The sequence below is a fragment of the Undibacterium sp. Dicai25W genome (assembly GCF_049340505.1).
Taxonomy (GTDB): domain Bacteria; phylum Pseudomonadota; class Gammaproteobacteria; order Burkholderiales; family Burkholderiaceae_D; genus Undibacterium; species Undibacterium jejuense.
The window spans coordinates 115,343-173,013 of the sequence record NZ_JBMPOQ010000002.1 but is presented as its reverse complement, the minus strand read 5'-3'; the positions used below and the strand labels follow the sequence as shown (position 1 = coordinate 173,013).

Genomic DNA, 57,671 nt, shown 5'->3' with positions numbered 1-57,671 from the left:
TGCCGGCGATGTTTACGCGAGGTGAATTGCTATCAGCCAGTATGCGTGTGCGCGATACCGAATATTTGCTGGTTGCCGCCAACTCGGCATCGAAAATGCTTGCCAGTGGCAAACGCTGGCTAGGTATTTTCCGTGCTGATGGAAAAAACGTGTATGCGAATGTTTTTGACCAGCAGGTCATGCAGATTCAGCCGAACCAAGATGGTATTTCTATGGCGTTTTTGAATGGCGACAGAATGCGGATTAAGTTGTAAGCCAAAAGATTTCAGATGGTCGTGATTTGCGATCATCAACACTCATTGTCTCCCTGTAGTTTAATGCCGGTCTTTTTCGGATACGTTTGAAAAAACCGGCATTTTTTTTTGCAAGCGTGCCACAACGCGCTACATGTTTCAGCTACAAACAAGATCTGAATCATCGATAAGCTCATCAACTCAGATATTCTGCAAATGATGTGAATTGCATCGAATGCTTTTAATAATTTACGCAAGATTCGTATTTGGTTGAAATTTTAACCTGTCATATTTTAGTAATAAAAATACACTTGATTTGCGGATGTTATTTACTTACTATCTGCCGCAAGATGAATATGTTGACTAATACCCTTTAAAGCAATGATGGGTGTTGGATGATCGTGATATGAACTTGATCGTACATGGAAACTTGTCGGCTGATGTGGATTAGGAATGTTCATATTTCTCGATTTGAGGCAGTGCTTCAACCGCTTTTATCAGTTCGCTTTCCATACTTTATTTCGACTTTTTGTCGCCGAATTTTACGAAAGCGACTTGCGCCATTGCGTCCTTTCTCTACAGCAGAGTACGACAAACATTTCAAAGGGGCGTTTGTATGAATACCATGGCTATCTTGCTTTCAGCATTTGTTATAGCCGTTATCGGGTTAATGTTTTTTATCTGGACCCAAAGACGAGAACTCATCAGCACGAATCGTGAAGCAGCGGAGTCTATCTTTGGTGCCGGAGAAATCGGCGCAATCGAAGATCCTGCGTCAACCCGGACTTCGCGAGCAGCAATGCAAGAGGAAAGGCAGTCCGATGCGATCGTTTCGAAAGTCGATCCAAAAGAGATAGAAGAACGCATTGATGCTGACCGCTCAAGTGCGTCAGTTGCATTGCTGATGATGAGTTTCGCAGCGGCCTGGTTGCTGGCAGGTTCTTTTTTTGGATTAATCAGCTCAATAAAATTGAATGCCCCGGATTGGCTGAGTGGTGCGCTCTGGTTGACGTTTGGCGTTACCCGCACATTGCACCTCAACATTGTGGCTTACGGATGGGCGCCTATGGCTTGCCTCGGTTGTACTATCTGGATGTTGCCGCGTTTGCTGAAGACCACATTGATAGGCTCGGGTTATGCAATGCTTGGCGCGTGTGTATGGAATCTCTCTTTGTTGCTTGGTTTGATAGGCATTGCAAATGGATATAACACGGGATTAGAGTGGTTAGAAATACCAACGCCGATCGCATTGGGTATCGTTGTTGGCGGCGCATTAATTGCAATGCCACTCGTGTTTACGCTAGCGAACCGTAAGGCGACCCATTTGTATGTCTCTGTGTGGTACATCAGCGCAGCGTTGTTCTGGTTTCCAGTTCTGTTATTGGCCGCTAAGTTACCCATTCATTTTGGAATAGAACAGGCGACGATGAACTGGTGGTTCGGCCACAATGTGCTGGGGCTTTTTTATACGCCATTGTCTTTGGCATGCATTTATTATTTGCTGCCAAAAATTATCGGGCGTCCGGTCGAGAATTACAATCTTTCTTTGGTCGGTTTCTGGACACTTGCTTTTTTTTATGGACAGGTTGGTGGGCATCATCTGATCGGCAGTCCGGTTCCTGGCTGGCTGATTAATTTGTCGATCGTCCAAAGCGTGATGATGATCGTTCCGGTTGCTGCCTTTACGATTAATCAGCATTTGACAATGAGGGGACATTTTCGCCTTTTGCTTCACTCACCAACGCTGCGTTTTATCGTGTTCGGCGGCATGATGTATACGCTCAGTTCTGTCCAGGGTTCGATGGAGGCGCTACGCTCGATTAATACCATCACGCATTTCACACACTTTACCGTTGCCCATGCCCATCTGGGATTGTACGGTTTCGTGACGATGGTAATGTTTGGGGCGTTTTATTTCATCATGCCGCGTATACGTGGTTACGAATGGCCTTTTCCTAAATTGATTGCGCTGCATTTTTGGTTGGTTGTGCTAGGTTTTGCTTTGTATTTCATTGCCTTATCGTGGGCTGGATTTTTACAAGGCATGATGATGCTGGATGCAAGCCGTCCATTTATTGATTCAGTCGTTGTTACGCAGGCCGGATTGATAGGTCGCTCTATTGGCGGTGCTGTCATGACGCTGGGTCACATTGTATTTGTTGGTCACTTCTTGCTCATGCTTCTGCACCGTGGACCGCAGCGCGATCAGGCTGCTCTGCTTTGGAGAGATTACATGCCAACTCACGCCGTAGTAACGACCTCGAATTAAGAAGATAACGATATGAATAATGAAATCAAACTTCTTTTCGGCAGCTCGTTTATGTTGAGCATCGCCGTCTCCGCCTTGGTTGTATTGCCATTCACTGAATTTCGCAAGATCGAGGCACCAAAGGGATTGCGTCAGTACACCCAACAGGAATTGCGTGGACGTCAGGTATATATAGAAAATGAATGTATGGCCTGTCATTCGCAACAACCGCGTAGTCGCAGCCAGGCACCGGATTTCGAACGGGGTTGGGGGCGAGCACCTGTCGCCGCTGATTATTACTACGATAAGCCTGTGCTGTTGGGAACGATGCGTACCGGTCCGGATTTGTTTAATATTGCGGCCCGTCAACCAAGCCAGGATTGGCAACTTGGTCATTTGTATCAACCGCGTGCATATGCAGCGGAAAGTATCATGCCTAATTTCCAGCATTTATTTGTGCTGAAGGAACATGCTGAGACGAACGATAAAATAGTCAATTTGCCCCCAGCCTATGCACCACGACAAGGCGTCGTAGTAGCTGGTCAGCAAGCATTGGATTTAGTCGCCTATCTGATGGCACTTGACCATACGTATCCGGTTGATGATGCGCCAACAATTGGTCAAATACCAGCCAGTTTGCCGTCGGCGTCAAAATAGAGATTCCGGTATTTCGATCTTCGTACATTATTAATTACTGATAACGACCATGACCTCTATAAAACCGGATGCTGCTCAGCAACGTGAAAATGCTGATCCTGATGAACAAGTTAAACCAGTTCCTTTTGTACTGCTGTTTTTGATTGCGGGTTTATTTACCTGGGCAGTCGTTTATCTTGCCACGAGCGACCTGAGCGGCAATCAGAATTGGGGGGATTCTCGTACTGCAGCGGATTTTGCGGCGCCAGTTGCGACGACGAAAGTTGATGGTGCTGCTTTATTTACCGCGAATTGCGTCGCCTGTCACCAGGCGAATGGGAATGGTATCGCGGGTGTATTTCCTCCCTTGGCTGAATCCGATTGGATCGTTGCAAAGGAAGACGCAGCGATCCAAATTCTGATCCATGGCATTGATGGCGAGCTGACAGTGAAGGGCGTTGAATATCATGGTCAGATGCCCCATTTTGGCGCTAAATTCAATGACGATGAAATCGCGGCGGTGTTGACGTATGTGCGATCAAATTTTGGTAATCATGCGCCTGCTGTCAATGCTGCCAGTGTGAAGGCAGGGCGCGAGTATACCAGCGGACGCGACAAAGCCTGGGCTGGCGATATCGACCTTGCAGCGTTTAAATAGCGCCTGACCGAATTACGTTCTATGTTACGCACGGTCTTGATATGCAGTTCAATTTTACTGTTCGCTGTCATTGTCGCCGCACATCTGACCTTAAATTTCTCCGCATGGACTTCAGAGGACGTGCGTCGTCAACGTATTGCGACGACTCCACTTGAACTGCCAGAATTTGATTTGCTTGATGCTCAGGGTGAGCAATATCGATTTAAAAAAAATATTCAGCAAGGCGGTAAGTATGTTTTGCTCGGCTTTATTTACACCCGTTGCGCGACTGTCTGTACTCAGCTTGGCAATGAATTTCAGCAGCTACAGCGCGAGATTATTTTACGCAACTTGGGTGATCGGGTTAGATTGTTGAGTATTAGTTTTGACCCGACTAACGATACCCCGTTGGCGCTGCAGAATTATGCAAAGCGGATGAATGCTGATCCTAAAATATGGCGTTTCGCATCGGTTAAAGATCAGCGTGAGTTGCAGACATTGTTGAAGAGCGTTGGTATCGTCGTGATACCAGATGGCTTTGGTGGTTGGACGCATAACGCAGCGATTCAGGTTGTGCGTCCGGACGGCAGCTTGATACACATCTTTGATGTGACTGATATTGGGCATGCTTTGGCGCTGATCGCTGACAGTTCAGTGCAGCCATGATGCGCTATTTGACAAATAACGCCAGGTTATCAATGCTTTATTCTTCTATATCGGCATTGCGTGCGTCAGTGATGTTTACGACTATCCGGCGTTATCGGCTGGCATTATTGTGGGCTATCTATTTTGGTGTTCTTTTTGGTTCGCGCCGCTTTGTCGAACTCAATATGGTGCGTCACATGGTATGGCAATTCCCTGCATTAATCATCGGTGGTTTCAGGTTAGGAAAATATCTTCCCGCTTGCTGGCGTCTTAACTTTGAGCGCTATGATCAACTTGGTCTCAGCGGTATGGCTTTATTTATGGCGACGACTTCGATCTGGATGATTCCACTTGTAATTGATCTGGCAGTTCAAATTCCATTTATTGATGCGATAAAATTTATTTCGCTGTGGCTGACAGGACTTGTATTGTCGCAATCATGGCAGCGTGCAGGAGACGCAGTTCAGGCTTTCTTTCTGATGAGCTGGGCGATGATGGTCGTCACCATTGGTATGCTGTATCAGGAGACGGAGATTCGTTTGTGTAGCAGCTACCTGACGAATGAACAGGCCGATGCAGGAACCGGATTGATGATGACAGCGTCCATGTTAGTCGTTATATGGTTTTTCAGACTCTTTCACTGCTCACATCAACTGGAGATGTCTGCAGTGTTAGCAAAAAAAGGCCGGGGTTGACGGGTTATTTTGTCGCGGCAGCCTGATCCTGAGAAGCTAGTATACGAAAAACTTATTTTGGTGCTGCACCCAAACTTCCGGTGGACAGAGCAAGCGTTGCCGCAGTTGCCAGCGTCTTGTTATAACTATCGGATAAAGTATTTTTAGCCTGTAGCAATTGTGTTTCTGCGAGTGTCAGTTCGGTGATAGAGCCAACCCCACTGCGATAGGCTGCCAAAGCAGCGTCAAAGGTCGTCTGCGTCGCATCCAGTAAAGCTTGCGCTGCTATATAGGAGGTCATGCTCGTGTGCAATGCGTTGCGATTGACGATGATCTGGCGTACCGCGTCTTCGCGTACTTTGGTCAGGCGCAGGTCGGCATTTTCTGCCTCAATGCGGGCTTTGGCTAATGTCGTATTGCGCATCCCACCATCGTACAAAGGCATACTAACGCCAACAAACACCGTACCGCTACGGCGCGACCCCGATAGATCAACGGTAGGCGCTTGGGCACCGAGGCCAGGCAACGCGGTGACACTAACACCACCCGAGCTTTGCGCCAGTGAGGCGGCAACGAATACCTTGGGTTTAAATTCTGCTTCCTGAGACCGGATATTCGCCTGACTTGCCTGTTGCGCCGCATACGCACTCAGAACGTCAGGACGACGCGCGAGTGCATCAGTTAATACTTTTTCTACCGGCGTTAGCATCGCTGGTGATAACTCTCGCCCAGAAACGTCCGCGATGTTGAGCTTCGTTAACGGTGAGATTCCCATTGCAGAAAGTAGCGTCACATAAGCATCTTCTAAGGCACCGTCGGCCTGCACCTTGATCAGATTCGCCTGGGCACTGGCTTGCCGTGCCTGTGCCACTTCGATGACGGTACCTATGCCATGCTTATAGCGGTCTTCCGCCGCTGCTTGAATTGCCTTGATGTTTTCAAGTGATTTGGCGGCAGTTTTGACGTGTTCGCTGGCGCTGGCATGCGCGTAAAACGCCATCGTGATGGCGTAGATGAGTTGTTGGTGTGCAGCAGTAAAAGCAATGTTAGAAATGATGGACGCTTGTCTGGTCGTTTCTACGATTGCATCACGTTTGCCAAAGTCGAATAGCAGCCATTCCAGCGAAAGTGCAGCGACTGCACCGGACACAGAATCATTGCTGTTGAGATCAAACCCGTAGGCAGTTTTTGTGCTGCTACTTGAACGATATGCGCCGACAGCCAGACCATTGATTTTGGGCAGATACGTGCTGCGTGCCAGATCAACCGCCAACGCGGCCTGCCGTGCATCATTCCAGGCAAAGCGTGTTAATGGATTATTGGATTCAGCGAGATCCACTAAATCTGCTAAGGAATACGATTTGTCGTGATCGACTTCTGCCGCCAGTGGCAACACGCCTAGCGCTTTATTCGGCGTTAGCGTGTAGTCCAGCGATCGCACTGGCAGATCGCTTGTAGAGACGAATTGTCCATCGTTATTACTACCAGAGTTCCACGGACGATCTGGTCGTTCCGGCGCCAGATCATTTCCAGATGTACCATAGCTGCTCAGACAAAACGATGCTAACGCGAGGCCGATTGCTACATTACGCTGACGCATATTCTTTCATCCTATTATCTTGTACAAATCGCTGCGCATTGCTGATTTCGAGATCACGCATATGTATTTCAAGCAGATCATGAGTCGTCAATGCAGAGACATTGATGACATGTCTTACGTTTTCATTTGGATTGGGGCTTACTATTGCTATTGCTATTGCTGTGTTCATCTCAGACAGACGTTGCAATCGCGAGCTGATATGGGCGGGCATGCCAGCATTTCGCTTTATGCTGATGAGCAAAGAGCCCATCAGCAAGGCAATTTGATGCGCGGTTTGTTGTCTTGCATCGATCCAATCGGATGCGGGTCGTATCGATTCAGGTTCAAATCGTAACACTTCCAGATCGCGTTCTATATTGCTCAACGCGGCTCTTGCTGCACTCATTTGCCGATCCATCGCAGTACTTGTATTGTCGAGCCGTAGCTCACCCATTTGCTTGATGATGGCATCGAGTGCAGCATCAACGCGGGCCGCGATGGTGGTTGGCCATACATAGGTGTACACCAGATGTACCACCAGATTGCCAAACAAAATGCCGATCACGCGATCACGTATGCTTACCATGTTGAATGAAGGTGAATCACCTTGTATCACACACATAAAAAAGGCAAAAGCAATCTGCAAACCGGCATACGATATTTTTACATGTCCTCCAGCGACCCAAGCTGACAATAGTGCACCAAAAAATACGACTACTAATTGACTACTGATTGTATTGATGTCTGGCATGATAAATAAAATTGCAGAAAAACCGGCAATCGCACCGACCAAACAACCGAGAACCCTAAGCCGCAATTTTTCTAAGGTTTCGCCAGTGGTGCCTAGTGCCACCACGTAGCAGGTGATCAGACAAGTATGAATTCCAGGCCAACTCAAAGCTGAATAAATCAGATAGCAAACCATGGCAGCGCCAGTGGTTTTGAGTGCATAACGAACATGTTCCGGATTGCTAAATGCATCGGTGACAAAGAAACCTGACTTAACGGGAGCCGCGTGAGCTTTTGATTTTTCTACTGGGAGCTGAGCATGGTCAGAGCTAGTCAGATGGTTTAATGCAGCACTCAGTTCTTTGACAATATCCTGTCCATAAGGCGACAGTGGTGTTTTAGCTGGTCTGATATCAGCATGAAATTCGTCAGGAAATTCTCCTGCATTAATCGTTGAAGCAACGTCATTAAGTGCTTGCGAAAAATATTCTTTAATCGAGTCAGGCAGCAGATCAGGATGATTTTTTCTGATCAAATCAACGATCAATAGTAGTGGGGTTATTGATACTGTGAGGTGATTGAGTCGGGCGATGTCTTCAGCAGAGGAGGTTTTTTCAAGACTGGCAAATTTCAGATATTTGCTGACGCCTTCCGTTCCTTCGCGGACAATTTGCTCGAATTCGTGTGCCTTGTCGTGACCAGAGCGCAGTACCGCTGCCGCTAACATCAAACGTTGGGCGAGTGCTTTTTCTGCCAAACGGCGTGGCGCGGGACCAATGAGTAAATTGACGATAATACAGATAACTGCCGGAATACCTGCAATCAACCATGCGTACAATAAAGCATGCGTCGCCAGCTCACCGATTTGTACATGGCCAATCAAATCCAGCGAATACACAATGACCAATGCGAGAGTGGCACCAACGGGGCGTAACTTGCTGGCTGATGTGGCGAACAACATGAAGAAAGAAATGAGCGCCATACTAGCGACGCGTAATATCGGTTCATCAATGACCACCATGGTGATCAGAAACACGATACCTATCACGAGTGAAATCAGTACGAGTATGGCGATACTTTGTATGATGCTGCCAACCCGATCAGGTTTAAGTAAAAAGAACACCAGATAAACCGTCAGCGCAGCTTCGGGTGTTTGATAATACTCGACGGCAAACGTTGTGAACACACAAATGAGCGCTGCCCTGATGGCGAATTCCAGCCTGCCGGGAAAAGGTCTGAGCAGGTGGTGTAAATTCAGCATAGTTCAGCGCTCAGATTGAAGAACCGTATGAGAAATAGTGAGCCCATGCTCATTTGCAAGCCGCACCGCGCTTCACTTCAGCAATGGCACTAGCGCCGAGACGTGTGACTTGTGCAGGGGGATTTTCTAATTTGATCCGTACCGGAAAGCGTTGAGCGACCCTCACCCAATTCAATGAACGTTCGACGTAAGGGACTGAGCGCGGCAAGACGATATGACCGGTATCCATGACGCCCCAACCTATACCCTGAACTACGCCTTTGATTGGTAGTTCGCGATCTATCATGGAATACACAGTGACACAATTTCCGGGGGCGATATGTTGCAGGTCAATTTCTCTGAAGTTCGCAATCGCAAACCATTCTTCTGTATTAATCAGCGTGAACAAACTTTGTAAAGGAGCCAGCATCTCGCCAGGTGATGCACTTAAACCGACAACTCTACCAGCAGTTTTGGCGCGGACTGTGGTGTCTTCCAACGCCCGTTGCGCAATCGCTAATGCGGCCTCACGTGCATGCACGGCAGCTTCGGCACTGGCGGTGGTGTCGATCGCTTGGGCGGCGGCAGATTCTTGTTCTTTGGCTTGTTGCAACGAAGTTTCTGCGTCGCGCTCGGCAACCTGTGCCTGATCCAATTGCTGTTGCGGCACATAACCTTTTGCTGCCAGTGGACGCAATCGTTCGACAGTGCGGTTAGCTAAAGCCAGATTGGTGTTGCTACGATGGGTTTGCTTTGCCGCCACTTTGGCACTGGATTGCTGGACTGCCAGTGCGCGTTTTTTGGTTTCTAAAGTGGCTTGAGCCAACTCCAGATCCGCTTGCGCTTGCGCCACTGCCAGACGATACGGAACCGGGTCGATCTGGTACAAAATATCACCCGGATGGACTGCTTGATTCTCGGTCACAGACAGAGAAGCGAGGCGGCCACCGACGGGGGCGGCAACATGCGTGACATCCGCGTCAATTGAAGCATCGTCGGTAGAGGGGGACTGTGACCGTTGGTGCCAGACATACATGGCTAACATGATAGCGATGGCGATGATGGTCAATGAAATCAGTTTGCCAGTCAGGCCTTTTTTGGGGGAGTTTGTTTTCATTGTCCGAACCATGTTATCCAAATGAGTAAGGCGCCAATCAATCCGATTGCGGAGCAAACGAAAAGTTGAAATGGCAATATGGTCGAGAGTTTTAAAGCGATCATCGCAATTCTGGCGACGATTGCGATCATTATCCCTATGAGGGCACATACCAACCACGCAGGAAAGAAGGTGCCAAATAAGGTGAAAGAAGGGGAGGCGGGATGCGCACATGCGCTTAGGCTCAACGCCAGCAGCGGGCTCACTAATCCACCCGGGTAGCCTCTCAATTTTGTCACATTTTGCATTTCAAAAATTTTCTATGTAAAGATGAGGCTTGGGCTACTACTGAGAGTTTTTTACCTTTGTCAGCGGCGCGATTTTATTCTATCGATAACACTTGTGTCAAAGGCAATTTTTCCTCCATGCGTGGTTTTTTTTATGGAATGCAATGCGTCTGGGATATGACCTTATTCAATTTGACGAGGCGCGGTGAGTTTTTCTAAATCGCTGAGCCAGAGAATGGCATGTTCGCGATCAGAGCCGCACATCTCCTCGGATGCTTGCAGTCCAGCGCAAAACGCTGGACGTTCTGTCTTTCCAAATATCATGCAGCGATTATCTTCACTCAGTTGTATGCAGCGCACGCCGGCCGGTTTGCCGTCTGGCATGCCGGGAATGGGGCTTGTTATGGAGGGAGCGATGCAACATGCACCGCAATGGTCACGACATTTCATTGAGCGATTGTTTGGTTTTCTAAAGTGAGCAGATTTTAATCGACTTGTCGCTGATACGATATTGTCTTCGGTCCGATTCTTGCAGATGCTGTTAAATAGAAATCAAGCCTTTTTCTGCATTTGATGCCTTAAATTTAGCATTTCATCGCATTCTGATGGCGATTTCTGCTCGCTTATCCGATGATGCGAAGCACTGGGTGCTTGACGGTGTTTTGGTAGAGGATTACATTACTGACTCAAAAGTAAGTTACTTCGTTTTGCGTTTTCTAAAGGATAAACGGAGTAAATAAGTCAGTAAAAGTAAATCAGACTATTTAAATTATGTCATGTCCATTTAAACCCAAATGGGAGCGTCGCAAAGAAGCACGCCCACAGGAACTGCTCGCTGCTGCTCTGGATTTGTTCGTTGAGCGCGGGTTTGCGGCAACACGTCTGGATGATGTCGCTAAGGCTGCGGGCGTGTCTAAAGGGACACTGTATCTATATTTTTCGAGCAAAGAGGATTTGTTCAAGGCCGTTGTTCGCGAAAGCATTGTGCCGCTGATTGGTGAGGCAGAAGGAATGATCGGTGAATTTAGCGGCGATAGTGAAGAATTGTTCCGCGCGGTGATGACGAATTGGTGGCAAAACATAGGAACAACCAAGTTGTCCGGTTTGCCTAAGCTAATGATGGCAGAAGCGGGGAATTTCCCTGAACTTGCTCGCTTTTATCAAGAAGAAGTTGTCAATCGCGGTGAAAAGTTGGTGGCAACTATGCTGGCACGAGGCATGCAACGCGGTGAAATTCGTGAAGTAGATTTAGAAATTGATGCCAGATTACTGATTGCACCGATGTTGATGATGATGATGTGGAAACATTCTTCTGGCGTTTGTATGGTAGAAAAAGAAAAATTGGGAACCTATCTTGAGCACTATATCGAAATGGCCTTGCATGGGCTGATGATAAAAAAGCTGAAGAAATCGTAGCTTGGCATTAAATACTGATGTTAATTAGGTAATATTCTGTAAATTGACACCCTAGAGCGTAATTAGATGCCTGGTTTGCATGAAAAAAACGCGGTAATTATCAATCAAGGCATGTGCTTTGATAAAATGCGGGTTCCCTTAATTTTGCAATCGAGTGAAGAAATGACTATCGAAAAAGCCCGCTTCAACATGATAGAACAACAAATTCGTCCATGGAACGTGTTGGACAAGGACGTTTTGGATATGTTGATCGTTGTAAAGCGTGAAAATTATTTCCCGGAAGATCAAAAGACTCTGGCTTTTTTTGACACTGAGTTGCCACTGCCTGATGGCTCAAAGGCGATGAACCCAAAAGTCGAAGCGCGTATCGTGCAAGAACTGAGTCTCAAAAAATCTGAATCTGCGTTGTTGATCGGCGCTGCGTCTGGCTACCTGGCAGCATTGCTAGCGCACATGACGCGTCATGTGACGGTACTTGAAACATCACCGGTATTAAAAGAATTGGCAGAAAAAAATCTGCATGCCGATGGTGTGCGCAATGTCGCGCTATTGCAAGCTGATGGTATTTCTGGTCAGCATACTGGCAACTATGATGTGATCGTCGTTGCAGGTGCGTTGGAATTGATTCCTGAAAGCCTGCTGAAGCAGTTAAATGTTGGCGGTCGTTTGTTGGCAGTTGTTGGTCAATTGCCGATGATGCACGCACAATTAGTAACACGTACTGCCTCAGGATTTACCGAGCGCAGTGTGTTTGACACAGTTTTACCACCACTGGCTGGTGTTGAGCCTGCATCGACATTTAAATTTTAATCTCCTTACTTAAAATAGAAATCGTATGCAAAACATCACCGCCACTGAACTTGCCACATGGCTTGCTGACAAAAGTAAAAATCCACCGGTCTTACTCGATGTAAGGGAACCTTGGGAGTATGAAACTTGTCACATCGACGGCGTGCAATTGATGCCCATGCAAACCGTGCCTGCACGCTTCAACGAGCTCGACGAAGATGCGGTGATTGTTTGTATTTGCCACCATGGCGGACGCAGTATGCAGGTGGCCAATTTTTTGGAACGTCAGGGCTTTACTCAAATGATTAACCTGACCGGTGGTGTGCATGCGTGGGCACTGCAAGTCGATACCGACATGCCGACCTATTAATCTATTTTATTTATCCGGAGTGTTGAATGCGTAATCCCGTTATTGCGGCCCTGCTTGCAGGTGCTTTATTTTCTGCACAGGCAAATGCAGCAGACTTACTGCAAATCTACAAAGATGCGCTTGCCAATGATGCGCAATTTGCGAGTGCGCGGGCGTCGCAAGTGGCAGGACTGGAGAAGGCGACTCAAGGACGTGCTGGTCTACTGCCGACTGTTGCTCTGTCTGGTAGCGACACCCGGACGAATAGCAACTACGCTTCAGATAATCCTTTGGTTGGCGGGTCTGGTACCAATTATGCAAATAACGTTCAACTAAATTTGGTACAACCATTGTTTCGTTGGGCCAACTGGCAGCAATACGAACAAGGTAAATTATCAGTCGTTGCCAGCGATGCACAATTTTCCCAGGCGCAGCAAGATTTAATCGTTCGTGTTGCACAGGCTTATTTCGATGTCCTGACAGCTCAGGATAATTTGATTACTTTGCATGCGCAGCAAGTCGCAATTTCGGAACAACTCGCCTCCGCAAAACGTAATTTTGAAGTGGGTACTGCGACAATTACTGATACGCATGAAGCACAAGCGCGTTACGATCTGGTCATTGCGCAAGAGTTTGCCGGTCAAAGTGATTTACAAATCAAGCGCTCGGCCTTGCAACAAATTATAGGCAAAGAAGCTGGTGATTTGTCTATGCTCAAGGTTGGCATAAAATTAGATGGACCAAAACCAGAACGGATTGAAGATTGGGTTTCTTCCGCAGAACAACAAAATTTCAATGTCGTTGCCTCTCAGGTTGCAGTTGAAATCGCAAAGCGCACAATAGAAATTAATCGTGCCGGACACTACCCAACTATTGATTTGGTCGCTGGTCGTGCGAGAAATTCTGCAGGCGGTCAGGGCGGTTTAAATGGGAACGGGGTTTCGACTGGAAACTCTATCGGTGTGCAATGGAGCGTCCCAATTTTCTCCGGTTTTGCGGTCAATAGCAGAGTCACTGAAGCAATTGCATTGGAAGATAAGGCTCGTAATGATTTGGAAGCGGCACGTCGCGCTGCTGCTCTTGGCGCACGTCAGGCCTACGTTGGTGTTACCAGCGGTTTAGCACAGGTGAAGGCGTATGAAGCAGCGGAAATTTCAAGCCAATCCGCGTTAGATTCTAATAAGCTCGGTTACCAGGTCGGTGTGCGAATTAACATTGACGTTTTGAATGCGCAACAGCAGTTGTACACAACGCGTCAGACGCTGGCAAAAGCACGCTATGACACCATCATGAATGGGCTGCGTTTGAAAGCGGCATCGGGTATTTTGAAAGAGGATGATCTGGCTCAAATTAATATGTTGTTAGATCACTGAGATCACTAAGGTCACTGAGATCAGCTAATAAAAATAAAAACCACTTATTTGTAATGGCACATAAGTGGTTTTTTTATGTCTACCCTGGATCCAAAACGAAATCCTGGTGCAGACTTCGTCTGTGAAAGTTGTCAATGTTAAGAGAAACTCAAGCCAACCAAACTTTCACTTCGACAACGATGTAGTGACCTAAAATCACGATCATGAAAAATGGAAAGAACGCGATCACACTTTGCGCCACAATCTTCCATGGCAGCCACATGTCTTTGGGTGTGATCGGCCCAACCGCCCAAATACAGGCCAGAAACAACATCACGACCGAACAGCAAAACATCATCAACAGGAATCCATTTGGATTGTACGGTGCGTCTATACCTACCAGAATGCACCAGGTAAGCCACGCGGTTGCCGTGGCAATGATTAAGCGTTGGCTACATTCTAAGGCGGAAAAAATGCGCATGGTGGGCTCCTGGAGAGAAAAAGGTGGCTGTTAAACGTGCTTGATTAATGTGGCTAAATAAGGTGGCTAAATAAGGTGGCTAAATAAGGTGGTTTTTTAAGCTTGTTGTATATGCTGAAAATGAAATCACGGTTTTGTTTTGCAATTTATATCGACTGCTGCAAATGATCAATTAATTCATGCAAAGCTTTTGTCAGTGCTTTCACGGAACCCTGCATATCCCACTCATCATTATCGATATTGACACAATTTGAGATCGCTCTGATTTCAAGAAAGCGTTGTTGCTCTTGTTGGCATACGTGAAAAAAAGCAGCTCCTTCCATATTTTCAATATCGGCGGCACTTGTGTCAATAAATGCTGCCATGGCAGCATTGACAGAAACGCTTGTCGCTAAAGGAAAGAGTGGGTCCTCCGGCAAATGATCACAAGTCAGCGTATGACGTCATTCAAACACCATATCAATCGGCAGATCTGCCATGTGTACAAAACCAGCGGGTGTAAAAAAACCCAAATCAGCTTCTACCTCACTGTTGACCAGCACCACATCGCCAATACTAAATGTCGAATGGGGAAAGACACCAGCAATGCCGGCGAGGATTAAAATGTCTGGTTGCTGTTGTATTGCCTTCATCGTTGCATAGGCGGTAGCAGTCAGACCAACGCCAGAAATCATGCTGGCGACGTCCTCGCGGTGGAATAAACTGGCTTCAGTTTCGGTAGGAAAAAGGATAATGATTTTCATATTGTTTCGATTGTCGCAGCGCAGTTTTTATTTGAGTTGCCGATTGTAGTTTGACTATTCTTAGTACCGTTTCACATTTGCAAAATTATCTTCGCTGTGCATCAAATGTTGGTCGATAGCGTGTCGACAGATTGGTTCTTAAGAGCGAGTAGCAGAATTGAAATAACTCCAAATCCACTTTCCTATTGATAGCGCCGCCGCTATGGTTCCCGCCGATATTGTTTAATTTTATATTGTCTTTTACTTCATTTCTGCAAATTTTTTGTTAAATATTCTTGGATAGTGCTGACTAATGTAGCTTCTTGTTAAACGCGCTTGATCTTCTTGTTTTTAGATGTGTATGATGAACTGGTACTATCAAAACACTCTATTTTAGGCTTGCTAAGCCACCTTGAAATCTCTGCAAGGACCTCATTTTGTCCATGCAGATCGTTTGAAATTATTCTCATGCAATATATCAGTGACCCAAGTCTTGTTTCCACAGAGTATGCTCAGTACGGACTTGCGCAAGAAATTGATGCATACAAAAATCGCAGGGTAACGAGTGATTTGTACACAATATCGTTGATTGGTCCGTTGTTTTATATGATCGCGAGCGGATTAACTATTGGTCTGGCTGATTATTTTCAAGGTCGTGTCTGGCTGATGTTGATTCCCGGGCTGGCTTTTTTATTGCTGTGGTGGCAGCGCTATCATCATATTCCTCCCACTCCCGGGGCTGATCACGAGGAATACGTGCGGTGGAACCGGCAACAATGGTACTTGATTCATCTGGGCGCTTTGATTTGGAGTGGTATTGCCACGTCAACTGCTTGTATTGAGCTACATACCAGTAATGCGGTGATCGTGACGATGATTACGACGATTGCGTTTAGCACAGCCGCTAGCCACTCTTTTGCCATGCATCCACAGCAGGCGAGGTTATGCATCATTGAGTTTGTATTACCACCAACTTTTATATATTTATTTTATGCGGTAGATTTGCGTGCAATCGGTATAGCGATCTGTATCTATTTTGTTTATCTGATGATGAATCTGCATGGTAATGCCAAAGAATATCGAAAGCAGATCGAAACTGAAGTGATGTTGATACAAAGTCGCGCTGAACTTGCGCAATTGTCTTTGACTGATGCCCTCACCGGTTTGCCGAATCGCCGAAGTTATGAGGCAACATGGAATCATGTCTGGCGGATCGCGGCACGCAAAAATGATGTGTTAGGTTTGTTAATTATTGATCTCGATTTTTTTAAAAAAGTGAATGACCAATATGGACATCTGGCGGGTGATGCCTGCCTCAAACATTTTGCACAAATTTTGCGTCAACAAATACGGCGCGATAGCGATGTCGTTGCTCGTATTGGCGGAGAAGAATTTGTCGCCATTTTGCCGGGTGTGACCAACGAACTAGCCTATTCTATGGCAGAAAATTTACGCCATGTATTAGCTGAAATGCCGTGCGAAATTGCTACGCAAAAAATTTATCTTACTGCCAGTATCGGTGCTGGTATTGCCGACTGGACTAAAGATAAAACCCCTGCAGATACTTTTCAGCGCGTCGACAAGGCATGTTATCAAGCGAAAGAACAAGGGCGCAATCTTGTGAAATGTGCTTAAGCAATTCTCAGGCAATAAACAAATTGATGTTGTTTTGCGTTTTTGGCATATCAGGGAAAGCGATTTGCAAACGCTGATCAGATAAATGTAAATGCTTTTCACAAACTTGCGCGAGAACGGTACGAAAGTCCGTCGTTACTGCAACGTCCCTACCTTCGTATAATTGATTCGTACCAAGTCCGCGCCAATCGCCATAAACTTTACCACCAGCGACTTTGCCACCAAGCACCCACATCACGTTGCCGTGACCGTGGTCGGTGCCACCATTGCCGTTCTGTTTTGCGGTGCGACCAAATTCCGACATGACGATGATTGTTGTATCGTCAAATAGGGTATCGAGACGTTTGACCAGATTTGCTAATCCTTGCCCCAGTGGCACCAGACGATTAGCAAGCTGACCTTTGGCCGAGCCTTGATTCGCGTGCGTGTCCCAGCCACCAAGTGCCATAAATACCATCTGAATTTTAGGATCATTGCGCATCAAACTTGCAACGCGATTTGTGTCATCGGGAAAACCTGCTGGTAACGGTGCGCCGCCGTTGGCAACTTGTTGTTCGTTTTCCATAGACGCGCCCATCATTTCTTGATGTGCTTCACGTGCATCCTCATAGGCTTTTGCGTATTTGGGATTGCTTTGATAAAGTTTCTCAAATGCGTTCCCTACTTGAGGCTTATCGAGGACGTTAGCTTTAGTGCCCGCCGCCCCGCTTGCGATGTTGGTGGCGACCGTATTACCCGACAGAATACGAGGCATCACGGCGCCAATACTGACTCCGCGAGTCGGTGTCGATGTACTACCTGGTAATCCTGCTAGCACGCGATTCATCCAACCATCGCTAGTGCCTTTTTTGCCCGGTGTGGCAGATTCCATGTAGTCCTGCGCATCAAAGTGTGAGCGAGTTGTATCAGGTGATCCGCAGGCATGGATAAACGCGAGTTTTTTTTCTTGCCATAAGTCGTGGAGATCGGCAAGTGCTGGATGCAGGCCAAAATATCCATCAAGATTGAGTGCGCCATTTTCTTGTCCGGGGCGTCCTAGCGCGATCGTTGGTCTGAGACTTGCATAGTTCGGATCCCCAAATGGAGCTACAACATTAAGACCATCGATTGCACCTCGTAGCATAATGACGACCAGCTTCTTTTGGTTTTCATTATTACCAGCAGTCGTCGCTGCCCAGATATTTCTTCCAAATAGCAATAAGAGTCCAGAACCAAGACTAAGGGAATGTAAAAAATTTCTTCTTTTCATGGCAAACTCTCAAACAGAAAAATATCTTAAAAATACAAAACCCGATCATGCTAATGTTGCATAAAATCCGGGCTGCCCAATACTAATGAGGCACGCAAACTTTCAGGGCTGCCATTAATTAAAGTGCGGGTATTTTCAGAAATGAGCGGCCCAAGAGTACCTAGTAATTGATTGACATTCAAAGTATCCATCATCACACGACGGTCATTGTTATCCGCTTGTTTAACAATTTGTTTAGCGCCCATTTTGTCACCTGCATCAACACTCTGATTCAAAGGAAGATGTCCTGTCGCCAGTGCGGTAGAAAAATTAATGCGGCGGCTTAACGCATCGGGATTGAGCCACGCTTGCTCAGTATTCTTATAGCCATCAGGAGTTTGACTACCATATAAAGGCATGCCTAGCTGTGACATACTTCCTAATAATGGCCTGACGTTTTTCACCTCTAAATCACTCGCTCGTATTGCCGAAATTACGAACTGATAAGGTGTTTTATATTTGACGCCAAAGTTTTTTGGATCACGAAATTCCGGACTACTAAATAAGGTTTTCAGAACGAGACGAATATCACCACGAGTTTCCAGAAAACGTTGACTTAGTCTTTTGACTAAAGCTTCAGGCGGTTGGTCTTGTACAAAAAATTGCGCTAGTTGGTAGCTTATATGGTGTGCGGTCGCCGGATGCAATGCCAGAACGTCGAGTGCGAATTCACCTTCTGATTTGCCGTTAGGACTAACTGTTTTGCCTAGCCATTGTTTGATACCATTGTCGTGACGCTCAGGATCGAATATAAAATTGGCATGACCGTCACCAGCAATCCTCGGGTCAAATGTCCAACCGGTTAAAATACGCGCCAGTTCAGTAACATCATGCTGACTATAACCGCCGTCAACTCCCAGTGTGTGTAACTCCATGAGTTCGCGCGCGTAATTTTCATTTAAGCCATTCGCTTTTGCTTGCTGTTCGGGTTTGCCGCGTCGTGTTCTTGGTCGAAAATCAGCTGAAGTTGAAAGCCAGTTATCCAGATAAAACAACATTGCCGGATGCTTTGCAGTGGCGCCAAGTAAATCGCGAAAATTACCAAAGACAAAAGGTCGGATCGCGTCTCTTTCGTAGCTCGCGATCAGTGCGCGATCTAAGCCTTTGCCGTTAAAAACGTTAAAGTGGTTGAACCAAAATTCGACCATGACTTCTTCCAGCTGACGTGGGCTTTCAATGGCTCGCCAAACACGCTCTTCGGCAGTTTCTTGAAAAATAAGGCCTATCATTTCGCGACGATTTTTTTTCGCTTCTTCGCTCTCATCCTGTGTGTTTTTTAAAATATTATGGTAGCGATTAAGTACATCACCGGCACTCAGGTCTGCCACGTGCAAAGTTTTTAGCTTTTGTTGCAACGTATCCGGAATTATCAGGGATTGGGGATTGAGTTGCTGTTCGATATAGCGATCTACACCTGATTGCCTGACTCTTTCTATATCCCCTGGACGTGGTCCATAACCAAGTCGGTTGAGCACGTGAGCAGCTTCTTGTGGAGTGCTGACATCCGCCGCCTGTACTGAACCAAGTAGCAGAGTTAACATCAGCGATGGAATGAGTTTTTGTATCGTGTTCATTCTTACCAAGCCTCGTGATGAAATACCGCAATTTTGTTTTGGATACTATTGATTTAGATTGCTGAGAAGCGCGGGGTGACAACTTAATAAATAGCAGGGCGTATTGGTTAAATATAGACTAGTTTCCGAGGTGATCACAAGTAACGTTAAGTAAAAGTAAATTGCAACGAAGCCTTAAGTTAGCAAGTGTTTGCTGTCTTGAGCGGGGAGATTTGACATGCGTGAGATAGCAGTGCGAATACAAAAGAAGTTTTACATCCGCCTTACATTATTTAGTGTTTTTTGATGTTATTTTTGACTTTCACCGAATCGTCAGGAACGATGAAAGTCGGAGGGATTTTTTTAATTTCGAAACATGACTTTTTATGCAAACTAAATCAATGACAGCTGCCTTGTCCCTTATCGTTAAAACTCTCACCGGCAACGGGGATAAATTCCCATTCGTATGACTTATCGTGCAAAGTGAGTTTGAGTACGCCATTGCTTGAATTATCACGAATTTCAGTGGTGCTCTTAGGTAAGAACATTGGCGTCAATTTTGCCCCACCGGTGCCGACGACAAAATTACGGATACCATTTTTTTCGTCTTTATCACCGTTTTCATTCATTGGTGCAAAACGTTCATAGTCGTGATCGTGGCCGCTCAGAACAATGTCAGCTTTCGCTTGTGCCAATATTTTCCAGGCAGCTTTCATATTTTCGTTATTGCCATGCCCGCCGGAACTGTAGGCTGGATGGTGCCAGAAAGCGAGCGTACAAGCTTGCTTACTATTGCTTAATTCAGTTTGCAACCACGCTAGTTGTTTTTGCATCTCCTGTGCATTGACATTGCTGTTGAGCGAAAGAATATGCCAATTTCCAAGATTTGTTGCGTAGTAGCCGCGGCGCTCTGGTCCGGCGATATCGCCAAAATAATTGTAATAGCCTAAGGCTTTTGGCATCGCATAGTCATGATTGCCGGGCGATGGCAAGGTACGTTCTTTAAAACGGCCCCAGGTAGGATCATAGCAATTGCTGAACTCTTCAGGCTTGCCGACCGGATAGGTATTGTCACCCAGCGTAATGGCAAAGGTGTTTTTGTCTGCATCTAAAGCATTGACGATGATGTCGGCGGTACGCGCCGCCATACTTTGTGGCGCCGGCTTTTTTTTGCAATCAGCAATATCTCCTGCGGCGTAGACGGTATAGGTCTGACTTTTTTGCGCCGATTTTTTCGCACTGCTTTTTGCCGCAGAACTATTCACTGCATTGCTATCGGCAGCCTGACTCAAAGGCACAAGTGTCAAAGCGGCGGAAGTAAGTAGTAAAGCGAGATGAGTGCGCATAATATTCTTATTAATAGTAGCAAAACAAGCCAGTGACAAACAAATAGTCATTGCAGGCGATCGCATATTTTACAGCTTCCGCGTGATTTGTGCGCTGCCGCAAACTCGTTTCGTTAATGCACGTTTTGCTACCTAAATTTTCGCCGCCCGTAAGCGTAGTGCATTGCTGATCACCGACACGGAACTCAGACTCATGGCGGCACTGGCAATCATAGGACGAAGCAAAATTCCGAACCAAGGATAAAGTATTCCGGCGGCGATCGGCACTCCGATAAAATTATAGGCAAATGCAAAAAATAAGTTTTGCCGGATATTTTTCATGGTCGCAACGCTTAATGCACGTGCTTTGGCGATGCCGCGCAAATCACCTTTGACCAATACCACATGCGCACTATGCATCGCAATATCTGTACCTGTCCCCATCGCAATCCCAACATTAGTTTGTGCCAGAGCAGGGGCATCATTGATGCCATCTCCCGCCATCGCTACCAGACGCCCTTGTTCCTGCAATTTTTGTATAAACTGAAATTTATCCGCAGGTAATACGTCAGCGTGTACTTCTCCGATATGCAGTTGCTGCGCTATTGCTTGTGCCGCTGGCATGTTGTCACCTGTGAGTAAAATCAAGCGTATGCCTTGTTGCTGCAATTGCTGTACTGCCGCTAAGCTACTTTCCTTAATTTTGTCTGAGACGGCAAACAATGCCAGTACGCGCTGCATATTCGCCATCAACATCACAGTTTGACCGTTGGCTTGTAGCGAGGTAATCTGGCTTTGGAGGCTGGAAAAGTCTACTCCTGCTTCAGCGATGAGTGCCGGATTACCGAGCATTATAGTTTCGCCAGTTACGGTGGCTTGCACACCTTTGCCGCTGATGGCTTTGAAATCACTGATTAACACGGAAGCTTGTTGTTTCAGATCGTAGTGATTCTGGATGTAATTGACGATAGCCGCTGCCAGTGGATGCTCGCTGCGTTGTTCTATTGCCAGCGCAACGGACATGAGCTTGAGTTCATCTTCACCCTTGGTCACGACGCACTGTTGTACTGAAGGCTTACCTTCCGTCAGGGTACCGGTTTTATCGAGTACCAGAGTGTCAATTTTTTCTAATAATTCCAGCGCTTCTGCATCTTTAATCAGCACTCCTTCAGTCGCGCCGCGCCCCATTCCAGCCGTGATTGACATCGGCGTTGCCAAACCAAGTGCGCAAGGACAGGCAATGATCAATACCGATACCGCTGCCATCAAACCATTGGCCAGCGCAGGCGTTGGACCAATCCATGCCCATATGCCGAATGCAATAAGGGCGACTGCGATCACGGCAGGTACAAACCATGCGGCGACCCGATCAGCTAGTTTTTGTATAGGAGCACGCGAACGACTAGCCTGATTCACCATCGCAATGATGTGTGCCAGCAGGGTATCTTTGCCAATTTTCTCGGCGAGCATACTCAGGCTGCCCTGTTGATTAATACTTCCGGCATGTAGCGCATCGTATTTATTTTTTTCGACCGCAACAGGTTCACCAGTGAGCATAGCTTCGTCGACATACGAATGCCCTTCATGGACGTGACCATCGACCGGGATATGCGCACCAGGCTTAATGCGCAATATATCTCCCAAAACGATATCCGCTACGGCAATTTCTTTTTCTGTACCATCTTTATTAATCCGGATTGCTGTTGTCGGCGTTAAACCGAGTAAAGCTTTCAAAGCCAGATTGGTTTGTGAGCGCGCGCGCAATTCCAATACTTGCCCTAGCAAAACTAAGCTGATAATGACCGCAGATGCCTCAAAATATAATGGTGCCATGCCATGCATTTTAAAAGCTGGTGGCAAACCATCGGGTAGCAACAATGCAAAAACACTGAAAACATACGCACTGCCGGTACCAACACCGATCAGACTGAACATATTCAGACGACCACTTTTAAATGAAGCAAGCGCACGTTCAAAAAACGGCAGGCCCAACCACAACACGACTGGTGTTGCCAGCGCACATTGCAGCCAATTAAACAATGGCATTCCTAAGAAATTATGGATGGAAATGCCTGGCAACATATCACCCATGCTGATCATCAGTAAGGGAATGCTAAATAACAAGCTCAGTTTGAAGCGACGACGCATATCATCCAGCTCGCTATTATCCTCTTCTGCTGTTGCCTCTTTGGGCTCCAAAGCCATGCCACAAATAGGGCAAATGCCAGGACCAACTTGCTCTATCTCTGGGTCCATCGGGCACATAAAAATCGTGTCTTTCGTAACCGCTTTAGGTGCGGGACGTTGTGACGGATTGAGCCAGGCTGCCGGATCGCTGTCGAATTTTTTTAAGCAAGACGCACAACAAAAGTAATAGCGCGTTCCATTATGTGTGGTCTGATGCTGGCTATGTTCATTCACGCTCATGCCGCAAACTGGATCTTTATGAGCACCTTTCGGGTCCTGTTGCATGCGGTCAGCAGCTATAGATGATGTGGTTGTAGCTGGTATTTTTCCCAAGCCAATCACGCGCTTGGCTTTGACATAATTTTCAGGTGCGACATTAAATTTCTGGACGCAGGATGCACTGCAGAAATAATATGCGATGCCTTGAAAACGCGCGGTTTTCTCAGCACTTTTGCTTACTTGCATTCCACAAACCGGATCCTGATATTTTTTTTCTTCTATCGGCATTCCAGTGGCGGAATGGTTGTTGCCGCAGCAATTTGCATGGTGTTGATGCTCAGTGTTTTCTTTATTCACAGTGATACTCCTTCTTAGCACGACAGATGATTTTAGACATATCATAGACTCCGTACCTAAGAACGGAGTCAAGGAATTTATGCAGAATACCGGACAACATATTGAGCAACATCAATACACGATAGGACAGCTCGCCAAAGCAGCGGATGTCGGGGTGGAAACAATACGTTATTACCAAAAGCGTGCGTTGTTGCCGACGCCCGAAGTCAGTAGCGGCTTTCGTACCTATTCATCGGGCATGGTTGATCGCATTAAATTTATCAAGCGGGCACAAGAATTGGGATTTTCGCTGGATGAAATTGCCCATTTATTGCAACTGGAAGATAGTCAGGATCGTGGTGCAATTCGACATATCGCCAGTGAAAGGTTGGCGCAGGTGCGAGCGAAGCTCAGCGACTTATTGAAAATGGAAGCCACCTTATCGCAATTAATTGAGCAATGTAGTGCCTGTTCAACTGAGTTGCAGTGTCCTATTATTCACGCCCTGAACTCGCCGTCCCACAAGTAGAAAAAGCTCTCATTGAGCCAGGATGACCGTTCACTGCGGATACTATCCGGATACTTTTTTGAAAGCGAAAATTTTTAAAACAGATTCTTAAAATTAAATACTTAAGTTAAATTTTTAAGCTGGCATAGTTTGTTCTTTTAAGCTACTAAGCAAATTAAAAAAGCATCTTAGCCTTCACTTCGGCAAGATGCTTTCTTATTGCTATATCAAGCGTACTGCAAATTATGCGGCGACTTGTTCCATGCTTGGATAGTCGGTATAGCCTTTCTCCTCGCCACCATAGAAAGTTGCGCGGTCAGGTGTATTCAACTCTGCGCCTGCTGCGAAACGTTCAACCAGATCAGGATTGGCGATATACGGACGACCAAATGCAACCGCATCAGCCAGACCACTGGTGATTAAGGCATCGGCTTCTGCTGCAGTGTAACCACCGCAGCAAATCAGCGTGCCCGGGAAAGCGGCGCGCAATTCCTTGCGGAAACTGGCGGTCAGTTCAGCCCCGCCAGCCCAATCTGGTTCAGCAATATGAAGATAAGCAATCCCACGCTGAGTGAATTCTTTTGCCAGATACAGCGCCATTGGTTCTGCTTCAGTATCATTAATGCCATGGGCAATAAAATTCGGTGACAGCCTGACGCCGACACGATCAGCGCCGATTACGGCAATTGCTGCATCCACCGCCTCCAACGTCAGACGCGCACGATTTTCCAGTGTGCCACCATAGGAATCGCTGCGGAAGTTGCTATTGGTTGACATGAATTGTTGCAGCAGATATCCGTTGGCGGCGTGAACTTCTACCAAGTCGAAGCCAGCATTTTTGGCTCGCACTGTTGCCTGACGATATTGTTCAACGATACCAGGAATTTCTCCTGATGTTAAAGCACGCGGCTCGGCTGTTTGTATATTCGCTGGCGTGCCATCTTTTTGGATGACAAAGCATTGGCTATTTGCAGCGGTAATGGCAGACGCCGATACCGGCGCCGCATCGTTTTCTTGCAGCAAGTTATGTGAAATACGTCCAACATGCCACAGCTGTAAAGCGATTTTCCCACCTTTGGCGTGTACGGCATCAACGACGGTTTTCCAACCTGCTTGCTGGGCATCAGTGTAGATGCCCGGTGTCCACGCATAACCTTGACCCTGACGTGAAATCTGACTCGCTTCAGTGACGATCAGACCCGCACTCGCACGCTGTCCATAATATTCAACATTCAGAGCTCTTGGCACGTCGCCCGGCTGACCGGCGCGGGAACGCGTCAATGGAGCCATTACTACGCGATTATTCAAGTGCACACTACCTGCTTGAATTGGTGAAAGCAATTTATTGTACATATTTTATCCTTTAAATTAGACCGGTCGTCTAGTTTTGATTTCAAAAAAATGGGCGAAGCCCATGTCCTGTAGTACTGATGTTTAAAACTACCCAACTAATGTGAGGGGTGAAGCAATAATTCTGTTTGTTTAAAAGCCAATTGCAATGGACGTAACTGACGGTTCACTTTCGTGATCAATGATGCGCCTACCCACATGCCGTACAGAGATTCTGCAATCTCAAGTGCATTGAGCTTATTTGATATGCTGCCTTCAATCTGTGCGCTACGTATCGCTTGTGCGATTTGTTCTGTAATACCACTCATGCCAACTGACAATGCAGCTCGCATAGGTTCAGACAAATCCGCTACTTCTGCCGCTAACTTCACCGCCAGACACAACTTGTGGCACTCGCTGGTTTCTGCCATCGCTTGCCAGTTATTGAAATAGGTCATAATACGCTGCAAGGCGTTCATGCTTTCATCGTTGAACAATAGCGTTAATCGTTGCTGGTAATCTGAAAAATAACGTTCCAGCATGGCAACGCCAAAACCCTCTTTGGATTGAAAGTAGTGGTAAAACGAGCCTTTAGGTACGGCCGCAGCAGACAATATTTCGCTTAAACCAAGCGCAGTAAATCCTCGACCCGAAATCAGTTCTTCCCCGGTCGCAAGTATGCGCTCACGGGTATCTTGGTGGGTTGGGCGTTGAGAGACAAGGTTCATAGCTTATGATTCTAGTAGACCAGTCGTCTATAGTCAAGAGTAAATCTGTGTTCGGTATGTAACAGAGATGTAGTATATGCTGCTTTATATGGAAAAAAATGTAACAATCGATGTCTAATAAATATTGAATATGATAATTGATCGGGTCTACGCAGATTAATTTTCTTTTACTGTCGTCAACTTACTTTCTCTAAACCGAATCTATGTTTCGCTGGCTTTTCCTGAATGAGAGTGCTCTCACGCCCGCCGAACATGCTGCCTGGAAAATCAGTACTTTGCGCATTATTTTGGCCTCGAGTTTTATTCTTGAGGGCTTGATTGCAGTGCATAGCTCATTAAACGCTGTTGATCACGGTAGTTTTCGGGTGCTGTGGCTGGTCGCATTCTTTTACACCTTAAAAGCCATTACGCTGTATTGCTCGACGCGCTCATTGCGTTTGGCAGCGGGCTTATTGATAGCGAATGTGTATGGGACCGGTATCGCAATTGCTTTGGCAACGCGTGATCCGGAGATTGCGAAGTTGGGTTTGGTCTTTGTGTACATCACACCTGTGATTGCGCGAGTTTTCTTTTCCACCAGGCTGGCATTAATCTTGATGTCCATCAACAGCATTCCGTTTCTTTTTTTATTGTCGGGTATGAGTTTCCCGTATTTAATTGATCTGAAGCTAGACTTGCCACATGCAATCAAATACGTGCATTCCTTGCTATTTTTGTTCTTGAATTTCTGTATTCCACTCGCTGTTTTCAGGATTTTGTACGCTTTTGATACCTCTTTAACGCGATTCAGGGACGCGAGTAATGCGCTGAATGTCAGCTATGCACAGTATCAGGAAATATTTGAAAACGCCGGAACCGCGCTGGTGTTGACTGATGCTTACGGCCAGATTTTGCAGGCAAATCATCAAGCCAATGAATTATTGGGGCGAGATCCCCAGAATAATGACGAGTTATCCTTGTTTAGCTGGTTTTCTTTGGATGATAGCGTGCGTATCCGGTCTCCGGAGCATGACGATCCGGCTAATTTACGGCTCTCCGCCTATCGCACTCAGGATGGGAAAATGGTGGCGCTGGATAATATTTCGCAGACATCCTCAGACCACTATATCGTTGCTTTACGAGATGTTTCCAACTTACATAACATGCATAATGCATTGCAATTAAGTCAGGAACGTGAAGAATATCTGAGTAAACATGATCCTCTGACCGACTTACCAAATCGCGTCATGCTATGCCAATACCTTGAAGCATTGCTCGCCAATCCTGATACCAGTCAGGTTAATGTAACTGCAGTGGTCTCTTTCAGACTCAATAGTATCCGTCATGCAAATCAGCAATTTGGTGCGCAAACCGGAGATATTTTATTGCGGCGTTTTGCCGATGAGTTGACCCAGGTTTTGCCGAAAAATTGTTTCTGTGCACGATTACGCAGTATTGTTTTCACATTTGTAGTTGATCATTTACGTACGCCGCAAGACGTCATTCAATTTGTCGATCATGTTAGAAAAGCTTTACCTAAAGAATTAAAACTCAATGATGACAAATTGCTGGTGCAATTTTCAGCTGGCATAGCAATTTTTCGCCCTGAGGACACCGATCCTGATGAAATTATCCGACGTAGTGAAGTCGCTTTGGATACGGCGCGCAGATCCAATGATCAAAGCATTACCTTGTTTGATGAAGATGATGCGCTACAGATCATCAGGAACGTAGAAATTGAGGTAGGCGTCGTGAATGGATTGGCGAATGGCGAGTTTTATTTGCTTTATCAACCCAAGGTCGCCAGTGACGGCAAAATTGCTGGCGTTGAGGCCTTACTGCGGTGGAGGTCGCAAACTCTCGGTAAGGTGCTACCGGTAGAATTTATACCAATCTCAGAGCGTTCAGGTTTGATACAGCAAATCAGCCACTTTGTGATCGATCACGCCTGTGCTCAGGTCAGAGCATGGCTGGACGAATTTGGTGATAGTCCCGTGGTCGCTTTGAATTTGTCAGCGAGCGACATTAACCAGGATGATTTTCTAGATTTGATCGCCGAATCCTGTCAACGCTATCGCATTGAACCCCAATTTTTAGAATTCGAAATCACGGAAACTGGCTTAAGCGCAAATGAAACGCGGTCGATCAAGCATCTGCATGCATTGAAAAATCGAGGCTATCGTATCGCTATCGATGATTTTGGTACCGGTTATTCGTCTTTATCAAAGCTCAGCCATTTTCCTGCACATACAGTCAAAATTGACCGCTCTTTTGTGTCACAAATTGGCTATAACCGTAAGAGCGAAATGATCATTAAAGCGATCGTTTCGCTGGCAAAAATACTTGCCTGTACAACCGTTGCTGAAGGTGTGGAAAACGAGGCGCAGGTTGCGTTTCTGAAAGAAGTTGGGTGTGAATTATTCCAGGGCTTTTACTATTATCGGCCACTGGATGTAAATAGTATGAATACGCTGTTACGTAGCAACTACCTGGTGGGTATCAATTGATGAAGGTTTCTTGATTACGTGATGTTTAAGCGATGTTTTTTATGAATTTAAGTATCACAAAGTAAAATAGGTCACGCATGTGAAACCTTTTGTTGTGGTTGTTATTTTGAGATATTCAGGTGGCAAATCGCGTGGAAAATCACACAAAATATTACACAGCACATCATTCTATTATCGCGATTTTTTGTGATTTTGTGAAATGAATCATTTTAACCAACATAATTTTCTAAATTCATCTACACTAAGCTCGTAGTGTGCTGGCAGGCATACCCAAATAAGTCCATATGTTTCGCCAGTGCTATTCGGTATTTGCATGTGATTGCTTAACCAGGGAGGTCGGGATGAATATCTTTGACAACTACGCAGCACGGTACGAACGGACTCGTGAAGAAGAATACTCGATGCAGGAGTATCTTGAGCTCTGTAAGAAGGACAAGCTTGCCTACGCCAGTGCTTCTGAACGCTTGTTAGCCGCTATCGGCGATCCGGAATTAGTCGACACCCGGCATGATCCGCGGCTGTCACGTATTTTCTCCAACAAAATCATCAAAATTTACCCGGCGTTTCGCGAGTTTTATGGCATGGAAGAAGTCATAGAACAAGTCGTGTCGTATTTCCGTCACGCAGCGCAGGGATTGGAGGAGCGTAAGCAAATTATTTACCTTCTGGGGCCAGTCGGTGGTGGTAAATCATCGATTGCTGAGAAGCTCAAAGTGTTGATGGAAAAAATCCCGTTTTATTGTATCAAGGGGTCGCCCGTCAACGAATCACCACTGGGTTTGTTTAGCGAAGAGGAAGATGGCGCTTTGTTGGAGGAAGATTTCGGCATACCGCGCCGTTATTTGAAGGGTATTCCTAGTCCTTGGGCAGTCAAACGCCTGCATGAATTTAACGGCGATATAAATCAGTTCCGCGTGGTACGTCGTTATCCATCGGTGCTCAAACAAATTGCCGTGTCAAAAACTGAGCCAGGTGATGAAAACAATCAAGATATTTCATCGCTGGTAGGTAAGGTCGATATCCGTAAGCTGGAGGAATATGCGCAGGACGATCCTGATGCCTACAGCTATTCCGGTGGCCTGTGCCTTGCCAATCAGGGTTTGATGGAATTTGTCGAGATGTTCAAAGCACCAATCAAAGTGCTGCATCCTTTGTTGACTGCGACGCAGGAAGGCAATTTTAAAGGCACAGAAGGCTTCGGTGCGATCCCATTTGAAGGTGTGATTCTGGCTCACTCGAATGAATCAGAGTGGAAAACCTTTAAAAACAATAAAAATAACGAAGCATTCTTAGATCGCATTTATATCGTAAAAGTACCTTACTGCCTGCGTATCAGCGATGAGATAAAAATCTACGAAAAACTGGTGCGTACATCGTCATTAAGCGCAGCACCTTGCGCTCCAGGTACCTTAAAAATGATGGCACAGTTTGCAGTGTTGTCACGTCTGAAAGAACCAGAGAATTCCAGCATTTTCAGCAAAATGCTGGTCTATGATGGCGATAATCTGAAAGACACTGACCCCAAAGCCAAGTCGCATCAGGAGTACGCTGACTATGCAGGTGTCGATGAGGGCATGAATGGGCTCTCTACGCGCTTTGCGTTCAAGATTTTGTCCAAGGTATTTAACTTCGATAATACCGAAGTGGCGGCCAATCCGGTTCACTTACTTTACGTACTTGAACAGCAAATCGAGCGGGAACAATTTGCGCCCGAGATTGAACAAAAATACGTCTCGTATATTAAAGAATATCTGGCGCAACGTTATGCTGAATTTATCGGTAAAGAAATTCAGACTGCGTATCTGGAAAGTTACTCGGAATATGGACAAAATATTTTTGATCGCTATGTGACCTTCGCTGATTTCTGGATACAAGATCAGGAATTCCGTGATCCAGACACCGGTGAAAGTTTTGACCGCGATGCGCTCAATAATGAACTGGAAAAAATTGAGAAACCGGCAGGTATTTCAAACCCTAAAGATTTCCGTAATGAGATCGTCAATTTTGTGCTGCGTGCCCGGGCGCAAAATGCTGGTAAAAATCCAACCTGGACCAGCTACGAAAAATTACGTACTGTCATCGAGAAAAAAATGTTCTCGAATACGGAAGAGTTATTGCCAGTCATTTCATTTAATGCCAAAGCCAGCGCTGACGATGCGAATAAACATCAGGAATTTGTTGACCGCATGGTGAGCAAAGGCTATACCGCAAAGCAAGTGCGGTTGCTATGTGAATGGTATTTGCGCGTCAGAAAGTCATCTTAAATCAGTCAACAAAATAAGGGCATAGCTATCGAGATGGTATGAAAAAAGGATGCAGATGCTGCCTGTTGCTAGTCTCTGCATCCGCCGATGGCTCTTAGGTTTGATGAGATCATTTTTTGACGCATGTTAAGGGCAAACGGGAGAGCATTTTGGTTCATCTGATTGACCGACGTGTACAAGGTAAAAATAAATCTGCTCCAAATCGCGAACGTTTTTTGCGTCGCTATAAAGGGCAGATTAAAGAAGCTGTTGCTCGCGCAGTGAAGGGACGTTCGATCACTGATATAGAAAGCGGAGAAAGCATTTCGATTCCGGTGAAGGATGTTAACGAGCCTAATTTTGGTCATTCGCATGGCGGCGTGTGGGAAGGCGTGCAGCCAGGCAATGAAGAGTATCAAAAAGGCGATCAAATCGCCCGTCCTAAAGGTGGCGGTGGCGGCAGTGGCAAAGGTCAGGGCGGCAATAGCGAAGACCCTGCTGAAGACGATTTTGTATTTCAGTTGAGTCGCGAAGAATTTATGAATTATTTCTTCGAAGATCTGGAATTGCCGAATATGGTCAAGACGCAGTTGACCTCTACTACCGATTTCAAAAGCCAACGTGCCGGATATAAAACTTCAGGCACGGCATCAAGCTTGCATGTGTTGCGTTCGTTGCGCGGAGCGATGGGGCGTCGGATTGCGGTTGGTGGAAAATCTTCACGCCGCTTAAAAGAAGCCGAAGCAGAAATGTCCAAACTCTTGGACGATCACGTGCCGATGACCGATGAGCGTGTGATGAAACTGAAACAAGAGATACATCATCTGCGTACACGCTTACTGGCGATACCCTTTCTGGATCCGTTCGATTTACGCTATAGCAATCGGATTAAGGTACCGAAGCCTGCGAGCCAGTGTGTGATGTTTTGTTTATTGGATGTCTCCGGTTCTATGGATGAGCAAAAAAAAGATACGGCAAAACGGTTTTTCATTCTGCTGTATTTGTTTTTGACCCGTGCTTACGAAAAAATTGAAGTTGTTTTTATTCGTCATCACACCACAGCACAAGAGGTGGATGAGGATGCGTTTTTCCATTCGCGTGAGTCGGGTGGGACTATCGTTTCATCCGCACTGAATATGCTGACGAAAATCATTCAGGAGCGCTACGCTGCCAGTGATTGGAATGTGTATGTTGCACAAGCCTCTGACGGCGATAACTGGGATAACGATTCGCAGACTTGTCGTGAGTTGTTGATCAATACGGTCATGCCGCTGGTGCAATACTATGCCTATGTAGAGATCACCGAAGGGGATCCACAAAACTTGTGGCTGGAGTATGAGCAGGTGGCTACACGACATGCACATTTTGCGATGCAGAAAATAGAGTCTCCGGCTGATATTTATCCGGTATTCCGAGAACTCTTTAAAAAACAGCCAAATTGAGGTTCATCATGGACACAGAACATGGCTCAATCAAAGTAAAACACCCGAATGCCTTGCCCGAACAATCTGAATGGACGTTTGAGTTAATTGAAAAAGCACATGAAGAGATTAAGCGGGTGGCAGAAAATTTTGGTCTCGATACCTATCCAAATCAGCTTGAAGTAATCACGGCTGAGCAAATGATGGATGCCTATGCATCGGTGGGCATGCCGGTGTCGTATAACCATTGGTCGTTCGGTAAACATTTTTTATCGACAGAAAAAAGCTATAAGCGTGGGCAAATGGGTCTTGCCTACGAGATCGTGATTAATTCCAATCCCTGTATTTCATATTTGATGGAAGAGAATAGCCTGACGATGCAGGCGCTAGTGATCGCTCACGCGGCGTATGGTCACAATTCTTTTTTTAAGGGCAATTATCTGTTCCGTACATGGACAGACGCCGATGCCATTATCGATTACATGGTGTTTGCAAAAAACTACATTGCACAGTGCGAACAAAGGTATGGTGCAGAAGCGGTCGAATTGATTATTGATTCCTGTCATGCGTTACAAAATTATGGGGTCGACCGATATAAACGGCCAGCTCGCATCTCTTTACTGGAAGAGCGTGAACGCCAGACAGAACGAGAAAATTATATTCAGTCGCAGGTCAATGATTTATGGCGCACTCTGCCACGTCGGGCCGAAGTGCAGGAAAGTTTTCAAGAGCGACGTTTTCCGTCCGAACCGCAAGAAAACCTACTGTATTTCATTGAAAAATATTCGCCATTACTGGAACCATGGCAAAGAGAAATTGTGCGCATTATCCGCAAAATCTCTCAGTACTTTTATCCGCAAAGACAGACTCAGGTCATGAATGAGGGATGGGCGACGTTTTGGCACTACACAATCTTGCATCAGTTATACGATGAAGGTGTGGTGGGTGATGGTTTTATGATGGAGTTTTTGCAAAGCCATACCAATGTGGTGTACCAGCCACCTGTCGGAAGCCGCTATTTTAATGGCATCAATCCGTATGCGCTGGGTTTTGCCATGATGCGTGATATCCGGCGTATTTGTGAAAATCCTACTGCCGAAGATCGCGAATGGTTTCCTGATTTTGCCGGTAGTGACTGGAAACAGACCTTGCAGTTTGCAATGCGTAACTTTAAGGATGAGAGCTTTATTGCGCAGTATTTGTCACCGAAGCTGATCCGTGATTTTCACTTTTTTGCGATTCTGGATGACGATAGCAAAGATAAGCTGGAAATTTCGGCGATTCATGATGAAAACGGTTATCGTTATATTCGGCAGCAGTTAGCTGGCCAGTATAACCTAGGTAATCGTGAGCCAAATATTCAGGTTTGGTCTGTGGATATGCAAGGCGATCGTGCATTAACTTTGCGTCACATGCAATATTTACGCCGTCCACTTAACGCACAAACGGGTGAAATGCTCAAACATGTCGCGCGCCTGTGGGGTTTTGATATTTATCTGGAAACAGTCGATCAACAAAATAAAGTGTTGGCGCGGCAAGAATGCAAATGGGAAAAACGTAGCCGTTAGCAATTGCTTCGGATAGAATAAAGCGCACACCAACACGACGGAGATAGCATTATGTTTTTGGATTACCCGAAGATTTCTGCAACGAATAGCGAAACAGAACCAGATCGCCTTGAGCGTCTGAGCCGCGTGTATGGATATGCCGCTGGATTAGCTGATTTGGATCACAACACCACGTGCATAGAAAAGCTGGCGAAATTGCATGATCACAAAGGAACTTTGATGGTGATCTGGCATACCACGCCAACTTCTCAGGAGATTGGCTACTTTTTGCGTGCCTGGCAAAGCCGCATGGGTGATGAGTCTAGCCAGGTCGAACACGCGTTAATGATTAACGAATCCCCTCAGCGCGCTGAAGCCAGCGAATCTGAATAAGTCAGTAGCCGTACACCATTGAGCACCACCAGCAAGCTGGTGCCGGTGTCGGCGAAAACTGCCATCCACAAACTCGCATGGCCGCTCAGTGCCAGCGCAAAAAATACAAATTTTACAGCCAGTGCGAAGATAATGTTTTGCCATAAAACCGCACTAGTTTTGTGTGAAATACGAATAAATTCTGGCAATTTACGCAAATCGTTTTGCATTAAAGCAACGTCAGCCGTTTCCAATGCGGTGTCGCTACCTGCCGCCATCGCAAAACCTATATGGGCGCGTGCCAAAGCTGGGGCGTCATTAATGCCGTCGCCAGTCATGCCAGTCACACCTTGATCTGCTAATTGCTTAATGGCCTCCAGTTTGTCTTGCGGCAGCAATTGGCTACGCACATCGGTGATGCCGGTCTGTGCCGCGATTGCTTGTGCTGTATGGTCGTTATCGCCAGTGAGCATCAAGGTTGCCACACCTAGCGCATGTAACTCGGCAATCGCTTGTTTACTGCTTGCTCTGACTTGATCTGCAATCGCCAGTAAGCCGAGGACCATATGATTGGCGCATAAAAAAATGACGGTGTTGCCAGTCTTTTCCAGTTCTTGCACTTGCTGATTCAGTTGCTGTCGTTTTTCATCGCTGAATGCAATGTTTAACTCATCGAGCATTGCGCGATTGCCGAGCTGGTATTGCACATTGTGGATGCGCCCGGTAATACCACGACCGCGGCCAATTTCCAGTAAGCTGATGTCATCTGCTTGTTCCAGTTTTTCAGTGCAAGCTTCTACTAAAGCATGCGCGAGCGGGTGACTGGAATGCGCATCAAGGCTAGCTGCTAGTTTCAGGATTTCTGCATCAGTTGCGTTGCTGAGGCTCATCGCACGGGTCAGACGTGGTTTGCCTTCGGTGAGTGTGCCTGTTTTATCAAATGCCAAGGTTTTTAACTTGCGACCGTGCTCTAGGAATAAACCACCTTTGACCACAATGCCACGGCGTGCCGCGAGTGCTAAGCCGCTGACAATTGTGACAGGTGTCGAGATCACCAGGGCGCATGGGCAGGCAATGACCAGCAATACCAAGGCACGGTAAAGGCTTTCATGCCAGCCCTGATTCAGTGCTAAAGGTGGAACGATTGCCATCAATAAAGCAAAGATAAATACCACTGGCGTATAGATCGCCGCAAATTTATCGACAAAACCTTGCATGGGCGCACGCTGGCTTTGTGCTTCTTGCACCGATTGCGCAATGCGTGCCAACATCGTTGAATTGGCCGCCGCAGAAACGCGAATCTGGATTGCGCCCGTCTGGTTTAAGGTACCTGCATAGACAATATCACCGATGCGCTTTTCTACCGGAATACTTTCACCGGTAATAGCCGCTTGATTAACATTCGATTGTCCGTTTTCTATGGTGCCATCTAAAGCAATACGATCGCCAGGGCGGCATTGCACTAAATTGCCGACTGCTATCTCTGTGGTTGCGACAGGCTTCCAGCTAGCGTCAATTTGTTGTACTAAGGCAGTTTCCGGTGCTTGAGCCAGCAAACCGCTGATGGCATCACGTGCGCGCAGCAGGCTGGCTGCTTCTATCATTTCTGCAATAGCAAACAGGCAGATCACCATGGCCGCTTCTGGCCATTGGCCGATCGCTATTGCGCCAATTACCGCAGCGGTCATCAGCAAATGAATGTTTAATGTAAAGTGACGCAGGGCAATCCAACCCTTTTTGAGCGTGGGAATGCCACACGCAAGGATTGCACTGAGTGCCAGCAAGGCGACAGTGATAGAGGTGTCGCTACCTGTGACCCAGGCTGTGATTTCTGCTGCCGCTGCTGCGCTACCACCAATTGCCAATTTCCAGTAACGACTCCTGGCTGGTGCAGCGGGTGCGCTGGCACTTTCTCCGGCCGCTAATTCTGTACCAGACATTCCAAGGTCTTTTAATTTGGTATGAATTTCAGCCGGATCTTGCTGGTAATGATGTACCGTAAGAATGCGGTTTAATAAATCAAAATCCAATCCCAGAACATGTGGCATACCTGTCAGCGATCGGCGGATTAATGCTTCTTCTGTTGGACAATCCATATCCGCGATATGCATGCGCAGACGCTTTGCATCAGCAGGAACTACCGCTTTTTCAGAAGCTACAGCGGTACCGTGGTCATGATCGTTACTGCAAGCGTGACCACGTTTGTGGGCATGTTTGTGTTCATGGGGATGTGCGTGATCATGACCTGCATGATCGTGCTGATCTTTCTGCTCCATTGGATGGGTAGGAAGGTCGTGATCGTGTCCGCAGCAAGCAGTTTTCTGTGTCATGGTAGTTCCAAATCTGAGAATTTAAAACTAGTGTAGACTCTGGAGTGACTACAGGGTCAAGTAGAAATTTAAAAATTCCTTAAATGATGTAAAAATAATATTCTTGCACTTGTGCTGGCCTGATGAACCCTTCTCCCGCATTCGTGGGAGGGGAGTGTTCGTTGCTATTTGCAATAGTGTAAGAGCGGGTGCAATCCGCCAAAACCGTGCAAACTCAACTACTGCGCGGGTTGCATCCACCCTAAGAGTCGGCACTATTTTAAGTACTGTGATTGGAGTAAAGCATGCGCATCAGCGAATTAGCCAATGCCACTGGCGTTGATTTAGAGACCATACGATATTACGAAAAACAAGAGCTCTTGCCCGCACCAGCGCGGGAAGATAACGGGTACCGCAGCTACACCGTCGAGCATCTGGAGCGCTTATCATTTATCCGTCATTGCCGTGCACTGGATATTCCGCTTGCTGATATCCGGCGTCTGGTGTCGTTCATTGAACGTCCGGCAGAAGATTGTGGTGATATTAATTCTTTGATCGACCAACAGATTGCCCGAGTCAAAGCACGTTTAAAAAGTATGAAGGCTTTAGAGAAGCAATTGAGCCAATTACGCGCCCAGTGTGACGACAGGCATCATGGCAAAGAATGTGGGATTTTGACTGAATTGGTTTCCGCCGCGCATGGCGAAGCGTGTGCTTGCCATAGCGACGGAAAATGAAATTATCAGATTTTATTGCGCTATTAACTCAGAGAATAAATCAGATATGCCTGCCCAGCCGATTGCAATACCGATACACAGCAAGATAAATGCTGATAAGCGCATTAAAACCGTTGCCCCCACTTCACCCAGAAGTTTTTCCAGATTACGTGCAAAGCGATAGCACAAATACACAACAATACTGGTCAATAGCACACCGATTGCTGAGGCAATACTAATTACCAGAAAATCGACTGGCTGGTGCGGCATTTGTGTACCAAGTGTCACTGAAGCGGCAATCGTTCCTGGTCCGACCGTGAGCGGAAAACTAAATGGATAAAAACTGCGGCGACGCAGTTCATCTCTGCTCCAGTGTCCACCATGGGTGGCTGCAACAGAATTGAGTAATTTATCCTGGCTTTGGTCATTGAGTAACTTCCAGCCAGCCATGCCAACCACAATACCACCTGCAACACGAACAATCGGAATCGAAATACCAAAAAAATCGAGTACATAAGAGCCGATAAAAACCGCGCCCAAAAGTAAAAAGAAACAATTCACCGCAATCCGTTTAGCGAGTCGATTCGAAAGTGCGGGATCAATTGGTCCGGTCATCGATAAAAAGATAGGAGCAATCGCGATAGGATTTAAAATAGGTAAAACCGTGACGGGCACGACAATCAAGGCCTTTAAAAATGCGTTTATCGCAACACTCATGTAAAACTCCAATAAAAACTTAGCACATGATTATAAAGTCCCTTCCCCAACATTGGCGCGAAACTTGGTGCAAATTTTCTGCAACGCCAGACTGGATTTAAATGATGCAATTATTTGTTTTATTTTTTAATTTCTCTATGCATAAAATTAAGCTGTTTCCGGAACTTAGCACGCCACGCCTTCATTTGCGCCGCATCTCAGCAACTGATCAAGCCTTCATTTTTAAGGGAATGTCAGATCCCAACGTGGTTCAGTTTTATGGTAGCAGTTATCAAACTTCAGGCGAGGCCAAATCCTTGATGGATTGGTTTGAATTCATCGTTGATCATGGTATTGGCGTGTGGTGGGGAATTTGCCTGTCAGATGCTCCATCAAAATTGATCGGCGCATGCGGCATTCATGATTGGGAACAGCAACATCATTCAGCGGAACTGGGATTTTGGTTATTACCTGACTATTGGCATCAGGGCTTCATGCGTGAGTGTTTGCAAACCTTAATACTGTTTTGCTTCTCAGATCTGAAAATACATCGTTTGCAAGCCCGAGTACAGGATGGAAATATTGTGAGTCAGCAATTACTTCAACGAGTAGGTTTTCAAAGAGAAGGCGTACTTCGTGGGGCAGAATTGAAGCAGGATACTTATATTAATTTGCATCTATATGCGCGATTGGCAACGGACGACCATGATTTATTGAACAATACGCAATTGAAATAGTCTGATAGGCATTAACCCAGCTAAAATTGCTTGTCTAGAATGAAACCTGCTGTGTTTAAAATATTGAATAGTGGATTTACGCAAAATTGTCCCTGCATTGTTATTCGTAAGACTCATTGCCTTAATTCTGTTGGGGTAGTTTTGGGTAAGTCCTTTAAAAGAAAGTGAACATGATTATTAAACCTGTTTTACCCCGCTGGTCGATTTTTATTCCTGTCTTTGCCTGGATCGCGCTTGGTGGCGCATTGCTCCACCTTGGGAGCTTATATGCCATCGTATTAACTGTCGCATTATTTGGTGGCGTGCTTACTGCTGTTTATCATGCTGAAGTGGTCGCTCACAAAATTGGTGAGCCATTTGGCACCTTATTGCTGGCGCTCGCTGTGACCTTGATTGAGGTCGCTTTAATTGTTTCACTAATGCTCTCCGGCGGCGAGACGACTGCCGGATTGGCGCGCGATACGGTGTTTGCGGCGATCATGGTCATCCTGACCGGCATCATAGGCTTGTGCCTGTTGTTTGGTGGAATACGCCATGGCGAGCAAAGTTTTGGATTGCAAGGCGCGAGCACTTCGCTGGCGACTTTGGCAGCACTGGCGGTTCTGACTTTGGTGTTGCCGAATTTCACGGATACAGTCATCGGACCTTATTACAGCGCAAGTCAGTTGGCTTTCATTGCGGTGGTGTCACTGGTTTTGTACGGTACCTTTGTGCTTGTGCAAACTGTACGGCACCGAGATTACTTTTTACCGGAAGTGGCCGCTAGTGATGAAGAAGTCCATGCTCCTAAACCATCGAATAAAGTTGCATGGAGTAGCGCGGGCTTGCTGATCGTTTGTCTTGTGGCGGTGGTTTTGTTAGCCAAGGCATTGGCACCCAATCTGGAATTCGCGGTAGCCGCGGTTGGTGCACCTAAGGCTTTAGTCGGGATCATTATCGCGATGATCGTTTTATTGCCAGAAGGCATTGCTGCAGTGAGCGCCGCGCGTGCCAATCGTCTGCAAACGAGTATTAATCTGGCTTTGGGCTCAGCATTGGCAAGCATTGGTTTAACGATTCCTGCGGTGGCAGTGATATCTTTAGTTACTGGCTGGCAGTTGAGTCTGGGTATCGATGCAAAATCGACCGTATTACTGTTGTTGTCATTAATGATTACGACCATCTCTCTGGGAACTGGTCGGACTACTATTATGCAAGGGACGATACATCTGGTGATTTTCGCGGTTTATTTGTTCACGACGATCATTCCATAAGCCTGGTTTCACAGTTTTTAAGAATGCGGCAAGCTTTGGCTCTGCCGCATTTCAATTTTTATGATCAGTGGAAGTGACTATTTCAGAATACCAGCCAATTCAACCGCTGTTTTGACTTGCATTTTGTCGAAAATATGCGCCCTGTGGACTTCTACTGTGCGCATGCTGATGCCCAGATGATCAGCAATGACCTTATTCATTTTTCCTTGCAGTATCAAATCTAAGACTTCTTTTTCACGTGCGGAGAGGCTCTCTAATCGGTCGTGAACCGCAGCGGCAAGCCCAGCTTCGCGTGATAAGGCGAGCGCTTCCTGAACGCGATCCATGAGTTTATTGTCGTTGAACGGTTTTTCAAAAAAATCAAACGCCCCACGTTTTAAGCTATCCACCGCCATCGGGACATCACCATGCCCGGTTAGAAAAATCACAGGCAGCCGCTTGGTCAATTTTTTTTCGGAGAGCAAATCAAATAAGCTGATTCCGCTTAACTGCGGCATACGAACGTCAAGCAAAATACAGTCACCCGCAGGATCAAAGCGTAGCGGCTGATCGAGCGCGGTCAGAAATTGTTCACCGCTGCTATAGGTCATCGCGGCAATTTGGCGTGAACGTGCCAACCACGATAATGAATCGCGAATGACATCTTCATCGTCAATAATGTGTAGCATAGTGTCTCCTGGCCTTATAAATTCACTGTTTGCTCTGCAGTAACTTCATTTTAATTTCCATAAAATGCAGGAAGAACAAAGCGGAAGATAGTACCACCAGCCGGGTTATCGCTGTGAGTCAGTTTTCCACCATGAAATTCTATTGCAGTTCGGCAAATATTAAGCCCCATTCCCATCCCCGATGCCTTAGTTGAAAAGAAGGGTGAAAATAATTGCTCTGCAATCGCTGCTGGTATACCTGTTCCACGATCGCTTACTTCAACCACGACGTGGTCATTATCAACATCCATACTGGCTTGTATCCGTAAATTACGGTGCCCAGTCGGGGTCTCTTGCATCGCTTCAATAGCGTTGCGTGTCAGATTCAGCAGTACCTGTTCGATCAGCACGTGGTCTGCTAATACTGGAGGCAGATTTTTGGTAGGCAGCCATTGAATGTGGATATGCGAGGCTTGCCCTTGTAATTCTATTAATGGCAATGTGTTTTGAATGAGTTCACAAATATCCACTTGTTCTCGCGTGGCTTCGCGTTTTTTGACGAATTCATGGACGCTGCGAATGATTTGTCCTGCACGTTGCGCCTGAGCGTTGACCTTGCTGAGGGCACCAAGCAGTAAATTTTTCTCGGCATTATCCGCTTCGACAATATTCATGGCTCCCGTGGTGTAGCTCGAAATTGCCGCTAATGGTTGATTCAATTCATGGGCCAACATCGAGGCTATCTCGCCCATCGTCGCCAGCCGAGCACTGGCGTGTAATTTTTCTTCTTGCTGTCGGCTTAATTCTTGCGCTCGCTTGAGCTCTGAAATATCGAGGATAGAACTCATCCAGCCAGTTTGTTTGCCTGTCTCGTCGATCAAAGCAGATTCATAAATTAATACAGAAATTTTGGTGCCATTGGCATGTTGATAGATGGTTTCGAATCCATTGGCAGGAACAGTACCCGCTAATAAATCTGAAAACCTTTGTTTGTATTCAGCGAATGCCTCTGGAGCCCAATATGGCATAGGCGGCAATCTGCCGATGATTTGATCTGCCGGGAATCCCACCATATTGCAAAATGCCGGATTCACATAGGTTAGTCGACCCTGCATGTCGCGGGCGCGCAAACCGGTAACCAGGGAGTTTTCCATCGCGGTGCGGAAGATTACCTGCTGGCGCAGTGCGCCTTCGGTTGCCAGCCGACGATTAATATCCCGCCACAGCGCCGCCAGACTCCATATGAGTCCCAGAGACAAAACGATCACCACTGAGACGAGTAAATTTGCAAGTAGCTTGGGTTCACTCTTATTACTATTCGTATGTAGTACCAGAGGTAAATCAGGTAGGTCTAGTGTCCGGTTATGTGTATAAACGTTCTTGCCCAAACCAGCCGAAGCGCGGGTGGCGTAAACCTTGTCGTCAATATCGACCAGAGAAATCTGATTGTCCTGAGCAAACCACCAAGGAACCAATTCTTCTAAAATGCCACTCGCACGATAGGTGATGATGATGCGCCCGAGATGTCGGGTACCTTTGATTAGTGGTATCTGGCAATTGATGACATATGAGTTTTTTTCCGATTTAGGTAACTGGTCATCCAGAGTAGGTGTGAAACAGCGAGTCCTGATATCAAATTCAAGTGCACCTGATTCTTGATAGGGTATATCCGGTACATGTTTCCCTGAAGGACCTTCTTCAGCACTGGAGGTAACCAAGAGATTGTCATGATTAAACCACGCAAGGCTGGAGATCTCATGGTTGCTATTACGCAGACGGTCAAAGCGCTCGGCGACTTCGGCGGGTTTTAAGCCCATGCTCATAATATCGGAACCGATCTGACGCAACATTTCGTCATTACGGTCGATTTGAAACTGAATCGCATGTTCGACCCACAAGGTATCGGCGATCAACTGCTCCTGCCGCTCATTAGCCTCCATACGCTGTGCTTGCAGCGGTAACCAGATCAATGTGGCGAGAAACAACGAAATCAGCAGGATAGGGATGATCCAGCGCCATTTCTCTTTTGACCAGGCTCGGGGTTTTTCGAAAATTTTCATGCCTGACAGTTTAATGGACAAGTCGTTGGCGCACTAGTCAGTAGAAACATATAGTGGTGCTTGTGGTTTTCCACAGCTTGATGAATACGTTTTATTTCTGAATAATCAACAAGCCAATGTTCTTGGCAATGACATTGGAGACGGTTGTGAAAATAAGAAAAAGCCTGTTTTTTTCCATCGCTGCGATGTTGCTGCAGGTTTCTGCATTTGCGCAATCTCCCATCGTCATCAAATTTAGCCATGTTGTCGCCAGCGATGCTCCCAAAGGGCAGGCGGCACAACGCTTCAAAGAGTTGGCAGAAAAATCCACGCATGGCCGGGTCAAGGTTGAGCTCTATCCGAACAGTACGCTGTACAAAGATAAAGAAGAATTAGAAGCCCTACAGCTTGGCGCAGTTCAAATGCTGGCGCCGTCACTGGCAAAATTCGGACCGCTTGGAATCAAAGAATTTGAAGTGTTTGACATACCCTATATTTTTCCGTCTAAGGATGTCCTGTATAGCGTGACACAGGGACCAATCGGAAAGGATTTGCTCAAAAAACTCGAACCCAAAGGAATCACCGGTCTTTCCTTCTGGGATAATGGTTTCAAAGATTTCTCAGCGAATAAGCCGATTCATTTACCTTCTGATATGAAGGGTTTAAGGCTACGGATTCAATCATCGAAAGTTCTGGATACGCAAATGCGGGTACTTGGTGCAACACCACAAGTGCTAGCGTTTTCAGAGGTGTATCAGGCCTTACGTAGCAGCTTTGTCGATGGAACAGAAAATCCGCCGTCCAATTTGTACACCCAAAAGATGTATGAAGTCCAAAAGCACATGACCATCACGAATCATGGCTATCTTGGATATGCGGTCATCGTGAATAAGAAATTTTGGGATGGCTTACCCGGGGATATTCGCGACGAACTCAATCAGGCGATGGCAGAAGCGACCATGTATGCAAATACGATTGCACAACAAGAAAATGATAAGGCGTTAGCAGCGGTCAAAAAAACGGGTAAAACCAAAGTTTATGTGTTGAACGATCAGGAGAAAGCCGCGTGGCGCAAAGCTTTATTACCAGTTCAGAAAGAAGTTGAGCAACGGATAGGCAAAGATTTGGTTGCTAACATTAACAAAGAGGCAGCGAAATTTGGCTATGATTAGAGCTAGAGTAATTTTTAAAATTGCAATAAAAACACTATTTTTCTCAACAAAGTCTAACTTACGGCATCCTGATAAGTGCGTATTTAAAATAAAAAATCGTTTACCATATTTTCAGATTTTGTAAATATTTTTTACATATATGCAACATCTATGATTTTTTGCTGCGTTTTTTTTGTCACTGGTATTTTTGCATGCTATATTCTGTCCAGATTTGAAATTTGCAGTAGGCAGGATTAAAAGGCGGTAGTGCAAAAAAACGGTATTCATGCCGTACACTGAGGAGACGCGCGTTTTTATTACAAGCTGAGTTAATGTGTTTACACAAAAACTAAACAGCCGAAAACGCGAGATATGTTTTAATGGCGCATCTGCTGATGCGCCTTTTTCTTTTTTGTACTACCGGATTCATTTTAAGCATTCTCAAAAGCAATTTAAATTCAATCTTCGTTCTGCAGAGAAATACGCTTTCTTCCCAAGAAACGTGCATATCCGCTATGCTAAAGCCTTTTAGAATCATAGGCAGATGATGTCCGAACAAGAAGCCGCCATTTTTTCGGCAATTATTGACGCCCCTTTTGGCGCAATGGGAATCCGGGTAGAGGACCAAAAGCTCGCAGAACTTGTCTATTTGCCGCCACGTTTTAAAGAAAAAACGCCATCGGATCCAGTTTCCGCACTGGTTGCTGAGCAAATTGATCGTTATTTCACTGACGCTGATTTTCGATTTCAGTTACCTTTAAAGCCGGTGGGGACTGCGTTTCAGAGTCGCGTCTGGCAGGCGATATCAGAAGTGCCGCGTGGTGAAGTTGTTACTTACGGTCAAATTGCTAAGCATATTCGCTCCGCACCACGCGCAGTAGGCCAGGCTTGCGGCGCCAACTGGTATCCCCTGGTCATCCCGTGTCATCGGGTCACCGCTGCAGGTGGTCTGGGCGGATTTGCTCATCATGACGATGAAACTGGATTTCACCTTGGCGTGAAACGCTGGCTACTTGCGCATGAAGGTGTGACTGGTTACCTGTGATCCATGAAAAATAGTCCAAATGCATTGCCCGTGGTATTGCCTGATGAGGTGGCGGGGCAGATAGACCAATTTTGCGATGTTTTATGGTTAGAAGACGGATTAGCCAAAAATACCGTAGAGGCTTACCGCCGCGACATACGCTTATTCGCAGAATGGTTGCATGTCGAACTGGCGAAGGATTTGTATCAGGTTGATCACGCCGACATCAGCGCTTACATTGCATCTAAACATACGACGTCAAAAGCGACGTCTGCCAACCGGCGACTGAGTGTCTTAAAACGTTTTTATTTACTCGCCGTACGCCAAAATCTGGTTGCCATCAATCCATGTAGTAAGCTCAAATCAGCTAAACAAGGCTTACGGTTACCTAAAACCATGAGCGAAGCTCAGGTGGAAGCGTTGTTGAATGCACCCGACGATAGTCCATTGGGATTACGCGATCGTACTATGCTGGAACTGTTGTATGCCTGCGGATTACGAGTCTCAGAATTAGTGAATTTGAAATCAACTGAGATCAGTCTCAATGATGGCGTATTACGCATCACCGGTAAAGGCGATAAAACGCGCTTAGTGCCTTTTGGTGAGCTTGCGCGTCAGTGGCTTGAAAAATACCTGAAAGAAGCGAGATCTGCCATCTTGCAAGGTCAGGTTGACGATGCATTATTTGTCACTGCGCGTGGTGGTGCCATGACGCGACAGATGTTCTGGATACTCATCAAAAAATATGCGGCGCACGCTGGCATTCACATCCATCTGTCCCCCCACACCTTGCGCCATGCGTTCGCGACGCATTTGCTCAATCATGGCGCTGATTTAAGAGTGGTGCAGTTGTTGCTAGGCCATGCCGATATTTCTACAACGCAAATCTATACGCATGTAGCCAGAGAACGACTTAAAAAGCTCCATGCTGAGCATCATCCAAGGGGTTGAAGTTCATATTGGAAGCTGCTTCAGCGAAAAAAAAGCGGCCATCATTGATGGCCGCTTTTTATATTTCAAAATAGTTTTACGATAACAATCAGAACTTGTATTTGCCTGTTACGTAAATCGTGCGCAGCACTGAATCCGCATAACGTGCATCGTAACCTGTTTGTTGACCAGCATAAGCGCCTGCAGTTTGCAGAGACATTGGTGGTGTTTTGTTAAACAGATTTTTGATACCAGCACGCAGTTCTACAGTTTTGCTGTAGCTGTAGCGACCTTGCCAGTCAAACGTGGTGTAAGACGGTACGTGCAAGGTGATCGTTTCAGCAGACTTGGTGTCCAGATTCGTCACGTTTGCAGGTTGATCCTGATAACCAGAACGGTATGTCAAACTCAGAGAGTTGGAGAATTTACCGGTTTCCAATGTGGTTGTCGCTGAAACCAGATTGCGGAAACCAACGTTGTTGTACACACCAAATTTACCCAGATCGGTATCCCAGGAATTGTCAGTACCAGGCAAGGTGAAATCAGAGACCAACATGTACGTACCGTTAATCGTACCAGTCAATGTACCGAATCCCAGATTCTTACGACCAGTCATATCCCAATCGATACCACGGTTGTGCGATTTACCGATATTGATCGATAAGTTTTTAAACGCCCAATAAGTATTTCCCGTTGCGATTTCTGTGGATTGTGTGAACAGTTGCGCGTATTTGGCAGGATCAGCAAATGCAATGGATTGGCTCACAGCAGATACTTGATCTCGCAGTTGAACATCCCACAAATCAGCGCCGATAGAGAACGAAGAGCTTGGCTCAAAACGTGCACCAATGGTGAATTGCTTTGATTTTTCTGGTTTCAGATTTGCATTGCCGCCAGACAAGTTATCGTACTGTGCGTTACCTGGTTTGCAATACGCTGAACCTGGGAATGGGCATGCCTGGTTATCAGTTACACCAGCGCGTACCAATGGCTGCGCAATGTCCAGCATTGCCGGTGCTTTAAAGCCAGTGCCGTAAGAAGCGCGCACTAACCAGCTGTTGCTAGGCTGATATCTGAGAGATAACTTGTAAGTAACGGCGTTATTACCTTGACCGACTTTAACGTTGTTAATCCCATCATCAATCGATGAATATTGATCAAAACGAGTTGCGGCGCTCAGCTCAACTTTATCAATGACTGGCGCTAGAACTTCACCAAATACACCGTATGTCGAGCGCTTCATGTCATAGCTTGGTGGCGCTGCGAGATTGTATACCGCACCACTAGCGACGATAGATGATGGCGATTGTGAATAGGCATATTCACGGTAATCAGCACCAACTGCAACACTTGCATTGCCACCTGGAAGCTCGAATATTTCTTTAGATGCGCGCGTATCTACACCTTTAAGTGTCGTAGATGCGGTGCGCAATGGACCATTGAATAAAGAGTTTTGAATCAATTGCTTAGTCGCATCTGTTTGCTGACCGACCGGCAAAAATGGGTTGAAGCTTGCCTTCTTAATCATGTCGCGGAAAGCACCGTCCAATACATAGCCGCCGGTATAATTTTCGTCGATGGAGTTTTGTGAATACGTTGCAGCACTGTTGATCGACCAACCTTTAAATTCACCTTCTGCTCCAACTACAAAATGCTTGGAGTTGGTAATGGTGTTGTCGTTGCGAGTGCCCCAGTCAGACATGCGGTAGTTTGCAGTCACTGATTTCACTGAGCCGATTTGTGCTTGCGTTAAGTATGGCAGCACATAGCTGTTGTAGTAGGCGGAACCTGGCGCAATTGTGACAGGAACAGGATTTGGAGCGATACGCGCTGTCAGATCGTAGCGAGAAAGAGCGACATCTGAGAACAGTGTCCAGTCTTGATTTACCTTGAAACGGGCAGTGGTAAATAAGCTGTCACGCTTTGATACAGGAACGATTTCCAGTGTCGCAGCATAGTCAAATTTGCAAGCCTTAGGATTTGTCGGATCGATGACGTGATTTGCCGGGCAATTACCGTTTTGCAACAGGTAAGGATTTAAATTGACACCAGAAATTGTCTTGTCCTTGAACGTCACTGCCAGATTTGCAGGGGAACTATAAGCACTGGTTTTGTCAAACAAGTAATTGTGACCATTTGCAACGAAAGGCAGATAAGCTGTCTTAGCGAAATCGCGGTCTGTTGCTTTCAATTGCTGTTGATCATCGTGACGATAGCTGATCAATACGTTGTAGCGGTCTTCTTCCAAATTACCGAAGCCGTAAGTCAGGCTGGCGTTGTAGGATTTTGCGCCGCCTTCTGTTGGATAGTCGTATCCAGCTTCTACAGTGCCACCTTGTTCATTTTTCTTCAGAATAAAGTTAACCACGCCGGCGATTGCATCTGAACCGTAGAGCGCTGATGCGCCATCAGTCAATACTTCTACTCTTTCAACTGCGCTCATCGGGATCGCATTGAGGTTGACTGCCGAGCCTGAGCCTTGAGGCGCTACGCGACGGCCGTTTAATAATACTAAGGTGTAACTTTCACCGATGTTGTGAATAGAAGCAGAAGCGCGGCCACCGGAGTTTGTACCTACAGCGGTTGTTGTAGGTGTAAATCCTTGCATCGCTGGTAATTTTTGAATCAAATCAGCAACCGTCGTTGCACCGGAACGGGCAATAACTTCTTTATTTAACTGCTGTACAGGTAAAGCGCCTTCTTTGTAGATGCGCTTGATAGCGGAACCTGTAATTTCAATTTTTTGTACAGCATCGCCAGTTTCTTGTGCATGAGCAATACCAGCAACAAGTAATGTGCCAGTTAACGCGCTCAAAGCAAAACGTACTGATCTCACAACGGCTTTTTCTTTTAATACCATGACCAAGTTCTCCTAAACATGATGAATCAGATGCAAACAAAGGTTCGCAGCTTGCTCGCGCATAGCGCCCAAAAATCCGGAGATTTATTGTTGAAAATATAGAAAAGCAGGGGGAAGAGAGCTACTTTTGCGTAGTTCCAGATAAGGTAATCTGGGCGTGTGCATTTTCAGAGCAAGAGGGGCATTATGCAAAAGAAATCAATAAAAGTGAAATAATTTGTTACTCAATATGTCCGAAATGTTGCATTTTTATGACATGAAATGAAAATAATTTTCCATAAATTGATGAAATAAACTCTTTCAAAAGAAAAATGCCTGAATAAATTACTTCACTCAGACATTTATATTCTATTTGCACAATAATAAAGCATTACATGTATCTTAATGTATTGCTATTATTTCAAAGCTGTATTTTCTCGCAGAAATTTTTCTATGCGTGTCCAGAAGTCGACGTTATTTTTTAATGTTCGCCATCCGTGCCCTTCTTCGGCATAAGTGATCCATACTATTTTTGCCGTATCCGGAGCGGCTTTGAGGAAACGTTCACCGTGTAGCAACAGAACTCTGACGTCAACTGCACCATAAGCGAGAATTAATGGACGTTTCAGACGTTGCGCCTGAATGACGGGCGAAGTTGCCTTGAACTGTTCAGCATCTTTAACCTGATCACCTACCATCGCGGGCATCCCGTATCGTGACCATGCGGTACCTGCCGTATCACTCCAGGTCACGTCGAACAGATAGTTAATATCTGTCACACCGACCCAACTAATTCCGCAACGATAGAGATCCGGTTCTTTGATTAAACCCATGAGCGTCGCGTAACCTCCGTAGCTTGCGCCAACAATGCAGATACGATTGGGGTCAGCATAGCCTTGCGCGATTGCCCATTTTGTCGCATCAGTGATATCGTCCTGCATAGCAAGACCCCATTGTTTCCAGTCTGCTTAAATAATTGTGAACCATAACCAGTGCTGCCGCGGAAATCATGTTCCAGAACAACATAACCGCGTGAAGCTAAAAATTGCGTTTGTGGATTCCAGTTCCAATGCCCACCCCGAACATAAGGGCCACCATGTACCATGACAACCATGGGTAAATTTTTACCGCTGGTATTTTTGGGTATTGTCAGATAAGCAGGAATTTCCATACCGTCGCGAACCTTAATTCGAACAAAATCTTTATAGGACATCGCTTTCGAATCAATGAATGGTCGCGTATCCCTGATCATTGAAACAATTCGAGACGTCAAATAAAATGATATGTTGCTTCTCCCTGATAAAAATGGAAAATTTGTTTTCAATTAATAACGTTTTTATTAATTTTGAGATTTCGAAATACGTTTTTCATTTTCAAAAAAACGCCTTTGCTGTTTCAGCGAGGCTATAATTCGTCTTTGATTTTTCTGTTGAAAGAGAAACCATTTTGGCAAAAAAAGAACACGTATCAGAAACACCTGCAACGCAGTTTTTACGCAAAAATAAGGTGGAGTTTTCTGAGCATCCGTATTCATACGAAGAACATGGTGGCACGGCGGTATCTGCGCGGGAGTTAGGGGTCGACGAGCATGCCGTGGTAAAGACGTTGGTAATGCAAGATGAAGCAGCTAAGCCACTCATCGTGCTGATGCATGGCGATCGCAAGGTATCGACCAAAAATCTGGCCCGGCAAATTTCATGCAAATCGATAGAGCCATGCAAGCCGGAAATAGCCCAAAAACATTCCGGATATCTGATTGGCGGAACGTCCCCGTTTGGGACAAGAAAAGTGATGCCTGTCTATGTTGAGCGTGGGATCCTTGCGTTGCCCAAGATATATATTAATGGCGGCCGACGAGGATATTTGGTCGGAATCGCTCCATCTGTGTTGGAACTTTGCTTAAAAGCAAGTCCTGTCGATTGCGCAATCGATGAGTAACTCCTTGTAACTAAGCATTGCGACATTCTGCTGAGTTCAAGCATCTTTTACCTACTTGAATTGTTTAAAACGAAAAAGTAAGTAAAAAGTACCAACGCTTTTTGTATGTAAATAATTAATTTGAAAACTTTTGCCAGGCAAGAGCTTTATCTTACCAATGTTTATTTAGGGAAAAAATGAATACTATTCTGGCGGTAATACTGGCTTATCTGATTGGTTCAGTATCTTTTGCGGTCGTTGTTAGCAAATTATTTGGTTTATCTGATCCACGAACCTACGGATCTAAAAATCCTGGCGCTACCAATGTTTTGCGTAGTGGAAACAAAGCAGCAGCCGTACTGACCTTGCTAGGCGACGCGGTTAAGGGCTGGTTTGCAGTATGGTTGGCGATGAAATATCAAAACCAGTTTAGTCTGGATGATGGCAGCATCGCAGCGGTATCGATCGCCGTTTTTGTCGGACATTTATGGCCAGTCTTTTTTAAATTTGTTGGCGGTAAAGGCGTGGCGACAGCGGCAGGTGTTCTGATCGGGATTAATCCTTGGCTTGGATTGGCGACGCTGGTGACATGGGGTGTCATTGCTTTTGCATTCCGTTACTCATCGCTGGCAGCGTTGATTGCCGCCATCTTTGCGCCTTTGTATTACGGCTTGCTGTTTGGCCCGGACGTTAAGTTACTCGCGGTGTTTGTGATGAGTGGCTTGCTGGTCTATCGCCATCGTCAAAATATTGCCAATTTGATGGCGGGCAAAGAGAGTAGGCTCGGAAGTAAGAAGAAATAATTGACGGCATCGTGACCTGTTTTTGCAGCGTCAACCAGTTTTGCCGAGTAAGCAAACTGGTCAAAAAACGGTAAGATCAGGCTGCCGTTAATTCATGCAGTGGCCAGCGTGGTCTGACGTTGAAAGCAAAATCCCGCGTCGCTAATGCGGGATTTTTTTTGAGCCGCATTGCACCTGCGAAGGCAATCATCGCACCGTTATCGGTACAAAATTCGAGTTCAGGATAAAACACTTGAAAACGTTTTTTGGCAGCCGCCGCGTTTAACGCTAAGCGCAATTGGCGATTTGCGCCAACCCCGCCTGCAATCACCAGACGCTTGAGTCCGCTTTGCTTCATTGCCGTAACGCACTTGGCAACAAGAACATCAACGATGGCGTCAACAAAACCGCGTGCGACATTGGCCTTGTCAGACTCGCTCATGTCAGGTGGGTATTTTTTGACAGCAGTAAGGACGGCTGTTTTTAATCCAGAAAAGCTGAAGTTAAAATCTTTGGAATGCAACATCGGGCGTGGAAATTGATGAATCGCAGGGTCACCAGATTCAGCCAACTTAGAAATCGCTGGCCCTCCAGGGTATGAAAGTCCGAGTAATTTGGCGGACTTATCAAAGGCTTCACCTGCTGCGTCATCCAGAGTTTCACCTAGCAGTTGGTATTGTCCTACTCCATCAACGCGCATTAATTGCGTGTGTCCGCCGGAAACCAGCAAGGCAATGAAGGGAAATTCCGGTGGCTGACTCGCCAATAAAGGGGAGAGCAGATGCCCCTCCAGATGATGAACTCCTAAGATAGGCTTATCCAGTGCCATTCCTAAGCCACATGCAAATGAAGCACCAACCAACAATGCACCCGCCAAGCCCGGCCCTTGGGTATAGGCAATCGCGTCAATGTCTTGCTTTTGAATCTGGGCTTCTGAAATGACCTGATGTAAGAGAGGAAGAGTGCGCCGGATATGGTCGCGCGAAGCCAGTTCAGGCACTACACCGCCATATTCTTGATGCATGGCAATTTGTGAATGTAGGGCATGCGCCAATAATCCACGTTCTGTGTCATAGAGGGCCAGTCCTGTTTCATCGCAGGAGGATTCAACGCCGAGAACTATCATGAAGCTACTTTTTGAGAAATTAAGTGAAGACGCAATCAGACTGCGCAAGTCGGGATTATAACTTTGTCGTGCGTTTCACGGAAATTTCTATTCTTTAGCGACGATTGGTAGTTCAAAATAGAAATTCGCTCCCTGTCCCAAGACGGAGTCAAATCCAATTCTTCCTCCCATGTTTTCCACCAATTCTCTGGAAATCGCTAATCCGAGGCCAGTGCCACCTTTTTCTCTGGTATCAGAGGAGTCTGCCTGGGCGAATTTCTGGAAAATTCGGTCGCGGAATTCTTTAGGGATGCCTTTGCCGTGATCGTTGACGCTGATACGAACACGTACATCATTCAGACTTACCCGGATATCGACTGTTTCATTGACTGGAGAATATTTAATCGCATTCGAAAGTAAATTTGACATGACTTGCATAAAACGCTGGCTATCAACAGAAATAATAATGTCAGGAATAGGTTGATGCAGGTTTAAATGAATTTCTCTTTGTGTACCAAAAGTAGCATTGGTATCAATTGCCTGCGTCAACAATGGTGCCAGCGCATAGTCTTGCATATCAAAATGCATCTTACCTGCGCTTAATTTTTCCATATCCAATAGATCATTAATCAGGAAGGTTAAGCGCTGGCTATTTTTGCTAGCGATATTGAGTAAAGGGGTCAGACTCTCTGGCAATGTTCCAGTGGCACCACCGAGTATCAGCCCCAATGCACCAGATATCGATGTTAATGGAGTACGTAATTCGTGACTGACGGTAGAAATAAATTCATTTTTAATCAGTTCAAGGCGTTTGCGCTCGGTGATGTCGCGCATCAGTCCAATGTACAAAGCGCGGCCTTGTCGCTTAACTGCAGAAACGGATAGGTCAAGCGGGAAAACGCTGCCGTTTTTCCTACGGGCATCGATTTCTTGTGACACACCAATCAGCTTAGAAACATTATCGATTCTAAAAGGAAAGGTAGATTTGTTTTGGTCATCATTAGCCGGTAATAAAATACTAAAATGCTTGCCAATTAATTCGTCTTTGTTGTAGCCAAAAATATTGCCAGCCGCATAGTTAAAGGCGTCAATGAAACCAAGATGATTCACGGTGATAATTCCATCAAGTACATTGTCAAGAATCGCCTGCGTGTGAGCTACCTGATCCCGCAACGCCTGAGCATTGGCCTTGCTATCACTGATATCTTGAAGCGTGCCATAAATGCCACGGATTGAATTTTCTTTGAACTGAGGCAGTCCGATGATTCTGACCCAGCGTTCATTTTTTTTGGCGGTTACGATTTTAAATTCGGCATCGAAACGGGAGCCAGATGTGCCGGCCTCAGTCAGCAAATGACGTATATGGTCCCGGCTATCTTTTCCTTTATAAAAATTCAGTGCCTGTTCGGTATTGCATTGATAGTCGGCTTCTACTTCATGAATTTGTTTGGTGACACTACTCCAGTTCACCTGTCTGGTAAACAGATCATATTCCCAGGTACCAATGCGGGCGGCGGCGTTTGATTGTTCCAGCAGTTCATAGGCATGGGCTAATTTTTCTTCAGCAATACGCTCCTGGGTGACATCCTGATGGCTGCCTGACATGACTAAAGGTCTTCCATCTTCATCCCAGCTAACAACGCAACCACGATCTCTGATCCACACCCAGGAACCATCTTTATGACGCATGCGACTGGTCAGATCAAAGTACGGTAATTCGCCATTGAAATGCTTGTCTATCATTTCGGCAGAAATTTTTGCATCGTCCGGATGGCATAAATCCAGCCAGGTTTGGACCGTCGTAGGACTTAATTCAGCAAGGCTATAACCTAACATTTCAGCCCAGCGTTCATTAAATATCGTGACGCCAGAAGGAATATGACACTCCCAGGTACCGATATTTGTTCCTTCAATAATGTTAGCCAGCCTTTGTTCACTTTGTGAATGTTGGCGCTGGATTCTGGCTGCATTCACCAATTGTCCTATGGTGATGGTGACTGGCTGAAGAAAATCTACTGACAGTTTATCGTAACCATCCGGACAATTTGCGATACCCATGACGGCAACGACTTCTCCATCATGCTGTATGGGTACTGCTAGAAAATGTCGTAACGGCGGATGATCAGCAGGTAAGTCACCAACTTGTCTTTCAAAAGCCAGGTTATTTGAAATAACAGGTGCTTTCTTATCCAACCTGGGATCAAATAATAAATCCAGATCGTGGAATTCAAGTCCTTGCTGCACAGCTCTTTTGTTTAGTTCTACCGTCGTATCGTCCCATGATAGATCGCAGATTGAATAGGCTTTTAAATAGGCAACGCCGTGGCGATTTTTCAAAACTTCGCAGATAAATCCATATTCACTTCGGGTAAGCCTCAAGCTGTTAATTAACAGTGTATCGAAACCTTTGCCGCGATCTTTACCTTTGATAAATTGTGATTGTGCTTTTGCAACTGCGTCGTTAAGACTTTGTTGACGCTGCAATGAGCGATTGAGTTCTTGACGTTTAATTGTGCCATTCACCCAATCTCCCAACACGTTCACAAATTCGATTTCAACTTCAGTGAATGCGTGCGCTCTGGCTTTTGGGTCTGAAAAACCTAAGGTGCCATAGCGTCTTCCTTCTAAAAATAATGGAATGCCAATATAGGTTTCTTGTTTGAATTGCTGATAACTCTGATGTCGGCTGAATTCACTTTGACTTGCGTTAGTCGTATGAATCACGTCATGATCTTTGTGGACTAGGTCTGAGTAAGTGAATTCTTTCAGAAAGCGCTGCCCCTCTTTGACGTTGCCAATACTCGAATGATAGACCTGAATAATGATTTCATTACCCTGAAATTGCGAAATGACACCAGTAGCCAGTTTTAAATACTGGCACCCAAGTGCCAATGTTTCGCGTAGCAAGATTTGCGGATCCTGAAAGGTCAGCGAGGTAATTCTGGTGAGCGTCAGCAGGGCATTATGCTGTCTTTGCGATTGCAAATTGCCGATCTCATGTTCCACGCAATCGGCAAGATTGCGCAGTAATATATGCTCGTCCTGGCTCAGTGTTCTTGGTTCAGGGTCGATGATGCACAGTGTTCCTATACGTTGCCCATTTTTTGCATGTAAAGGAGCTCCTGCATAAAAGCGTATATGCGGGGCACCGACGACCAGAGGATTGTCAAAAAAACGCAGATCATTGCGTGCGTCCGGAATGTGAAGAATTTCTTCCGATAAAATTGCATGACCGCAGAAAGAAATGTCCCTGCTAGTCTCAGATACCTCTAAGCCTTGCCTGGACTTAAACCACTGACGATCGGCATCAACTAAAGAAATTAAGACGATCTGTGTGTTGAATATTTGCTTGGCTAGCAGTGTCAACCGGTCAAAACGTTGTTCTTGTGGGGTATCGAGGAGTCCACATTCCTGAAGGGTAGTTACGCGATATTCTTCGTCATCAGGAAGCCGTGGCAATTGCATAGAAAGTAACTTTATTTAAAAAAATGACAAGCTGCATAGGGACTAGACATACAAAAAAGTAAGTTAATGCCGAATATCTCTCATTATTAAAAAATGGGTTTCATTCGCTACTTTTATTTTTGTTTCAAATAGGGATCACTTGCTATGCGTCAATAAGAACCTGCATAGTACTATTATTTTAAAAATCAAACTTTACTCTTTGCATTTCGTGCAGCATCAGATTCAAAGTTATATTGAATAAAACATCGAATAAAAAATCGAATAAAACATTGAATAATATTACACGGTTCTAGTGATAATTATATTTTTTAAGAAGTTTATCAAGGCTGCCATCATGTTGAATATCTGAGATTACTTTGTTGACTTCACTCACTCGCAGAGTGCCATTTTTTGCTAGTGCGCACTGGCTTTTAAATTTGGAGATAGTGAGTGGCGGGTGAATGCTGAGATGTAAATCGTTCACACGTAAGTGATAATTCAGGGTCGCCATGCTAATGATGGCGTAATTAAATCGGCCTGCGGCTAACTTCCGCAAATTTGCTTCTGCACCAGGACCGTCATCACGTACAAATTTGTTGCCAAGAATTTTCTCAACTTCCGGGTAAGTAAAGCCCATTGCTGTGCCAATTGTAAGACCCGCAATATCCTCAATATTTGCCGGTGCAGGAACACGTAATGTTGTTACGAGCAAATCGCCAACATCGACAAAGCCCACGCTCCAGTCTAAATTTCCAGGTAACCATTCGGGTAAATAGCCACATAAAATATCAGCTTCATTCATCTCTAATGCGTTGGCAAGACGTTTTCGCGGACGCATTACAAATTTTGCCACGCGATGGGTACGTTCCGCCAATAATTCGCCCAGCTCCATTTGAAAACTTTGTTCTGATGCTGCGCTGTCAGAGTTATGTTTTTTTTCATTCAGTAAAACTAACAGCTCAGCGCAATTAACTCCCGACGAAACCAGGACGATAAAAAAACAGATCAGTGTTTTGATGGTTCTCATGACGAAAATTACATGGCAACAGCACGACAAGCGGGGTGATCATGTTCTTTTAAATTTATTTCTCGGATTTAATGGCCTTCAGCAATAATCCAGTCCGGATTGTTTGTCTCAACAAAATTAATAATTGCCCAGACAATGTCGGGATCAAATTGCGTACCGCTGCGCTCTTTGAGATAAGCAATGACATCTGGTAAGGGCCAAGGCTGTTTGTAAGGGCGGGCGTGTAGTAAGGCATCAAATACATCGACGACCGCAACGATCCGTGCTGCGAGCGGGATCTCTTTGCCTTTCAATCGGCGAGGATAACCATTGCCATCATAGTGCTCATGATGGCCGCCTGCAATTTGGGCGCCAATGCTGAGGCTATTCGCACCTTCGACCATTTTGGCTGCTCTGGCCAAAACGGTTTCTCCAATTAGAGCATGCCCTTCCATCACTATGCGTTCTTCTGGGGTATGCTTTCCTGGTTTTAAAAGGATGGCGTCCGGTATGCCTACTTTTCCTACGTCATGTAATATGCTGGCGATGCCGACAAAGGCCATAAAATCGGAATCAGCCTCTGGTGGTAATTTATCCGCCGCTTTTAATTCGGCAGCGATTGCATCTGTTAGTCTGCATACGCGTCGTACATGTCCACCTGTCGTTGCGTCACGAGATTCAGCAAGATCAGCAAGCGCAATGACTGTGGCTTCTTGTGTTGATTTGAGCAGATTAAATACATGCAAATTATCGAATGCTGCAGCAATGCGGTCGCAAAACACACTG

51 protein-coding genes (2 of these 51 running past the window's edge) are annotated in these 57,671 nt (G+C 45.9%); 26 read left to right on the top strand and 25 right to left on the bottom strand.

Going from position 1 to position 57,671, the window contains the following annotated elements:
* From ACO0KY_RS03825 to ACO0KY_RS03800, 6 genes are all read left to right on the top strand, one after another.
* Positions 1 to 254: the end of a hypothetical protein gene (locus ACO0KY_RS03825; RefSeq protein ID WP_423044408.1), read on the top strand. It extends 289 nt beyond the left edge of the window; the window shows 254 of its 543 coding nt (coding positions 290-543); its start codon lies beyond the left edge, outside the window; it ends in the stop codon at positions 252 to 254.
* A 595-nt stretch (positions 255 to 849) separates the two neighbouring features.
* Positions 850 to 2,502, top strand: a complete 1,653-nt coding sequence (locus ACO0KY_RS03820; RefSeq protein WP_423044406.1) for a cbb3-type cytochrome c oxidase subunit I — start codon at positions 850 to 852, stop codon at positions 2,500 to 2,502.
* A gap of 12 nt (positions 2,503 to 2,514) precedes the next feature.
* The gene (locus ACO0KY_RS03815; protein ID WP_423044404.1) at positions 2,515 to 3,138 is read left to right on the top strand and encodes a cbb3-type cytochrome c oxidase subunit II; all 624 of its coding nucleotides are present in this window, start codon (positions 2,515 to 2,517) and stop codon (positions 3,136 to 3,138) included.
* A gap of 49 nt (positions 3,139 to 3,187) precedes the next feature.
* A complete protein-coding gene (locus ACO0KY_RS03810) occupies positions 3,188 to 3,775 on the top strand; it encodes a c-type cytochrome (RefSeq protein WP_423044402.1) in 588 nt (195 codons plus the stop codon).
* A gap of 21 nt (positions 3,776 to 3,796) precedes the next feature.
* Positions 3,797 to 4,420: an SCO family protein gene (locus tag ACO0KY_RS03805; protein WP_423044400.1), complete on the top strand. Its 624-nt coding sequence runs from the start codon at positions 3,797 to 3,799 to the stop codon at positions 4,418 to 4,420.
* Between the two features lie 32 nt (positions 4,421 to 4,452).
* Entirely contained in the window at positions 4,453 to 5,094 is a 642-nt protein-coding gene (locus ACO0KY_RS03800; protein WP_423044398.1) for a hypothetical protein, read from the top strand.
* A 52-nt stretch (positions 5,095 to 5,146) separates the two neighbouring features.
* Here the strand turns inward: ACO0KY_RS03800 and ACO0KY_RS03795 are convergent, their stop codons facing one another.
* Genes ACO0KY_RS03795 through ACO0KY_RS03780 form a run of 4 tightly spaced genes read right to left on the bottom strand, consistent with a single transcriptional unit; the run spans position 5,147 to position 9,893 of the window.
* Positions 5,147 to 6,673 carry a TolC family protein gene (locus ACO0KY_RS03795; RefSeq protein ID WP_423044396.1) on the bottom strand — a complete coding sequence of 509 codons (1,527 nt, stop codon included), beginning with the start codon at positions 6,671 to 6,673 and terminating at the stop codon, positions 5,147 to 5,149.
* Entirely contained in the window at positions 6,660 to 8,642 is a 1,983-nt protein-coding gene (locus tag ACO0KY_RS03790) for an FUSC family protein (protein WP_423044394.1), read from the bottom strand. The genes ACO0KY_RS03795 and ACO0KY_RS03790 overlap by 14 nt, the downstream gene beginning before the upstream one ends.
* A gap of 49 nt (positions 8,643 to 8,691) precedes the next feature.
* Positions 8,692 to 9,738 (bottom strand): multidrug transporter subunit MdtN, encoded by a 1,047-nt coding sequence (gene mdtN / locus ACO0KY_RS03785; protein WP_186911452.1) that lies wholly within the window; start codon positions 9,736 to 9,738, stop codon positions 8,692 to 8,694.
* Complete coding sequence (locus tag ACO0KY_RS03780; protein ID WP_423044672.1) at positions 9,735 to 9,893, bottom strand: hypothetical protein; 159 nt, start codon at positions 9,891 to 9,893, stop codon at positions 9,735 to 9,737. The genes mdtN and ACO0KY_RS03780 overlap by 4 nt, the downstream gene beginning before the upstream one ends.
* On the opposite strand from ACO0KY_RS03780, the gene ACO0KY_RS03775 reads away from it, so the two are divergent.
* Entirely contained in the window at positions 9,817 to 9,999 is a 183-nt protein-coding gene (locus tag ACO0KY_RS03775) for a hypothetical protein (RefSeq protein WP_423044676.1), read from the top strand. The genes ACO0KY_RS03780 and ACO0KY_RS03775 overlap by 77 nt on opposite strands.
* Before the next feature lie 188 nt (positions 10,000 to 10,187).
* Here the strand turns inward: ACO0KY_RS03775 and ACO0KY_RS03770 are convergent, their stop codons facing one another.
* The gene (locus tag ACO0KY_RS03770) at positions 10,188 to 10,454 is read right to left on the bottom strand and encodes a YkgJ family cysteine cluster protein (RefSeq protein WP_422994533.1); all 267 of its coding nucleotides are present in this window, start codon (positions 10,452 to 10,454) and stop codon (positions 10,188 to 10,190) included.
* Between the two features lie 321 nt (positions 10,455 to 10,775).
* On the opposite strand from ACO0KY_RS03770, the gene ACO0KY_RS03765 reads away from it, so the two are divergent.
* The 4 genes from ACO0KY_RS03765 to ACO0KY_RS03750 all read left to right on the top strand — a co-directional run bounded on the left by ACO0KY_RS03765 (position 10,776) and on the right by ACO0KY_RS03750 (position 13,931).
* Positions 10,776 to 11,420, top strand: a complete 645-nt coding sequence (locus ACO0KY_RS03765; protein WP_423044392.1) for a TetR/AcrR family transcriptional regulator — start codon at positions 10,776 to 10,778, stop codon at positions 11,418 to 11,420.
* A gap of 162 nt (positions 11,421 to 11,582) precedes the next feature.
* On the top strand, positions 11,583 to 12,230 hold the full coding sequence (locus tag ACO0KY_RS03760) for a protein-L-isoaspartate O-methyltransferase family protein (protein ID WP_423044390.1): 648 nt from the start codon (positions 11,583 to 11,585) through the stop codon (positions 12,228 to 12,230).
* Between the two features lie 25 nt (positions 12,231 to 12,255).
* The gene (locus tag ACO0KY_RS03755; RefSeq protein WP_186912602.1) at positions 12,256 to 12,579 is read left to right on the top strand and encodes a rhodanese-like domain-containing protein; all 324 of its coding nucleotides are present in this window, start codon (positions 12,256 to 12,258) and stop codon (positions 12,577 to 12,579) included.
* Positions 12,580 to 12,605: 26 nt separating this feature from the next.
* Complete coding sequence (locus ACO0KY_RS03750) at positions 12,606 to 13,931, top strand: TolC family outer membrane protein (RefSeq protein WP_423044387.1); 1,326 nt, start codon at positions 12,606 to 12,608, stop codon at positions 13,929 to 13,931.
* Positions 13,932 to 14,079: 148 nt separating this feature from the next.
* Here ACO0KY_RS03750 and ACO0KY_RS03745 read toward each other — a convergent pair whose 3' ends face one another.
* The 3 genes from ACO0KY_RS03745 to ACO0KY_RS03735 all read right to left on the bottom strand — a co-directional run bounded on the left by ACO0KY_RS03745 (position 14,080) and on the right by ACO0KY_RS03735 (position 15,134).
* Positions 14,080 to 14,391: a hypothetical protein gene (locus ACO0KY_RS03745; protein ID WP_423044385.1), complete on the bottom strand. Its 312-nt coding sequence runs from the start codon at positions 14,389 to 14,391 to the stop codon at positions 14,080 to 14,082.
* A 146-nt stretch (positions 14,392 to 14,537) separates the two neighbouring features.
* Entirely contained in the window at positions 14,538 to 14,756 is a 219-nt protein-coding gene (locus ACO0KY_RS03740) for a hypothetical protein (protein ID WP_423044383.1), read from the bottom strand.
* A gap of 78 nt (positions 14,757 to 14,834) precedes the next feature.
* On the bottom strand, positions 14,835 to 15,134 hold the full coding sequence (locus ACO0KY_RS03735) for a hypothetical protein (protein WP_423044381.1): 300 nt from the start codon (positions 15,132 to 15,134) through the stop codon (positions 14,835 to 14,837).
* A 447-nt stretch (positions 15,135 to 15,581) separates the two neighbouring features.
* Between ACO0KY_RS03735 and ACO0KY_RS03730 the strand changes: the two genes are divergently transcribed.
* Positions 15,582 to 16,748, top strand: coding sequence for a GGDEF domain-containing protein (locus tag ACO0KY_RS03730; protein WP_423044379.1), 1,167 nt, complete (start codon positions 15,582 to 15,584; stop codon positions 16,746 to 16,748).
* Between the two features lie 7 nt (positions 16,749 to 16,755).
* On the opposite strand, the gene ACO0KY_RS03725 is transcribed toward ACO0KY_RS03730, so the two are convergent.
* The 4 genes from ACO0KY_RS03725 to ACO0KY_RS03710 form a co-directional block, all read right to left on the bottom strand.
* Positions 16,756 to 17,997 carry a DUF1501 domain-containing protein gene (locus ACO0KY_RS03725; protein WP_423044377.1) on the bottom strand — a complete coding sequence of 414 codons (1,242 nt, stop codon included), beginning with the start codon at positions 17,995 to 17,997 and terminating at the stop codon, positions 16,756 to 16,758.
* 50 nt (positions 17,998 to 18,047) lie between these two features.
* Positions 18,048 to 19,610: a DUF1800 domain-containing protein gene (locus ACO0KY_RS03720; RefSeq protein ID WP_423044375.1), complete on the bottom strand. Its 1,563-nt coding sequence runs from the start codon at positions 19,608 to 19,610 to the stop codon at positions 18,048 to 18,050.
* 377 nt (positions 19,611 to 19,987) lie between these two features.
* Positions 19,988 to 20,935 carry a metallophosphoesterase family protein gene (locus ACO0KY_RS03715; RefSeq protein ID WP_423044373.1) on the bottom strand — a complete coding sequence of 316 codons (948 nt, stop codon included), beginning with the start codon at positions 20,933 to 20,935 and terminating at the stop codon, positions 19,988 to 19,990.
* A 132-nt stretch (positions 20,936 to 21,067) separates the two neighbouring features.
* The gene (locus ACO0KY_RS03710; RefSeq protein ID WP_423044371.1) at positions 21,068 to 23,677 is read right to left on the bottom strand and encodes a heavy metal translocating P-type ATPase; all 2,610 of its coding nucleotides are present in this window, start codon (positions 23,675 to 23,677) and stop codon (positions 21,068 to 21,070) included.
* Positions 23,678 to 23,756: 79 nt separating this feature from the next.
* On the opposite strand from ACO0KY_RS03710, the gene ACO0KY_RS03705 reads away from it, so the two are divergent.
* Complete coding sequence (locus ACO0KY_RS03705; protein WP_186912593.1) at positions 23,757 to 24,185, top strand: MerR family transcriptional regulator; 429 nt, start codon at positions 23,757 to 23,759, stop codon at positions 24,183 to 24,185.
* A gap of 222 nt (positions 24,186 to 24,407) precedes the next feature.
* Here ACO0KY_RS03705 and ACO0KY_RS03700 read toward each other — a convergent pair whose 3' ends face one another.
* Both ACO0KY_RS03700 and ACO0KY_RS03695 read right to left on the bottom strand, forming a co-directional pair.
* Positions 24,408 to 25,517, bottom strand: coding sequence for an alkene reductase (locus tag ACO0KY_RS03700; protein ID WP_423044368.1), 1,110 nt, complete (start codon positions 25,515 to 25,517; stop codon positions 24,408 to 24,410).
* Between the two features lie 95 nt (positions 25,518 to 25,612).
* The gene (locus ACO0KY_RS03695) at positions 25,613 to 26,221 is read right to left on the bottom strand and encodes a TetR/AcrR family transcriptional regulator (RefSeq protein ID WP_423044366.1); all 609 of its coding nucleotides are present in this window, start codon (positions 26,219 to 26,221) and stop codon (positions 25,613 to 25,615) included.
* A 203-nt stretch (positions 26,222 to 26,424) separates the two neighbouring features.
* Between ACO0KY_RS03695 and ACO0KY_RS03690 the strand changes: the two genes are divergently transcribed.
* The 5 genes from ACO0KY_RS03690 to ACO0KY_RS03670 all read left to right on the top strand — a co-directional run bounded on the left by ACO0KY_RS03690 (position 26,425) and on the right by ACO0KY_RS03670 (position 34,311).
* The gene (locus ACO0KY_RS03690) at positions 26,425 to 28,707 is read left to right on the top strand and encodes a putative bifunctional diguanylate cyclase/phosphodiesterase (protein ID WP_423044364.1); all 2,283 of its coding nucleotides are present in this window, start codon (positions 26,425 to 26,427) and stop codon (positions 28,705 to 28,707) included.
* Positions 28,708 to 29,048: 341 nt separating this feature from the next.
* On the top strand, positions 29,049 to 30,971 hold the full coding sequence (locus tag ACO0KY_RS03685; protein WP_186912589.1) for a PrkA family serine protein kinase: 1,923 nt from the start codon (positions 29,049 to 29,051) through the stop codon (positions 30,969 to 30,971).
* Between the two features lie 149 nt (positions 30,972 to 31,120).
* The gene (locus ACO0KY_RS03680) at positions 31,121 to 32,392 is read left to right on the top strand and encodes a YeaH/YhbH family protein (RefSeq protein WP_423044362.1); all 1,272 of its coding nucleotides are present in this window, start codon (positions 31,121 to 31,123) and stop codon (positions 32,390 to 32,392) included.
* An 8-nt stretch (positions 32,393 to 32,400) separates the two neighbouring features.
* Positions 32,401 to 33,939, top strand: coding sequence for a SpoVR family protein (locus tag ACO0KY_RS03675; protein WP_186912587.1), 1,539 nt, complete (start codon positions 32,401 to 32,403; stop codon positions 33,937 to 33,939).
* A 51-nt stretch (positions 33,940 to 33,990) separates the two neighbouring features.
* Positions 33,991 to 34,311: a hypothetical protein gene (locus ACO0KY_RS03670; RefSeq protein WP_423044359.1), complete on the top strand. Its 321-nt coding sequence runs from the start codon at positions 33,991 to 33,993 to the stop codon at positions 34,309 to 34,311.
* Here ACO0KY_RS03670 and ACO0KY_RS03665 read toward each other — a convergent pair.
* A complete protein-coding gene (locus tag ACO0KY_RS03665) occupies positions 34,281 to 36,620 on the bottom strand; it encodes a heavy metal translocating P-type ATPase (RefSeq protein WP_423044357.1) in 2,340 nt (779 codons plus the stop codon). The two genes, ACO0KY_RS03670 and ACO0KY_RS03665, sit on opposite strands and share 31 nt — an antisense overlap.
* A 284-nt stretch (positions 36,621 to 36,904) precedes the next feature.
* Here ACO0KY_RS03665 and cadR point away from each other — a divergent pair, with 284 nt between their 5' ends.
* Positions 36,905 to 37,336 carry a Cd(II)/Pb(II)-responsive transcriptional regulator gene (cadR, locus tag ACO0KY_RS03660; RefSeq protein WP_422992895.1) on the top strand — a complete coding sequence of 144 codons (432 nt, stop codon included), beginning with the start codon at positions 36,905 to 36,907 and terminating at the stop codon, positions 37,334 to 37,336.
* 12 nt (positions 37,337 to 37,348) lie between these two features.
* Here cadR and ACO0KY_RS03655 read toward each other — a convergent pair whose 3' ends face one another.
* On the bottom strand, positions 37,349 to 38,032 hold the full coding sequence (locus ACO0KY_RS03655) for a MarC family protein (protein ID WP_186912583.1): 684 nt from the start codon (positions 38,030 to 38,032) through the stop codon (positions 37,349 to 37,351).
* Between the two features lie 104 nt (positions 38,033 to 38,136).
* On the opposite strand from ACO0KY_RS03655, the gene ACO0KY_RS03650 reads away from it, so the two are divergent.
* Positions 38,137 to 38,748 (top strand): GNAT family N-acetyltransferase, encoded by a 612-nt coding sequence (locus tag ACO0KY_RS03650; protein ID WP_423044354.1) that lies wholly within the window; start codon positions 38,137 to 38,139, stop codon positions 38,746 to 38,748.
* Positions 38,749 to 38,918: 170 nt separating this feature from the next.
* Positions 38,919 to 40,001, top strand: a complete 1,083-nt coding sequence (locus ACO0KY_RS03645) for a calcium:proton antiporter (protein WP_423044352.1) — start codon at positions 38,919 to 38,921, stop codon at positions 39,999 to 40,001.
* Positions 40,002 to 40,078: 77 nt separating this feature from the next.
* Here ACO0KY_RS03645 and ACO0KY_RS03640 read toward each other — a convergent pair whose 3' ends face one another.
* Both ACO0KY_RS03640 and ACO0KY_RS03635 read right to left on the bottom strand, forming a co-directional pair.
* Entirely contained in the window at positions 40,079 to 40,669 is a 591-nt protein-coding gene (locus tag ACO0KY_RS03640) for a response regulator transcription factor (RefSeq protein ID WP_423044350.1), read from the bottom strand.
* Positions 40,670 to 40,719: 50 nt separating this feature from the next.
* A complete protein-coding gene (locus tag ACO0KY_RS03635; RefSeq protein ID WP_423044348.1) occupies positions 40,720 to 42,708 on the bottom strand; it encodes an ATP-binding protein in 1,989 nt (662 codons plus the stop codon).
* A 185-nt stretch (positions 42,709 to 42,893) separates the two neighbouring features.
* Between ACO0KY_RS03635 and ACO0KY_RS03630 the strand changes: the two genes are divergently transcribed.
* The 3 genes from ACO0KY_RS03630 (at position 42,894) to xerD (ending at position 45,813) form a co-directional block, all read left to right on the top strand.
* Positions 42,894 to 43,859 (top strand): TRAP transporter substrate-binding protein, encoded by a 966-nt coding sequence (locus tag ACO0KY_RS03630; protein ID WP_423044671.1) that lies wholly within the window; start codon positions 42,894 to 42,896, stop codon positions 43,857 to 43,859.
* Positions 43,860 to 44,382: 523 nt separating this feature from the next.
* Positions 44,383 to 44,883 carry a methylated-DNA--[protein]-cysteine S-methyltransferase gene (locus ACO0KY_RS03625; RefSeq protein WP_423044346.1) on the top strand — a complete coding sequence of 167 codons (501 nt, stop codon included), beginning with the start codon at positions 44,383 to 44,385 and terminating at the stop codon, positions 44,881 to 44,883.
* Between the two features lie 3 nt (positions 44,884 to 44,886).
* Positions 44,887 to 45,813 carry a site-specific tyrosine recombinase XerD gene (xerD, locus tag ACO0KY_RS03620; protein WP_423044344.1) on the top strand — a complete coding sequence of 309 codons (927 nt, stop codon included), beginning with the start codon at positions 44,887 to 44,889 and terminating at the stop codon, positions 45,811 to 45,813.
* A gap of 88 nt (positions 45,814 to 45,901) precedes the next feature.
* Here the strand turns inward: xerD and ACO0KY_RS03615 are convergent, their stop codons facing one another.
* The 3 genes from ACO0KY_RS03615 to ACO0KY_RS03605 all read right to left on the bottom strand — a co-directional run bounded on the left by ACO0KY_RS03615 (position 45,902) and on the right by ACO0KY_RS03605 (position 49,844).
* Positions 45,902 to 48,652, bottom strand: a complete 2,751-nt coding sequence (locus tag ACO0KY_RS03615; RefSeq protein ID WP_423044342.1) for a TonB-dependent receptor — start codon at positions 48,650 to 48,652, stop codon at positions 45,902 to 45,904.
* 395 nt (positions 48,653 to 49,047) lie between these two features.
* The gene (locus ACO0KY_RS03610; RefSeq protein WP_423044340.1) at positions 49,048 to 49,572 is read right to left on the bottom strand and encodes an alpha/beta hydrolase family protein; all 525 of its coding nucleotides are present in this window, start codon (positions 49,570 to 49,572) and stop codon (positions 49,048 to 49,050) included.
* Positions 49,455 to 49,844 (bottom strand): alpha/beta hydrolase family protein, encoded by a 390-nt coding sequence (locus ACO0KY_RS03605; RefSeq protein WP_423044338.1) that lies wholly within the window; start codon positions 49,842 to 49,844, stop codon positions 49,455 to 49,457. The genes ACO0KY_RS03610 and ACO0KY_RS03605 overlap by 118 nt, the downstream gene beginning before the upstream one ends.
* A gap of 230 nt (positions 49,845 to 50,074) precedes the next feature.
* Here ACO0KY_RS03605 and ACO0KY_RS03600 point away from each other — a divergent pair, with 230 nt between their 5' ends.
* Together ACO0KY_RS03600 and plsY are read left to right on the top strand one after the other, a co-directional pair.
* Positions 50,075 to 50,569 (top strand): aminoacyl-tRNA deacylase, encoded by a 495-nt coding sequence (locus tag ACO0KY_RS03600; RefSeq protein ID WP_423044670.1) that lies wholly within the window; start codon positions 50,075 to 50,077, stop codon positions 50,567 to 50,569.
* A 176-nt stretch (positions 50,570 to 50,745) separates the two neighbouring features.
* A complete protein-coding gene (gene plsY / locus ACO0KY_RS03595) occupies positions 50,746 to 51,351 on the top strand; it encodes a glycerol-3-phosphate 1-O-acyltransferase PlsY (RefSeq protein ID WP_423044336.1) in 606 nt (201 codons plus the stop codon).
* Positions 51,352 to 51,427: 76 nt separating this feature from the next.
* Here plsY and tsaD read toward each other — a convergent pair whose 3' ends face one another.
* The 4 genes from tsaD to ACO0KY_RS03575 all read right to left on the bottom strand — a co-directional run.
* Positions 51,428 to 52,456: a tRNA (adenosine(37)-N6)-threonylcarbamoyltransferase complex transferase subunit TsaD gene (tsaD, locus tag ACO0KY_RS03590; RefSeq protein ID WP_423044334.1), complete on the bottom strand. Its 1,029-nt coding sequence runs from the start codon at positions 52,454 to 52,456 to the stop codon at positions 51,428 to 51,430.
* A gap of 87 nt (positions 52,457 to 52,543) precedes the next feature.
* Complete coding sequence (locus ACO0KY_RS03585; protein ID WP_186912566.1) at positions 52,544 to 55,900, bottom strand: PAS domain S-box protein; 3,357 nt, start codon at positions 55,898 to 55,900, stop codon at positions 52,544 to 52,546.
* 289 nt (positions 55,901 to 56,189) lie between these two features.
* Positions 56,190 to 56,753, bottom strand: a complete 564-nt coding sequence (locus ACO0KY_RS03580) for a substrate-binding periplasmic protein (RefSeq protein ID WP_186912565.1) — start codon at positions 56,751 to 56,753, stop codon at positions 56,190 to 56,192.
* A gap of 221 nt (positions 56,754 to 56,974) precedes the next feature.
* A protein-coding gene (locus ACO0KY_RS03575; protein WP_186912564.1) for a response regulator crosses the window boundary here: on the bottom strand, positions 56,975 to 57,671 show its 3' portion. It continues 884 nt past the right edge of the window; the window shows 697 of its 1,581 coding nt (coding positions 885-1,581); its start codon lies off the right edge, out of view; the stop codon is at positions 56,975 to 56,977.

Excerpts from the sequence above, each read along its gene's own strand:
- ACO0KY_RS03820 (WP_423044406.1), top strand. The coding sequence starts at position 850 with ATGAATACCATGGCTATCTTGCTTTCAGCATTTGTTATAGCCGTTATC.
- ACO0KY_RS03815 (WP_423044404.1), top strand. The coding sequence starts at position 2,515 with ATGAATAATGAAATCAAACTTCTTTTCGGCAGCTCGTTTATGTTGAGC.
- ACO0KY_RS03810 (WP_423044402.1), top strand. The coding sequence starts at position 3,188 with ATGACCTCTATAAAACCGGATGCTGCTCAGCAACGTGAAAATGCTGAT.
- ACO0KY_RS03805 (WP_423044400.1), top strand. The coding sequence starts at position 3,797 with ATGTTACGCACGGTCTTGATATGCAGTTCAATTTTACTGTTCGCTGTC.
- ACO0KY_RS03800 (WP_423044398.1), top strand. The coding sequence starts at position 4,453 with ATGCTTTATTCTTCTATATCGGCATTGCGTGCGTCAGTGATGTTTACG.
- ACO0KY_RS03795 (WP_423044396.1), bottom strand. The coding sequence starts at position 6,673 with ATGCGTCAGCGTAATGTAGCAATCGGCCTCGCGTTAGCATCGTTTTGT.
- ACO0KY_RS03790 (WP_423044394.1), bottom strand. The coding sequence starts at position 8,642 with ATGCTGAATTTACACCACCTGCTCAGACCTTTTCCCGGCAGGCTGGAA.
- mdtN (WP_186911452.1), bottom strand. The coding sequence starts at position 9,738 with ATGAAAACAAACTCCCCCAAAAAAGGCCTGACTGGCAAACTGATTTCA.
- ACO0KY_RS03775 (WP_423044676.1), top strand. The coding sequence starts at position 9,817 with ATGGTCGAGAGTTTTAAAGCGATCATCGCAATTCTGGCGACGATTGCG.
- ACO0KY_RS03770 (WP_422994533.1), bottom strand. The coding sequence starts at position 10,454 with ATGAAATGTCGTGACCATTGCGGTGCATGTTGCATCGCTCCCTCCATA.
- ACO0KY_RS03765 (WP_423044392.1), top strand. The coding sequence starts at position 10,776 with ATGTCATGTCCATTTAAACCCAAATGGGAGCGTCGCAAAGAAGCACGC.
- ACO0KY_RS03760 (WP_423044390.1), top strand. The coding sequence starts at position 11,583 with ATGACTATCGAAAAAGCCCGCTTCAACATGATAGAACAACAAATTCGT.
- ACO0KY_RS03755 (WP_186912602.1), top strand. The coding sequence starts at position 12,256 with ATGCAAAACATCACCGCCACTGAACTTGCCACATGGCTTGCTGACAAA.
- ACO0KY_RS03750 (WP_423044387.1), top strand. The coding sequence starts at position 12,606 with ATGCGTAATCCCGTTATTGCGGCCCTGCTTGCAGGTGCTTTATTTTCT.
- ACO0KY_RS03745 (WP_423044385.1), bottom strand. The coding sequence starts at position 14,391 with ATGCGCATTTTTTCCGCCTTAGAATGTAGCCAACGCTTAATCATTGCC.
- ACO0KY_RS03740 (WP_423044383.1), bottom strand. The coding sequence starts at position 14,756 with ATGGCAGCATTTATTGACACAAGTGCCGCCGATATTGAAAATATGGAA.
- ACO0KY_RS03735 (WP_423044381.1), bottom strand. The coding sequence starts at position 15,134 with ATGAAAATCATTATCCTTTTTCCTACCGAAACTGAAGCCAGTTTATTC.
- ACO0KY_RS03730 (WP_423044379.1), top strand. The coding sequence starts at position 15,582 with ATGCAATATATCAGTGACCCAAGTCTTGTTTCCACAGAGTATGCTCAG.
- ACO0KY_RS03725 (WP_423044377.1), bottom strand. The coding sequence starts at position 17,997 with ATGAAAAGAAGAAATTTTTTACATTCCCTTAGTCTTGGTTCTGGACTC.
- ACO0KY_RS03720 (WP_423044375.1), bottom strand. The coding sequence starts at position 19,610 with ATGAACACGATACAAAAACTCATTCCATCGCTGATGTTAACTCTGCTA.
- ACO0KY_RS03715 (WP_423044373.1), bottom strand. The coding sequence starts at position 20,935 with ATGCGCACTCATCTCGCTTTACTACTTACTTCCGCCGCTTTGACACTT.
- ACO0KY_RS03705 (WP_186912593.1), top strand. The coding sequence starts at position 23,757 with ATGCAGAATACCGGACAACATATTGAGCAACATCAATACACGATAGGA.
- ACO0KY_RS03700 (WP_423044368.1), bottom strand. The coding sequence starts at position 25,517 with ATGTACAATAAATTGCTTTCACCAATTCAAGCAGGTAGTGTGCACTTG.
- ACO0KY_RS03695 (WP_423044366.1), bottom strand. The coding sequence starts at position 26,221 with ATGAACCTTGTCTCTCAACGCCCAACCCACCAAGATACCCGTGAGCGC.
- ACO0KY_RS03690 (WP_423044364.1), top strand. The coding sequence starts at position 26,425 with ATGTTTCGCTGGCTTTTCCTGAATGAGAGTGCTCTCACGCCCGCCGAA.
- ACO0KY_RS03685 (WP_186912589.1), top strand. The coding sequence starts at position 29,049 with ATGAATATCTTTGACAACTACGCAGCACGGTACGAACGGACTCGTGAA.
- ACO0KY_RS03675 (WP_186912587.1), top strand. The coding sequence starts at position 32,401 with ATGGACACAGAACATGGCTCAATCAAAGTAAAACACCCGAATGCCTTG.
- ACO0KY_RS03670 (WP_423044359.1), top strand. The coding sequence starts at position 33,991 with ATGTTTTTGGATTACCCGAAGATTTCTGCAACGAATAGCGAAACAGAA.
- ACO0KY_RS03665 (WP_423044357.1), bottom strand. The coding sequence starts at position 36,620 with ATGACACAGAAAACTGCTTGCTGCGGACACGATCACGACCTTCCTACC.
- cadR (WP_422992895.1), top strand. The coding sequence starts at position 36,905 with ATGCGCATCAGCGAATTAGCCAATGCCACTGGCGTTGATTTAGAGACC.
- ACO0KY_RS03655 (WP_186912583.1), bottom strand. The coding sequence starts at position 38,032 with ATGAGTGTTGCGATAAACGCATTTTTAAAGGCCTTGATTGTCGTGCCC.
- ACO0KY_RS03650 (WP_423044354.1), top strand. The coding sequence starts at position 38,137 with ATGCAATTATTTGTTTTATTTTTTAATTTCTCTATGCATAAAATTAAG.
- ACO0KY_RS03645 (WP_423044352.1), top strand. The coding sequence starts at position 38,919 with ATGATTATTAAACCTGTTTTACCCCGCTGGTCGATTTTTATTCCTGTC.
- ACO0KY_RS03640 (WP_423044350.1), bottom strand. The coding sequence starts at position 40,669 with ATGCTACACATTATTGACGATGAAGATGTCATTCGCGATTCATTATCG.
- ACO0KY_RS03635 (WP_423044348.1), bottom strand. The coding sequence starts at position 42,708 with ATGAAAATTTTCGAAAAACCCCGAGCCTGGTCAAAAGAGAAATGGCGC.
- ACO0KY_RS03630 (WP_423044671.1), top strand. The coding sequence starts at position 42,894 with ATGTTGCTGCAGGTTTCTGCATTTGCGCAATCTCCCATCGTCATCAAA.
- ACO0KY_RS03625 (WP_423044346.1), top strand. The coding sequence starts at position 44,383 with ATGATGTCCGAACAAGAAGCCGCCATTTTTTCGGCAATTATTGACGCC.
- xerD (WP_423044344.1), top strand. The coding sequence starts at position 44,887 with ATGAAAAATAGTCCAAATGCATTGCCCGTGGTATTGCCTGATGAGGTG.
- ACO0KY_RS03615 (WP_423044342.1), bottom strand. The coding sequence starts at position 48,652 with ATGGTATTAAAAGAAAAAGCCGTTGTGAGATCAGTACGTTTTGCTTTG.
- ACO0KY_RS03610 (WP_423044340.1), bottom strand. The coding sequence starts at position 49,572 with ATGCAGGACGATATCACTGATGCGACAAAATGGGCAATCGCGCAAGGC.
- ACO0KY_RS03605 (WP_423044338.1), bottom strand. The coding sequence starts at position 49,844 with ATGTCCTATAAAGATTTTGTTCGAATTAAGGTTCGCGACGGTATGGAA.
- plsY (WP_423044336.1), top strand. The coding sequence starts at position 50,746 with ATGAATACTATTCTGGCGGTAATACTGGCTTATCTGATTGGTTCAGTA.
- tsaD (WP_423044334.1), bottom strand. The coding sequence starts at position 52,456 with ATGATAGTTCTCGGCGTTGAATCCTCCTGCGATGAAACAGGACTGGCC.
- ACO0KY_RS03585 (WP_186912566.1), bottom strand. The coding sequence starts at position 55,900 with ATGCAATTGCCACGGCTTCCTGATGACGAAGAATATCGCGTAACTACC.